Origin of the sequence: Pseudomonas sp. SLBN-26, assembly GCF_006715895.1 — a bacterium.
In the GTDB taxonomy this organism is placed as follows: domain Bacteria; phylum Pseudomonadota; class Gammaproteobacteria; order Pseudomonadales; family Pseudomonadaceae; genus Metapseudomonas; species Metapseudomonas otitidis.
On sequence record NZ_VFOB01000001.1, the window covers coordinates 5,231,028 to 5,286,436 of the forward strand.

Annotated in this window: 53 protein-coding genes (1 of these 53 only partly in view); 26 read left to right on the forward strand and 27 right to left on the reverse strand. The window is 66.3% G+C overall.

Annotated features, from left to right (window positions below; translation table 11 throughout):
* The first annotated feature begins 90 nt into the window (after positions 1–90).
* The 7 genes from rbfA to FBY21_RS24245 all read left to right on the forward strand — a co-directional run bounded on the left by rbfA (position 91) and on the right by FBY21_RS24245 (position 6,336).
* Positions 91–477 (forward strand): 30S ribosome-binding factor RbfA, encoded by a 387-nt coding sequence (gene rbfA / locus FBY21_RS24215; RefSeq protein WP_044413746.1) that lies wholly within the window; start codon positions 91–93, stop codon positions 475–477.
* Positions 478–479: 2 nt separating this feature from the next.
* On the forward strand, positions 480–1,397 hold the full coding sequence (truB, locus tag FBY21_RS24220; RefSeq protein WP_044413749.1) for a tRNA pseudouridine(55) synthase TruB: 918 nt from the start codon (positions 480–482) through the stop codon (positions 1,395–1,397).
* Between the two features lie 93 nt (positions 1,398–1,490).
* A complete protein-coding gene (rpsO, locus tag FBY21_RS24225; protein ID WP_044413751.1) occupies positions 1,491–1,760 on the forward strand; it encodes a 30S ribosomal protein S15 in 270 nt (89 codons plus the stop codon).
* A gap of 164 nt (positions 1,761–1,924) precedes the next feature.
* A complete protein-coding gene (gene pnp, locus FBY21_RS24230) occupies positions 1,925–4,033 on the forward strand; it encodes a polyribonucleotide nucleotidyltransferase (protein WP_142014290.1) in 2,109 nt (702 codons plus the stop codon).
* Between the two features lie 95 nt (positions 4,034–4,128).
* Positions 4,129–5,538: a DUF4013 domain-containing protein gene (locus FBY21_RS24235; RefSeq protein WP_142014293.1), complete on the forward strand. Its 1,410-nt coding sequence runs from the start codon at positions 4,129–4,131 to the stop codon at positions 5,536–5,538.
* A 195-nt stretch (positions 5,539–5,733) separates the two neighbouring features.
* On the forward strand, positions 5,734–6,090 hold the full coding sequence (locus FBY21_RS24240) for a BON domain-containing protein (RefSeq protein ID WP_044413760.1): 357 nt from the start codon (positions 5,734–5,736) through the stop codon (positions 6,088–6,090).
* A gap of 48 nt (positions 6,091–6,138) precedes the next feature.
* A complete protein-coding gene (locus FBY21_RS24245; RefSeq protein WP_069561625.1) occupies positions 6,139–6,336 on the forward strand; it encodes a CsbD family protein in 198 nt (65 codons plus the stop codon).
* Positions 6,337–6,389: 53 nt separating this feature from the next.
* Here FBY21_RS24245 and FBY21_RS24250 read toward each other — a convergent pair whose 3' ends face one another.
* The 9 genes from FBY21_RS24250 to FBY21_RS24290 all read right to left on the reverse strand — a co-directional run bounded on the left by FBY21_RS24250 (position 6,390) and on the right by FBY21_RS24290 (position 18,161).
* Positions 6,390–7,844 (reverse strand): rhomboid family intramembrane serine protease, encoded by a 1,455-nt coding sequence (locus FBY21_RS24250; RefSeq protein WP_142014296.1) that lies wholly within the window; start codon positions 7,842–7,844, stop codon positions 6,390–6,392.
* Between the two features lie 40 nt (positions 7,845–7,884).
* Entirely contained in the window at positions 7,885–8,181 is a 297-nt protein-coding gene (locus FBY21_RS24255; RefSeq protein ID WP_107328307.1) for a DUF2845 domain-containing protein, read from the reverse strand.
* A 61-nt stretch (positions 8,182–8,242) separates the two neighbouring features.
* Positions 8,243–8,554: a DUF2845 domain-containing protein gene (locus tag FBY21_RS24260; RefSeq protein ID WP_236692492.1), complete on the reverse strand. Its 312-nt coding sequence runs from the start codon at positions 8,552–8,554 to the stop codon at positions 8,243–8,245.
* A 123-nt stretch (positions 8,555–8,677) separates the two neighbouring features.
* Positions 8,678–11,602 carry a DUF748 domain-containing protein gene (locus tag FBY21_RS24265; protein WP_142014299.1) on the reverse strand — a complete coding sequence of 975 codons (2,925 nt, stop codon included), beginning with the start codon at positions 11,600–11,602 and terminating at the stop codon, positions 8,678–8,680.
* Positions 11,603–11,702: 100 nt separating this feature from the next.
* Complete coding sequence (locus FBY21_RS24270; RefSeq protein WP_142014302.1) at positions 11,703–12,722, reverse strand: class I SAM-dependent rRNA methyltransferase; 1,020 nt, start codon at positions 12,720–12,722, stop codon at positions 11,703–11,705.
* A 113-nt stretch (positions 12,723–12,835) separates the two neighbouring features.
* On the reverse strand, positions 12,836–14,014 hold the full coding sequence (locus FBY21_RS24275; protein WP_142014305.1) for an acetyl-CoA C-acetyltransferase: 1,179 nt from the start codon (positions 14,012–14,014) through the stop codon (positions 12,836–12,838).
* An 88-nt stretch (positions 14,015–14,102) separates the two neighbouring features.
* Entirely contained in the window at positions 14,103–14,978 is an 876-nt protein-coding gene (locus FBY21_RS24280) for an oxygenase MpaB family protein (RefSeq protein ID WP_142016598.1), read from the reverse strand.
* A gap of 117 nt (positions 14,979–15,095) precedes the next feature.
* Positions 15,096–17,033 (reverse strand): acetate--CoA ligase, encoded by a 1,938-nt coding sequence (acs, locus tag FBY21_RS24285; RefSeq protein WP_142014308.1) that lies wholly within the window; start codon positions 17,031–17,033, stop codon positions 15,096–15,098.
* A gap of 63 nt (positions 17,034–17,096) precedes the next feature.
* Positions 17,097–18,161, reverse strand: coding sequence for a DJ-1/PfpI family protein (locus FBY21_RS24290; protein WP_142014311.1), 1,065 nt, complete (start codon positions 18,159–18,161; stop codon positions 17,097–17,099).
* Positions 18,162–18,269: 108 nt separating this feature from the next.
* On the opposite strand from FBY21_RS24290, the gene FBY21_RS24295 reads away from it, so the two are divergent.
* On the forward strand, positions 18,270–19,235 hold the full coding sequence (locus FBY21_RS24295) for a GlxA family transcriptional regulator (protein WP_142014315.1): 966 nt from the start codon (positions 18,270–18,272) through the stop codon (positions 19,233–19,235).
* A gap of 33 nt (positions 19,236–19,268) precedes the next feature.
* Here the strand turns inward: FBY21_RS24295 and pgi are convergent, their stop codons facing one another.
* The 11 genes from pgi to dksA form a co-directional block, all read right to left on the reverse strand.
* Positions 19,269–20,933 (reverse strand): glucose-6-phosphate isomerase, encoded by a 1,665-nt coding sequence (gene pgi / locus FBY21_RS24300; protein WP_142014318.1) that lies wholly within the window; start codon positions 20,931–20,933, stop codon positions 19,269–19,271.
* Positions 20,934–21,015: 82 nt separating this feature from the next.
* Complete coding sequence (gene panD / locus FBY21_RS24305; RefSeq protein WP_003457244.1) at positions 21,016–21,396, reverse strand: aspartate 1-decarboxylase; 381 nt, start codon at positions 21,394–21,396, stop codon at positions 21,016–21,018.
* Between the two features lie 50 nt (positions 21,397–21,446).
* On the reverse strand, positions 21,447–22,307 hold the full coding sequence (gene panC, locus FBY21_RS24310) for a pantoate--beta-alanine ligase (RefSeq protein ID WP_044403341.1): 861 nt from the start codon (positions 22,305–22,307) through the stop codon (positions 21,447–21,449).
* A complete protein-coding gene (gene panB, locus FBY21_RS24315; RefSeq protein WP_044403339.1) occupies positions 22,304–23,104 on the reverse strand; it encodes a 3-methyl-2-oxobutanoate hydroxymethyltransferase in 801 nt (266 codons plus the stop codon). The genes panC and panB overlap by 4 nt, the downstream gene beginning before the upstream one ends.
* Positions 23,105–23,207: 103 nt before the next feature.
* Positions 23,208–23,717, reverse strand: a complete 510-nt coding sequence (gene folK / locus FBY21_RS24320) for a 2-amino-4-hydroxy-6-hydroxymethyldihydropteridine diphosphokinase (RefSeq protein WP_142014322.1) — start codon at positions 23,715–23,717, stop codon at positions 23,208–23,210.
* A 1-nt stretch (position 23,718) separates the two neighbouring features.
* On the reverse strand, positions 23,719–25,119 hold the full coding sequence (locus tag FBY21_RS24325) for a polynucleotide adenylyltransferase PcnB (RefSeq protein ID WP_044403335.1): 1,401 nt from the start codon (positions 25,117–25,119) through the stop codon (positions 23,719–23,721).
* A 686-nt stretch (positions 25,120–25,805) separates the two neighbouring features.
* On the reverse strand, positions 25,806–27,224 hold the full coding sequence (locus FBY21_RS24330; RefSeq protein WP_142014325.1) for a sigma-54-dependent transcriptional regulator: 1,419 nt from the start codon (positions 27,222–27,224) through the stop codon (positions 25,806–25,808).
* Between the two features lie 23 nt (positions 27,225–27,247).
* Positions 27,248–30,202, reverse strand: coding sequence for a sensor histidine kinase (locus tag FBY21_RS24335; RefSeq protein ID WP_044403331.1), 2,955 nt, complete (start codon positions 30,200–30,202; stop codon positions 27,248–27,250).
* A complete protein-coding gene (locus tag FBY21_RS24340) occupies positions 30,186–30,362 on the reverse strand; it encodes a hypothetical protein (protein ID WP_003095129.1) in 177 nt (58 codons plus the stop codon). The genes FBY21_RS24335 and FBY21_RS24340 overlap by 17 nt, the downstream gene beginning before the upstream one ends.
* A 62-nt stretch (positions 30,363–30,424) precedes the next feature.
* Entirely contained in the window at positions 30,425–31,312 is an 888-nt protein-coding gene (gene gluQRS, locus FBY21_RS24345) for a tRNA glutamyl-Q(34) synthetase GluQRS (RefSeq protein WP_142014328.1), read from the reverse strand.
* 54 nt (positions 31,313–31,366) lie between these two features.
* Positions 31,367–31,810 (reverse strand): RNA polymerase-binding protein DksA, encoded by a 444-nt coding sequence (gene dksA, locus FBY21_RS24350; RefSeq protein ID WP_044403327.1) that lies wholly within the window; start codon positions 31,808–31,810, stop codon positions 31,367–31,369.
* A gap of 194 nt (positions 31,811–32,004) precedes the next feature.
* Between dksA and FBY21_RS24355 the strand changes: the two genes are divergently transcribed.
* Both FBY21_RS24355 and sfsA read left to right on the forward strand, forming a co-directional pair.
* Positions 32,005–33,183: a pyridoxal phosphate-dependent aminotransferase gene (locus FBY21_RS24355; protein WP_142014331.1), complete on the forward strand. Its 1,179-nt coding sequence runs from the start codon at positions 32,005–32,007 to the stop codon at positions 33,181–33,183.
* Positions 33,180–33,887 carry a DNA/RNA nuclease SfsA gene (gene sfsA / locus FBY21_RS24360; RefSeq protein ID WP_142014334.1) on the forward strand — a complete coding sequence of 236 codons (708 nt, stop codon included), beginning with the start codon at positions 33,180–33,182 and terminating at the stop codon, positions 33,885–33,887. Before FBY21_RS24355 ends, sfsA begins: the two co-directional genes overlap by 4 nt.
* Here the strand turns inward: sfsA and FBY21_RS24365 are convergent.
* Positions 33,871–34,206 (reverse strand): Rieske (2Fe-2S) protein, encoded by a 336-nt coding sequence (locus FBY21_RS24365; protein WP_142014337.1) that lies wholly within the window; start codon positions 34,204–34,206, stop codon positions 33,871–33,873. The genes sfsA and FBY21_RS24365 overlap by 17 nt on opposite strands.
* Before the next feature lie 264 nt (positions 34,207–34,470).
* On the opposite strand from FBY21_RS24365, the gene FBY21_RS24370 reads away from it, so the two are divergent.
* From FBY21_RS24370 to deoD, 7 genes are read left to right on the forward strand one after another with little or no spacing between them, the layout of a single operon-like run.
* Positions 34,471–35,529: a hemin-degrading factor gene (locus FBY21_RS24370; protein ID WP_409563806.1), complete on the forward strand. Its 1,059-nt coding sequence runs from the start codon at positions 34,471–34,473 to the stop codon at positions 35,527–35,529.
* Between the two features lie 60 nt (positions 35,530–35,589).
* Positions 35,590–36,486 carry a hemin ABC transporter substrate-binding protein gene (locus FBY21_RS24375; protein WP_142014340.1) on the forward strand — a complete coding sequence of 299 codons (897 nt, stop codon included), beginning with the start codon at positions 35,590–35,592 and terminating at the stop codon, positions 36,484–36,486.
* Between the two features lie 50 nt (positions 36,487–36,536).
* Complete coding sequence (locus FBY21_RS24380; RefSeq protein ID WP_174244767.1) at positions 36,537–37,520, forward strand: FecCD family ABC transporter permease; 984 nt, start codon at positions 36,537–36,539, stop codon at positions 37,518–37,520.
* Positions 37,520–38,287: a heme ABC transporter ATP-binding protein gene (locus FBY21_RS24385; protein ID WP_142014346.1), complete on the forward strand. Its 768-nt coding sequence runs from the start codon at positions 37,520–37,522 to the stop codon at positions 38,285–38,287. Before FBY21_RS24380 ends, FBY21_RS24385 begins: the two co-directional genes overlap by 1 nt.
* Positions 38,288–38,306: 19 nt before the next feature.
* Entirely contained in the window at positions 38,307–39,191 is an 885-nt protein-coding gene (locus FBY21_RS24390) for a ChaN family lipoprotein (protein WP_142014349.1), read from the forward strand.
* Between the two features lie 31 nt (positions 39,192–39,222).
* Entirely contained in the window at positions 39,223–40,002 is a 780-nt protein-coding gene (deoC, locus tag FBY21_RS24395) for a deoxyribose-phosphate aldolase (protein ID WP_142014353.1), read from the forward strand.
* Positions 40,003–40,041: 39 nt separating this feature from the next.
* Entirely contained in the window at positions 40,042–40,749 is a 708-nt protein-coding gene (deoD, locus tag FBY21_RS24400) for a purine-nucleoside phosphorylase (RefSeq protein ID WP_142014356.1), read from the forward strand.
* A gap of 291 nt (positions 40,750–41,040) precedes the next feature.
* On the opposite strand, the gene FBY21_RS24405 is transcribed toward deoD, so the two are convergent.
* The 4 genes from FBY21_RS24405 to FBY21_RS24420 all read right to left on the reverse strand — a co-directional run bounded on the left by FBY21_RS24405 (position 41,041) and on the right by FBY21_RS24420 (position 44,316).
* Positions 41,041–41,841, reverse strand: a complete 801-nt coding sequence (locus FBY21_RS24405; RefSeq protein WP_074974054.1) for a Crp/Fnr family transcriptional regulator — start codon at positions 41,839–41,841, stop codon at positions 41,041–41,043.
* Positions 41,842–41,944: 103 nt separating this feature from the next.
* Positions 41,945–42,217 (reverse strand): TfoX/Sxy family protein, encoded by a 273-nt coding sequence (locus FBY21_RS24410; RefSeq protein ID WP_044403307.1) that lies wholly within the window; start codon positions 42,215–42,217, stop codon positions 41,945–41,947.
* A gap of 113 nt (positions 42,218–42,330) precedes the next feature.
* Entirely contained in the window at positions 42,331–42,678 is a 348-nt protein-coding gene (locus tag FBY21_RS24415) for a pentapeptide repeat-containing protein (protein WP_142014361.1), read from the reverse strand.
* A gap of 78 nt (positions 42,679–42,756) precedes the next feature.
* Positions 42,757–44,316, reverse strand: coding sequence for an AAA family ATPase (locus FBY21_RS24420; RefSeq protein ID WP_142014364.1), 1,560 nt, complete (start codon positions 44,314–44,316; stop codon positions 42,757–42,759).
* Between the two features lie 115 nt (positions 44,317–44,431).
* Between FBY21_RS24420 and mrcB the strand changes: the two genes are divergently transcribed.
* Genes mrcB through FBY21_RS24435 form a run of 3 tightly spaced genes read left to right on the forward strand, consistent with a single transcriptional unit; the run spans position 44,432 to position 47,854 of the window.
* Entirely contained in the window at positions 44,432–46,750 is a 2,319-nt protein-coding gene (mrcB, locus tag FBY21_RS24425; protein WP_142014368.1) for a penicillin-binding protein 1B, read from the forward strand.
* A 16-nt stretch (positions 46,751–46,766) separates the two neighbouring features.
* A complete protein-coding gene (locus FBY21_RS24430) occupies positions 46,767–47,525 on the forward strand; it encodes a tetratricopeptide repeat protein (RefSeq protein WP_142014372.1) in 759 nt (252 codons plus the stop codon).
* Entirely contained in the window at positions 47,525–47,854 is a 330-nt protein-coding gene (locus FBY21_RS24435) for a YqcC family protein (protein WP_044403298.1), read from the forward strand. The genes FBY21_RS24430 and FBY21_RS24435 overlap by 1 nt, the downstream gene beginning before the upstream one ends.
* Before the next feature lie 16 nt (positions 47,855–47,870).
* Here FBY21_RS24435 and FBY21_RS24440 read toward each other — a convergent pair whose 3' ends face one another.
* Positions 47,871–48,350, reverse strand: coding sequence for a DUF4124 domain-containing protein (locus FBY21_RS24440; protein WP_069561594.1), 480 nt, complete (start codon positions 48,348–48,350; stop codon positions 47,871–47,873).
* A gap of 408 nt (positions 48,351–48,758) precedes the next feature.
* Here FBY21_RS24440 and FBY21_RS24445 point away from each other — a divergent pair, with 408 nt between their 5' ends.
* Complete coding sequence (locus tag FBY21_RS24445; RefSeq protein WP_142014376.1) at positions 48,759–50,483, forward strand: acetolactate synthase 3 large subunit; 1,725 nt, start codon at positions 48,759–48,761, stop codon at positions 50,481–50,483.
* A 2-nt stretch (positions 50,484–50,485) separates the two neighbouring features.
* Complete coding sequence (gene ilvN / locus FBY21_RS24450; RefSeq protein ID WP_044403291.1) at positions 50,486–50,977, forward strand: acetolactate synthase small subunit; 492 nt, start codon at positions 50,486–50,488, stop codon at positions 50,975–50,977.
* Between the two features lie 52 nt (positions 50,978–51,029).
* Here ilvN and ilvY read toward each other — a convergent pair whose 3' ends face one another.
* Positions 51,030–51,911, reverse strand: coding sequence for an HTH-type transcriptional activator IlvY (gene ilvY, locus FBY21_RS24455; RefSeq protein WP_142014380.1), 882 nt, complete (start codon positions 51,909–51,911; stop codon positions 51,030–51,032).
* Between the two features lie 123 nt (positions 51,912–52,034).
* On the opposite strand from ilvY, the gene ilvC reads away from it, so the two are divergent.
* The 4 genes from ilvC to msrQ all read left to right on the forward strand — a co-directional run.
* Positions 52,035–53,051, forward strand: coding sequence for a ketol-acid reductoisomerase (gene ilvC / locus FBY21_RS24460; protein WP_044403288.1), 1,017 nt, complete (start codon positions 52,035–52,037; stop codon positions 53,049–53,051).
* 147 nt (positions 53,052–53,198) lie between these two features.
* Entirely contained in the window at positions 53,199–54,014 is an 816-nt protein-coding gene (gene pssA / locus FBY21_RS24465) for a CDP-diacylglycerol--serine O-phosphatidyltransferase (RefSeq protein ID WP_044403286.1), read from the forward strand.
* A 62-nt stretch (positions 54,015–54,076) separates the two neighbouring features.
* Entirely contained in the window at positions 54,077–55,081 is a 1,005-nt protein-coding gene (gene msrP / locus FBY21_RS24470) for a protein-methionine-sulfoxide reductase catalytic subunit MsrP (protein WP_142014384.1), read from the forward strand.
* Positions 55,081–55,409 carry the 5' portion of a protein-methionine-sulfoxide reductase heme-binding subunit MsrQ gene (gene msrQ, locus FBY21_RS24475; RefSeq protein WP_142014389.1) on the forward strand. It continues 298 nt past the right edge of the window, so only the first 329 of its 627 coding nucleotides appear in the window; it begins with the start codon at positions 55,081–55,083; its stop codon lies off the right edge, out of view. Before msrP ends, msrQ begins: the two co-directional genes overlap by 1 nt.

Below are 55,409 nucleotides of genomic sequence, written 5' to 3' on the forward strand. Positions count from 1 at the left end.
ACCAGAAGCTGGGAGCCGGGTGCTGCGCGGGGTGATTGACACCGCCAGTTCCAGCTCCCGGCTTTTTGGTTTTTGAGTGAGTACCGATTTATGCCAAAAGAATACAGCCGCACCCAGCGCATCGGTGACCAGATGCAGCGCGAACTGGCCCTGCTGATCCAGCGTGAGGTCAAGGACCCGCGCCTGGGCATGGTCACCATCACCGGCGTCGAAGTGGCGCGTGATCTCGGCCATGCCAAGATCTTCATCACCGTGATGGGCCAGGACGACAACGCCGAGGTCATCCGTCTCAACACCGAGATCCTCAACGACGCCGCCGGCTACCTGCGCATGCTGCTGGGCAAGTCCATGAAGCTGCGGAGCGTGCCCCAGCTGCACTTCCACTACGATGCCAGCATCCGCCGTGGCGCCGAGCTGTCCGCGCTGATCGAGCGTGCGGTAGCCGAAGACCGCCGGCATCAGGGTGACGAGGACTGACGGTGGCCCAGGTCAAGCGTATCCGCCGTGATGTGAGCGGCATCCTCATCCTCGACAAGCCCCGTGGCATGAGCTCCAACCAGGCCCTGCAGAAGGTCCGTTGGCTGCTCAATGCGGAGAAGGCCGGCCACACCGGCAGCCTCGATCCCCTGGCCACGGGCGTGCTGCCCCTGTGCTTCGGTGAAGCCACCAAGTTTTCCCAGTACCTCCTGGACGCCGACAAGGGCTACGAGACCGTTGCCCAGCTGGGCGTCACCACCACCACCGGCGATGCCGAGGGCGAGGTGCTCGAACGGCGCGACGTGACCGTTGGTCGCGACGAGCTGGAGGCGGCCCTGGGGCGCTTCCGCGGTGAAATCCAGCAGGTGCCGCCGATGTACTCGGCCCTGAAGAAGGACGGGCAGCCCCTCTACAAGCTGGCACGTGCCGGCGAAGTAGTGGAGCGGGAGGCGCGTTCTGTTACTATTGCGCGCCTGGAACTGCTGGCCTTCGATTCCACCAAGGCCACGCTTTCCGTCAGTTGCAGCAAAGGCACCTACATTCGCACCCTGGTCGAGGACCTTGGCCAGGTGCTGGGGTGTGGTGGCCACGTCGCTGAACTGCGTCGTACCCAGGCCGGCCCCTTCAACCTGTCCCAGGCCATCAGCCTCGAGGAACTGGAGAAGGCCCACGCCGAAGGTGGCAACGAAGCGCTCGACCGCTTCCTGCTCCCCTCCGACAGTGGCCTGGAGCACTGGCCCCTGGTGCAACTGAGCGAACACAGTGCCTATTACTGGCTGCACGGGCAGCCGGTAAGGGCTCCCGAAGCGCCGAAGTTCGGCATGCTGCGGGTGCAGGATCACACCGGTCGCTTCATCGGCATCGGTGAAGTGAGCGATGACGGGCGCATAGCGCCACGTCGACTGATTCGGTCGGAATGACCGATTCGAGGGTGGCTGTTAATAGGCACGGTCACACCTCTTTTTAAAACACGGGATTCGTTCCCGGCCTATTACTCTCAGAGGAAGCCCATCATGGCACTGAGCGTTGCTGAAAAAGCCCAGATCGTTAACGAGTACAAGCAAGCTGAAGGCGATACCGGTTCTCCGGAAGTGCAGATCGCACTGCTGACCGCCAACATCAACAAGCTGCAGGATCACTTCAAGGCCAACGGCAAAGACCACCACTCCCGTCGTGGTCTGATCCGCATGGTTAACCAGCGTCGCAAGCTGCTGGACTACCTGAAGGGTAAGGACACCACTCGTTACAGCGCCCTGATCGGTCGTCTGGGTCTGCGTCGCTAAGACGCATTCGAGCTGGAAGCTGGAAGCCGGAAGCTGGAAGCAGGACATCGCGCTTGCTTCCAGCTTCTGGTTTCCAGCTTCAGGCTTTTTGAGGAAGACGGCGGGTCCGACTCCCGCGCCTTTCGCAGATTTCCCCCAAGGCAACAAAAGAGAAGGAAAACACCGTGAACCCGGTAATCAAGAAGTTCCAATTCGGTCAATCGACCGTCACCCTCGAGACTGGCCGTATCGCCCGTCAAGCCAGCGGCGCCGTTCTGGTCACCGTTGATAACGATGTCACCGTCCTGGTGACCGTGGTCGGTGCCAAGCAGGCCGACCCGGGCAAGGGTTTCTTCCCGCTGTCCGTGCACTACCAGGAAAAGACCTACGCCGCCGGCCGCATCCCCGGTGGTTTCTTCAAGCGTGAAGGCCGGCCCTCCGAGAAAGAGACCCTGACCTCCCGCCTGATCGACCGCCCGATCCGCCCGCTGTTCCCCGAAGGTTTCCTCAACGAAGTGCAGGTCATCTGCACTGTCGTCTCCACCAACAAGAAGACTGATCCGGACATCGCCTCCATGATCGGTACTTCCGCTGCCCTGGCCATCTCCGGCATTCCGTTCGCCGGCCCGATCGGCGCGGCCCGCGTGGCTTACCACGAGAGCACCGGCTACCTGCTGAACCCCAACTACGAGCAGCTCAAGGCCTCCAGCCTCGACATGGTCGTGGCCGGTACCCAGGACGCCGTGCTGATGGTCGAATCCGAAGCCGACGAGCTGACCGAAGACCAGATGCTGGGCGCCGTGCTGTTCGCTCACCAGGAATTCCAGGCCGTGATCAATGCCGTCAAGGAATTCGCCGCCGAAGCGGGCAAGCCGACCTGGAACTGGACCGCTCCCGCCGAGAACACCGCCCTGCTCAGTGCCATCAAGGCCGAGTTCGGCGAGGCCATCTCCCAGGCCTACACCATCACCATCAAGCAGGACCGCTACAACCGCCTCGACGAGCTGCGCGACCAGGTCGTCGCCCGCTTCGCTGGCGAGGAAGCCGGCCAGTTCCCGGCGGGTGAAGTGAAGGATGCCTTCGGCCTGCTGGAATACCGCACCGTTCGCGAGAACATCGTCAACGGCAAGCCGCGTATCGACGGCCGTGACACCCGCACCGTCCGCCCGCTGAAGATCGAAGTCGGCGTACTGGACAAGACCCACGGTTCCGCCCTGTTCACCCGTGGCGAAACCCAGGCCCTGGTCGTTGCCACCCTCGGCACCGCCCGTGATGCCCAGCTGCTGGACACCCTGGAAGGCGAGCGCAAGGACGCCTTCATGCTGCACTACAACTTCCCGCCCTTCTCGGTGGGTGAGTGCGGTCGCATGGGCAGCGCCGGTCGCCGCGAAATCGGCCACGGCCGCCTGGCCCGTCGTGGCGTCGCCGCCATGCTGCCGAAGGGCGACGAGTTCCCCTACACCATCCGCGTGGTGTCCGAGATCACCGAATCCAACGGTTCCAGCTCCATGGCTTCCGTCTGCGGCGCCTCCCTGGCCCTGATGGACGCCGGCGTGCCGATGCGCGCTCCGGTGGCCGGTATCGCCATGGGCCTGGTGAAGGAAGGTGACAAGTTCGCCGTCCTGACCGACATCCTGGGTGACGAAGACCACCTGGGCGACATGGACTTCAAGGTGGCCGGTACTGCCAAGGGCGTCACCGCCCTGCAGATGGACATCAAGATCAACGGCATCACCGAAGAGATCATGGAGATCGCCCTGGAGCAGGCACTGGAAGCACGCCTGAACATCCTCGGCCAGATGAACCAGGTCATCGCCGAGTCCCGCAGCGAGCTGTCCGAAAACGCCCCGACCATGCTGGCCATGAAGATCGACTCGGACAAGATCCGCGACGTCATCGGCAAGGGCGGCGCCACCATCCGCAGCATCTGCGAAGAGACCAAGGCCTCCATCGACATCGAAGACGATGGCAGCGTGAAGATCTTCGGCGAGACCAAGGAAGCCGCCGAGGCCGCCAGGCAGCGCGTTCTGGCCATCACCGCAGAAGCGGAGATCGGCAAGGTCTACGTCGGCAAGGTCGAGCGCATCGTTGATTTCGGTGCCTTCGTCAACATCCTTCCCGGCAAGGATGGCCTGGTGCACATCTCGCAGATCAGCGACAAGCGCATCGACAAGGTCACCGACGTCCTGCAGGAAGGCCAGGAAGTGAAGGTCCTAGTGCTGGACGTGGACAACCGCGGTCGCATCAAGCTGTCCATGAAGGATGTCGAGGCTGCTGAAGCTTCCGGCGTCTGATAACCGGTCGGCTGTATGAAAGAGGGCCCCTTGCGGGCCCTCTTTCGTTTCTCGGAGAATGGCGCGCCGCCAGTCGCCGACAAGGATTCCAGGTCATGGAAAAGACCTACTGCAAGTACCACCAGGCCCAACCCGCCACCTGGCACTGCCCGGCCTGCGACCGTCACTTCGGTGACTGCTGCATCCCCCTCAACGCCGAACGCCCGGACGAATCCCCGGCCTGCCCGCTGTGCCGCGCGCAACTGCACTTCCTGGGCGCCGCCAACACCGCCCAACCCTTCTGGGAACGCATTCCGCAGTTCTTCCGCTACGGCCTGCAGACCGGCCCCCTGGCCTTTGCCGCCGTGCTCGGCCTGGCCAGCCTGTTCATGCCGCGCTCGATCATCCTCTGGGTCGCGCTGTTCAGCATCGCCACCAAGTACTTCCACAGCGTCATCGAAGCGGCCAGCGAGGGTTCCCGCGAGGCCCCCGGGCTGGCCACTGCCTTCGTTGGCGAGGGCTTCCTGCTGTTCATCAAGCAACTGGTGGTGTTCCTGGTGGCCTTCGCCGTGCTCTGGCTGGCTGCCGATTTCCACAGCGAGGCCCTGTTCTGGGCCGTGAACATCGGCCTCATGCTGCTGATGCCGGCGAGCATCATCCGCCTGGCCCTGAACAAGGAGCTCGGTGCCGCGCTGAGCCCCGAACAGCTCGGCGACGTGATCAAGGCCATGGGCTGGCGCTACCTGATCCTCTGCGTGTTCCTGTTCATCCTCTGGCAGTCGCCCGGCTACGTCACTGTGTTGCTGGCCCACGGCCTGCCGCGCGTGGTGCTGATGCCCATCGCCGCCTTCCTGTTCGGTTATTTCGGCGTGGTCATGTGCGCCATGATGGGCTACGCAGTGTTCCAGTATCAGGGCGCCCTGGGCTTCGCGATTGCCGAAGAGGGCGGGCACGAAGGCTACCCCGAGCCGGAGTGGCGCCGCCGCCGCGCCCTCGCCGAAGCCGAGGTGCGGGTCAAGGAAGGACAGACTGCCGCCGCGCTGGAAACCCTCACCGCCGCCCTGGAGCGGGACCCGAACGACCTGCGCCTCAACGAGCGCTTCCACCAGCTGCTGTTCGGTCTCAACGAAACCGCCCGCTGCCTGCGCCACCTTGCCCACTACCTGCCCATCGCCGCCCGCGAGAACCCGGCGCTGGGGGCCACCGCACTGCTCAATGCCCGCCGGTTGAAGGCCGACTACCTGCCGGAGGACCCGCAGGTCTGCGAGCGCATCGCCGCGGCCCTGGTGGATCGCCACAAGGCCAAGGAAGCCATCAGCCTGTTGCGCAACCTGCACCAGCGCTTCCCGGACTACCCCAACGTCCCCCGGGCCTATTTGCTGGCAGCCCGGGCCCTGGCCGAACAGCTCGGCCAGGTGGAGCAGGCCGGCAAGCTGCTCGCCTTCATCCGGGCCCGCTACCCGGCCACGCCGTTGCTCGGCGAAGTGACGGCGCTGGAGTCCACCCTGGCCCGCCTGGCGGGCTGAGTGGTCGTGCAAAGTGCACGCGCCGCTTGGCTGCATCCTGCAATCTGCAAGCCGAGCGGTGCTGTGGTTAATTTATAAGTAATTGATTTAAAGGGATTAATTCTGTTGATCAAGGCTGGCACAGGCCTTGCGATACCTACAGTGACTGCAGACAGGACAAGGCTGCAGAACATTGTGAGTAACAGGAGAATCCTCATGAAACAGTCCTTCCACAGCGTCACCCTTGCCGCCGTAGCTGCCGCCGCCCTCAGCCTGCCCCTGGCCGGCAACGTATTCGCCGCCCAGGCCGCCCCGACCCAACTGGCTGCCAATACCGTCGACAAGGCTGAAGAAGCCGTGTCCGACACCTGGATCACCAGCAAGGTGAAATCCAGCTTCCTGGCCGACAAGAACCTCAGCGCCCTGGACATCAAGGTCGAGACCAACAAAGGCGTGGTCGCCCTGTCCGGCGTGGTTTCCAGCGATGCCGAGCGCGACCTGGCCATCAGCACCGCCAAGTCCATCAAGGGCGTGACCGCTGTCGCCGCCGACGGCCTGAAGTCCGCCGAATGATCCCTGGCGCCGCCCTTCGGGGCGGCGCCCACCCGAGGAGGCAATGCCATGAACGCTGACATCATCAAAGGCAAGTGGAAGCAACTCAGCGGCCGCATCAAGGAGCGCTGGGGCAACCTGACCGACGACGACCTGGATATAGCCGAAGGCCACAGCGAATACCTGGTGGGCAAGCTCCAGGAGCGCTACGGCTGGAGCAAGGAGCGCGCGCAGGACGAACTGCGTGACTTCAGCAGCCGCCTCTGAGCCTGACCCGTACACCTCGATCCCCGCTTCGGCGGGGTTCGTCGTTTCCGGGGTCAGCGGGCCAGGTGTGCGCGGTAGAGGCCAAGCTGCCGGGTCTGCTCGGCGTCGGGGAAGGCCTTGTTGAGGAAGGCGGCCAGCTCCGCCACGCCGCGCAGGTCCTGGCGTAGCCCCAGTTGCTTGGCCAGCGCCAGGGTCATCACCGGTAGTTGTGCAGGGGCCGGCGCCTGCCGGGCGATCACTCGCCACACCCCCAGGCCGGCCGGGCCTTCACCCAGCTTGAGCAGTCGCTGGAGCAGGTTGGCCAGCACGGCCGGGTGTTGCAGCCACTGCTGTTCTGGAGCGCTGAGGTCCGTGGCCATCTGCAGCAGCAGGCCCCGTGCAGGCGTCGGGTCCGGCAGGGCGAAGACCTGCTTGAGCACGGCACTGGCCAGGGGCTTGTCCTTGCGGGTGCGGGCAACCGGGTAGAGGCGCTCCAGCAACGCCACACGCCCGGGGTAGCGGGCCAGCAGGTCCAGCCCGCGTGCTGGCACCTGGTCCAGGGCGAAACGCCCGATCAGGGCTTCCAGCGCGGCCAGTTCGCGCTTGAACGGCGCGTCCGGGTCTTCCTTGGCCAGGTACTGCTCGTCCACCTTCAGCGCGCCGATGCGCCGGGGCAGCCAGGTGCCGAGGAAGCCGGAGGCGAGGCCCCCCAGGTGGGCGTAGTAGTTGACGTGGTCGTTGGCCAGCAGCAGCCCGTAGAGTTCCTTGCCCATCCAGATGGGCAGGATCCACAGGGCGGGGGCCTTGAAGTAGCCCATCATCGGGCCGAGCCAGTAGAAGAAGTTGATCCGCCGCAGGGCGTAGACGCCGATGTACATCCCCATCAGCCCCGCCACCGCGCCCGAGGCGCCGATGCCGGGCACCCAGCCCGGGTCCATCGCCCACCACAGCAGGTGCGAGGCCAGGCCGCTGGCCAGGTACAGCCCCAGGTAGGCCGCGGCGCCCAGCGCGCGCTCCAGGGCGAAGCCGCAGATGAACAGGAAGATCATGTTGCCCAGCAGGTGGTCGAAGCTGCCGTGGAGGAACATTGCCCCGAACAGCCCCTCCACCGTGAAGCGCTTGGGGATGAAGCCGAAGCGGTAGCTGCTCAGGCTGTCCCGTGCGGCCTCGGCCGGCGCTCGCGCGCGCTGCCAGGCCGGGTCCGCCTGGTAGGCGGCCGAACGGTGCAGTTCGTCTTCGAACTCCAGGTCCCGCAGGGCGTAGAGCGCCAGGTCGTTCCGGCGGGCGGAGTCGAGGGCGCGGCGTTCCTCCGGGTCCAGTTCATGGCGCTTGCTCAGGCTCTCGACGAACAGCGCGCGCTCGCGGTTGAGCAGGCCGGCATCGAGATACGCCCGCACTGCCTCCTCGGAGCGCGCCGCGTCGCCGCCCTGGTAGACGAAATAGATCAGCGCGTTGAGCACGACGAGGAACAGCGTGACGACCGGCGGGCGTTTCCAGTCCAGGGGGTGTTCGGCGGGGAGGATGACCAAGCGTGACGTCCTTGTCGCGTAGAGGGTTCAGCCGAGCGGGTCAGTCCCGCTTGCTTTCGACGGTGCTGAGGCGGCCGCCGATGAAGTCGAGGTAGTAGTACATGCCGTTCACGGGGCCATAGACCCATTCCTCCACCTGCATTTCCTGGCGGCCGCTGCGGGTCTCGGAGTAGCCGATGAGGTTGCGCGCGGCGGGCTCGCCGCACTTGCGCAGCACCTCCACGGCGCGGTCGCCTTCGCTGACCAGGGCGCTGCCGCAGCGGAAGGTCGCTGCCGAGGCATCGAGGCTCGCCACGGCGAAGGGCAGGGCGAGCAGGGGGAGCAGACGTCGAATCATGGTTGGGCATCCTGTCCGGTTGAAAAGGACGGCAGAGCCTAGCACTGCCGGTTCTGGGCTGTCAGTCGCCGCGCTTGCTCTCGATCTTGCGCAGCTTGTTCCCCTCGAAACGCAGGAACTGGTACATGCCGTTGCGCGGCCCGTAGACCCATTCCTCCACCAGGACTTCGCTCTCCTGGCCGTAGCGGTCCACCACGTTGCGGTAGCCGAGGCTGTTGCGGCTGGCGGGGTCGCCGCACTTGCGCAGGACCTGGGAGGTACTGTCCTCCAGGCTGACCAGCCCGCCGTTGCCGCAGCGGAGGGTGGAGGAGGCGTTGGCATGGGCTGCGCTCAGCAGCAGAAGGGGCAGGGCAAGCAGGTATCGGGCTTTCACGAAGGGTTCCATCCAGTTGAACGGGGTCCAGCCTACGCCGCCCCATTGCGCCTGTCAGCAGGGCGGCGTGTGCGCAGGGTCACGCCTGGCCGTTGGACTGCGCAGGCGGGACCGAATTCCGCGTCATTCGGTGCCCAGTTGCAGCGGCGTGTCCACGCGGCCGTCCTGGCCGGCTTCGCCGAGGCTGACGTCGAGCAGGTAGACCCGTTCGTCCTGCAGGCCACCACGGTCCACCAGGTAGGCCTTGATGGCCGCCGCGCGTGCCTGGGCCAGTTGGCGCAGCAGCAGTTCGCTCTGGGCCCAGGAGCCGACCACCGCGTCGCGCATCTTCGCGGTGCGCTCGTCGTTGCCCAGCTGGGCCCATTCGGCCGGTGGCTGCTGCTTGAGGCGGGCGCGGTAGATGCCTTCGAGCATCGGCGGCTTCTCGCTGTCCGGCACCTCCATCAGCGAGGCGTCGGCGGGCACCTTGTCCCCGCGGCGCTGGGCGATCTTGTAGTAGGTGCTCTGGTACTCGCGCTCCAGTCGGGCAGCGGCCAGCAGCGGCCCGTCCACGGCGGTGGCGCTCATGCCTTCGATCTCCAGGCGCAGGGCGGGGCGCTCCTGCAGGGCCTGGGCGAGGGTATCCAGGCCCTTCTGCGCGTCGGCGGAGAGCTCGGCGCTGCCGGCGTCGAAGGGCACGTTGCTGAGGTCGTGCTCGCCGCCGCCGGTAACCAGCCCGGCGACGAACTTGAAGGGGGCCTGGGCGGCACGCAGCACCAGGTTGCGCAGGGTCTGCCAGACGATGGGCGCGACGCTGAACTGCGGGTCGTTGAGGTTGCCGGCCACCGGCAGCTGGATGTCGATCTTGCCTTCGGTGTCCTTCAGCAGGGCCACCGCCAGGCGGATCGGCAGGTCCACCGCATCGGGGCTGTCGACCCGCTCGCCGAGCTGCAGGTTTTCCAGCACCAGGTGGTTGTCGGCCTTCAGCTGGCCCTTCTCGATCTGGTAGTGCAGGTCCAGGTTGAGGCGGCCCTTGCGGATGCGGTAGCCGGCGAACTTGCCGGAATAGGGGGTCAGGGTGGTCAGCTCGACGCGCTTGAAGCTGGTGGCGATGTCCAGGGAGTCCAGCGGGTCGAAGGGGGTCAGCGCGCCTTTGATGGTCACCGGCGCGTAGCGATCCACCTTGCCGTCGATGCTCACCTTGGCGGGGGTGCGGGTACGGGTGTCGAGGGTGCTGATCTCACCGTTGAGCTGCTGGATGGCGGTGGCGAAGTTGGGGGTCAGGCTGAAGTCGGCGAAGTTGGCCGAGCCGTTGCTGATGCTCACCGCGCCGATGTGGATGTCCAGCGGCTTGCCGGCCTGCTCGGCCTTGGCCTTGGGGTCGGCAGGCTGCTTGATCACCAGGTCGCTGACGTTGGTGGTGAGGTCCTCGTTGATGATGAAGCGCGCATAGGGCTGGCTGATGCCCACCTTGGCGATGCTCAGGCTGCTGCCGTGGCGGTAGTCGAGGCCTTCCACCAGCAGCTGTTGCCACTTCACGAAGTCGCGCTGCTTGAGGGTGTCCAGGGTGTGCAGCTGGTTGACCAGGGCCCGTCCGGTGATGGTCAGGGCCAGTGGCTCGGTGCTGGTGAGGGCGACGTCCAGGTTGCTGTCGAGCATGCCGCTGCGCAGTTCCAGGCGGACGAAGGGGGCCAGGTAGGCCTGGGCCACCCGCAGGTCGATGTCGCGGGTCTCCACCTTCAGCTTGGCGGTGGTCGGGGTCAGCTGCACCTGGCCTTCGGCCTTGAGCTTGCCCTGCTTGCCGATGCCGGTGTCCAGGGCCAGCTGGAAGGGTGACTGCCCCAGGCTGTCGAAATCCTTGAGGTCGAGGTTGAGCGGGCCGACGTCGATCTGCACGGCATCCTTCTGCGCGCGGTCGGCGAGGTGGACCTTGTAGCTGCGCAGCTGGGTGTCACGCAGGAGCACCTGCCAGGGCTTGGCAGGCGCGGCAGCAGGGGCCGGCTTGGCCGCCGCGTCGGCCGGTTTCGCGTCCGGGGCGGCAGGGGATTTCGCCGGGGCCTTGGCTTCGCTGGCGAACAGTTTCTGCCAGTCGAGCTGGCCGTCGGCTTCGCGAGCGGCCCAGGTCTCCAGGTTCTGGCTGCGGATCTTGCCGACCACCACCTGCTGCTTGGCCAGGTCCAGTGCGCTGTCGCTGACTTCCAGGCTCTCCAGGTTCACCAGCGGTCGGCCATCCGGCGCCTTGATGGCGAAGGGCGCCACCTTGATGGCCGTCTGCTCCAGCTTCAGCGCGGTGCCTTCGGCCAGGCTCAGGTGGTAGCGGGTGGACAGGCTGACGGTGCCCTTGTCCAGCACCAGCGGCACCGCGTCCCGCACGTAGGGCCAGAAGCCCTTCATATTGCCGTCGGTGACTTTCAGTTCGCCTTCCGAGGTCAGCGGCAGCAGGCTCAGGCTGCCCTTCCAGTCGATGCGCCCGCCGTAGGGGCCGGTGGCCACCAGCAGCATGTCGGCGTTGTCGTCGCGCAGGGTGCTGAGGTTCTTCAGCTCCAGGTCGAGGGCGTCGTAGACGAATTCGATGGGCTCGCTCGGGCGCAGATCCTGGAAGCGCACGCCGCCCTTGGCCAGGCGGATGCTGTCGATGCGCACCGGGAACGGATCGCCGGCAGGCGGTTCGTCGGCCTTGGGCTCGCTGGGGGGCAGCTGGAACAGCTGGGTCAGGTTCAGCGTGCCGTCCTTGGCGAACAGCACCTCGGTGGTGGGCTTGTCGAGGTCGACGGCGGCCAGGTGCAGGGCGCCGGTCCAGAGGCTGTCCAGCTCCAGGTTGACGTACAGACGCTCGAAACCCACCTGGTGCTTGTCGGGCTCGCCGATCTCGAGGCCCCAGAGGGTCAGTTCGAGGCTGAAGGGGTTGAGCTGCAGCCGCTCCAGGTGTGCCGGAACCTTGGCATAGGTGGCCAACTGCTGGTTGACGACGCGCAGGGCGATTCCCGGGAGGATCAGGAAGCCGAGCAGGGCGTAGAAGGCGAGGACGATCAGCAAGGCGCACGTGGCGCGTTTCAATCCTTTGTACATGGTGCGGCGTCGACTATCCCGGCGGAGGTGGGTTGGAGTATGGCACGCCCTTAAGGTTCCGACAGACGGCGCCGACTGGAATCGTCGGCGGTGTCTCGATTCAAAATCGCAGCACCAGGGTCTTCAGCGGCGGGCGCCCGTCCTGGGAGGGGAAGTCGGCGGCCGGCAGCAGCTGCTCGCAGTCGCGCACCGGGCGTCCGAGCTTGCTGGCGCAGCGCAGCACCTGGTCGCGCCATTCCTCGATTCCCACCTTCGCCAGGTTGTTGCAGCACACCAGCACGCCGTCGTCCGCCGTGGCCATCAGGGCGGGCTTGAGCAGGCTCTGGTAGTCCCGCAGCAGGTCGACGGTGCCGAAGGCGCTCTTGGCCCAGGCTGGCGGGTCGAGGAACACCAGGTCGAAGCGGCGTGCTTCCAGGCGCGGGTAGCTGGGCAGCCGCTGCCCATGGCGCCGGGCGATGGGCAGGCCGGCCAGTTGGCGGATGGCCGGGAAGTAGTCCGATTGCACGAACTGCATGGGCACCAGGCCGGGGTTGAGGGCGGCGTTCTCCCGGCCCACGGCCAGGTTGCCTTCGGCGAAGTCCAGGTTGCACACCTCGCGGGCGCCGCCGGCAGAGGCGGCCAGGCCGACCCCGCAGGTGTAGGCGAACAGGTTGAGCACTGACTTGTCGGCGCTGTTGGCCTTCACCCAGCCCCGGGCGTTGCGCAGGTCGAGGAACAGCAGCGGGTCCTGGCCGGGGTGACGGCCACGCACCCGGTAGGCCAGGCCCCATTCATGGCCGACCTGGTCCGCCAGGGCCGCGTCGTCGGCCTGGTACACCGGGTCGCTGCGGTCGACGCGGGAGTTGCTGCCGGAGCGGTCGTTGTAGACCGGCAGCAGCGCCTCGCCCAGGTGGACGTTGACCGTCTCGATCAGTGCCAGCAGGGCGTCGCGCTGCAGGGGCTGGTGGAAGCTCTGCACCATCAGCTGGGGGCCGTAGCGGTCCACGGTGAGGCCGGGAGCGCCTTCCTGGCTGCCGTGGAACAGCCGGTAGCAGTCGGTGCCCTGAGCTTTTAGTTCGGCCAGCAGCGGTTGGCGGGCGTCGAGGGCGGCGCGCAGCGCCGGGAGGAGAACGGAGGGCATGCGCGGCGTCTCGTGTAAGGGGCGCGCAGTTTAGCAAAAGGCGGGAGGGCGTCGCGTTGGCGATGGGGCCTTGGGAGGGCGAAGCCGCTCCCTGGGGAGCGGCTTCGTGGCGATCAGCGCTCGATGGCCAGGGCCACGCCCTGCCCGCCGCCGATGCACAGGGTTGCCAGGCCCTTCTTCACATCGCGCTTGATCATCTCGTGCAGCAGGGTCACCAGCACGCGGCAGCCGGAGGCGCCGATGGGGTGGCCGATGGCGATGGCGCCGCCGTTGACGTTGACCTTGCTCGCATCCCAGCCCAGCTCCTGGCCCACGGACAAGGCCTGGGCGGCGAAGGCTTCGTTGGCTTCGATCAGATCCAGATCGGCCAGGTTCCAGCCGGCTTTCTCCAGGCAGCGGCGGGTTGCGGAGACCGGGCCGATGCCCATGATCGCCGGGTCGACACCGGCGCTGGCGTAGCTGGCGATGCGCGCCAGCACCGGCAGGCCAAGGGCCTTGGCCTTGTCGGCGCTCATCAGCAGCACGGCGGCGGCGCCGTCGTTGAGGCTGGAGGCGTTGCCGGCGGTGACGCTGCCGTCCTTCTTGAAGGCCGGCTTGAGCTTGGCCAGGGACTCGGCGGTGGTGCCGGCACGGGGCTGCTCGTCGGTGGCGAAGGCGACGGGCTCGCCTTTCTTCTGCGGGATCAGGATGGGGGTGATCTCGTCCTTGAAACGCCCACCTTCGATGGCCGCGCAGGCCTTCTGCTGGGAGGCGGCGGCGAAGGCGTCCTGGGCTTCCCGGCTGATGCCGTACTTTTCCACCAGGTTCTCGGCGGTGATGCCCATGTGGTAGTCGTTGAAGGCGTCCCACAGGCCGTCCTGGATCATGGTGTCCACCAGCTTGGCGTGGCCCATGCGCAGGCCGGTACGGGCACCGGGCATCACGTAGGGGGAGAGGCTCATGTTCTCCTGGCCGCCGGCGATCACCACCTCGGCATCGCCGCAGCGGATGGCCTGGGCCGCGAGGTGCAGGGTCTTGAGGCCGGAGCCGCAGACCTTGTTCAGGGTCAGGGCCGGCACGGCGTGGGGCAGCCCGGCGAGGATGGCGGCCTGGCGGGCGGGGTTCTGGCCGGAGCCTGCGGTGAGCACCTGGCCGAGGATGACCTCGTCGACCTGGGCCCCGTCGAGGCCGGTCTGGGCCAGCAACTGGCGGATCACAGCGGCGCCCAGCTCCGGCGCGGGGATGTTGGCCAGCGAGCCCTGGAAGCTGCCGACGGCGGTACGGGTGGCGGCAACGATGACGACGTCTTGCATGTTTCAAGTCCTCGAATCAGCGGAGCAGATCAGTCTGTGACCGGAAGGGTCGCAATGGTCGCACAGCGAGCGTGCGCCAACCAGTCGCTCAGTACGTGGGCAGCCCCATGCGCCGACGGGCTTTGTGCGCGGCGCTGTCGCGCATGGCCCAGCGCACCATGGAGGCGGTGCGTTGCACGCCGCTGTGCACCAGCGGTCGCCGCCAGGCGGGCAGTTCCAGGCCCAGCAGCCTTTGTGCCCAGTCGGGCAGCAGGGCGATTCCGCCCTGCATCATCAGGTGGCCGACCGGCTTGGCCAGGGCGCTGGGGGCCGGGGCGTTGCGCAGCAGGCGGACCACCTCGCGGGTGCGGTCGTCGCACAGCAGCTGCGGGCGCATCCGCTCCAGGTAGGCGGCGATGGCCTGGCGCGAGCGCGGCACGTCGCGGGCGCCCAGGCGTTCGGCCACCAGGGCGATCTCGTCGTAGTAGCGGTCCTGGTCGGTCGGGGAGAGGGTCGGGTCGAGGTAGGCCAGGTAGCCCTGGAGGAAGCAGCTGACTTCTGCCACGTGCACCCAGGTCAGCAGGTCGGGATCGCTGGCGGCATAGGGCCGACCATCCGGGGCGGTGCCCGTCACCTGCAGGTGGATGGTCTTCACCTTCTCGATCAGCCGCTCGGCGTCCTCGCGGCCGGCATAGGTGGTACCGGAGATGAACAGGCTGGTGCGGCGCAGGCGGCCGAGCATGTCCTCGCGGAAGTTGGAGTGGTCCCACACGCCGGCCAGCGCCAGGGGGTGCAGCATCTGCAGCAGCAGGGCACTGATGCCGCCGGTCATCATCGAGGTGAAGTCGCCGTGTACCCGCCAGACCACGGAGTCGGGGCCGAACAGGCCGGGGTCGCCCCTGGGGTTCTCCAGGTCGAGCAGGCCCAGGGAGGCGCCGGTGAGGCTGTGGATCTGGCGTTCGATGCGGGTGCGTATGAGGTTCATGGCGGGCAACGCTACAGCGTACTCGCGCTCCGCTACAAGCAGCGGCATGTCGCAGGCCCTGTGCCGGAATGAAAACGCCCGACCGTCTTGCGACGGCCGGGCGCGGGTGGCGTGGGGTCAGCGGTTGAGGCGGGCGTCGATCAGGTTCTGCACCACCGAAGGGTCGGCCAGGGTCGAAGTGTCGCCCAGGTTCTCCAGCTCGTTGCAGGCGATCTTGCGCAGGATGCGCCGCATGATCTTGCCGGAGCGGGTCTTGGGCAGGCCGGGGGCCCACTGGATCAGTTCGGGCTTGGCGAAGCTGCCGATCTCCTTGCTGACCAGGGCGAGCAGTTCCTTCTTCAACTCCTCGCTGGGCTCCAGCCCTTTCATCGGGGTGACGAAGGCGTAGATGCCCTGGCCCTTGAGGTCGTGGGGATAACCCACCACGGCGGCCTCGGCCACGGCGTCGTGCAGCACCAGGGCGCTTTCCACTTCGGCGGTGCCGATGCGGTGGCCGGAGACGTTGATCACGTCGTCGACACGGCCGGTGATCCAGTAGTAGCCGTCCTCGTCGCGGCGGGCGCCGTCGCCGGTGAAGTAGTAGCCGGGGTAGGCGGAGAAGTAGGTCTCGATCATCCGCTTGTGGTCGCCGTAGACGGTGCGGATCTGGCTCGGCCAGCTGGCCTTGATGGCCAGGACGCCGGAGCCGGGGCCTTCGATCTCGTGGCCTTTCTCATCCAGCAGCACCGGCTGCACGCCGAAGAACGGCCGGGTGGCGGAACCTGGCTTGAGTGCAGTGGCGCCGGGCAGGGGGGTGATGAGGATGCTGCCGGTCTCGGTCTGCCACCAGGTGTCGACGATGGGGCAGCGGCGCTCGCCGACCACGTTGTAGTACCACTCCCAGGCTTCCGGGTTGATCGGTTCGCCGACGCTGCCGAGCAGGCGCAGGCTGCTGCGGTCGGTGCGGCGCACCGGCTCCTCGCCTTCGCGCATGAGGGCGCGCAGGGCGGTGGGGGCGGTGTAGAAGATGTTGACCTTGTGCTTGTCGATCACCTGCCAGAAGCGCGAGGCATCCGGGTAGCTGGGCACGCCCTCGAACACCAGGGTGGTGGCGCCGTTGGCCAGCGGGCCGTAGACGATGTAGCTGTGGCCGGTGACCCAGCCGACGTCGGCGGTGCACCAGTAGATGTCACCCTCGTGGTAGTCGAACACGTACTTGTGGGTCATCGCCGCGCCCAGCAGGTAGCCGCCGGTGGTGTGCAGCACGCCCTTGGGTTTGCCGGTGGAGCCGGAGGTGTAGAGGATGAACAGCGGGTCTTCGGCGTCCATCCATTCCGGTTCGCAGGCCTCGGCGGCGCCTTGCAGGGCTTCGTGGTACCAGAGGTCGCGGCCTTCCACCCAGCCCACCTCGCCCTGGGTGCGTTGCACCACGACCACGGTGGACACGTCCGGGCACTCCTTCAGCGCCTTGTCGACGTTCTGCTTCAGCGGCACGTACTTGCCGCCGCGCACGCCTTCGTCGGCGGTGATCACGGCACGGCAGTCGGCATCGAGGATGCGGTCGCGCAGGGAGTCCGGGGAGAAGCCGCCGAACACCACCGAGTGCACGGCACCGATGCGGGCGCAGGCCAGCATGGCGTAGGCGGCCTCGGGCACCATCGGCATGTAGATGCACACCCGGTCACCCTTCTTCACGCCCCGTGCCTTGAGCACGTTGGCCAGGCGGCAGACGTTGCTGTGCAGCTTGCGGTAGGTGATGTGGGCGGATTCGGTGGGGTTGTCGCCTTCCCAGATGATCGCGATCTGCTCGGCGCGGGTGTCCAGGTGGCGGTCGATGCAGTTGTAGGCGACGTTCAGCTTGCCGCCCTTGAACCAGCGCGCTTCGCCCTTGGCGAGGTCGCTGTGGTGCAGCTCGTCCCAGGGTTTGAACCAGTGGAGGAAGCGGGTGGCCTGCTCGCTCCAGAAGGCCTGGGGCTCGTCCACGGACTGGCGGTAGAGGCGCTGGTAGGTGTCGTTGTCGATATGGGCGCGTTGGCGCACGACTTCAGGCACGGGGTGAAGGCTGATCTCGTACATGGCGAATTCCTTGTTGTTGTTTGCCGAGATGGCGACAAGGTTGCCTGCAACGCCGGGCCGCCTTCAAGGGGCGCGAAGGGGCTTGTAGGGATATTCCAGCTGGGCTGCGACCAGGTCTGCAGTGGCGCTGCCGTAGCGTGCGTCGATGGCCTGCAGGGCTTCGTCCAGTGCGGCGCCGGGCAGGGCCTGGGGGGCTGGCAGTTCGACGGTGTCCTCGGCTTCGGCGGTATCGGGCAGCAGCTCCAGGCCGTGGAGGCTGGTGACGGGCGTGCCGGCGCTGCCCACCACGCGGGTGCGGAAGGTCCGGGCCCAGGCATCCACCTGCAGCGCCAGGGTCGCTTCGTCCATGCCGGGGGCCAGCGTCACGGCCAGGGTCTCCTGGCGCCAGGGCAGCAGCCAGTTGCCGGCGGCGGTCAGGTAGCCCCGGGTGCCGAGGGCGAAGCCGAGGCTGTGGTGCTCGGCGGACCAGCGCTCCACACCGATCTCGCGGCCGACGGCGTGGGCCTTTTCGTCCCCGGCGATGGCCGCCACCAGGGCCAGGGAGGCGGGCAGTGCGGCGCTGACGCCGGAGGTGGTGACGAGGTTGCCGTCGGCCAGGTAGCGGCGGTCCTCCTGCCATTGGGTACGCGGGTAGTCGGCCTGCCGTTCGTCGCGGGAGTACCAGTGCCCGGTGGCCCGGCGGCCGTCCAGCAGGCCGGCCTGGCCCAGCACCAGCACGCCATCGCAGATGCCGACGACGATGGCGCCCCGTGCCGCCTGTTCGGCGACGAAGCGGGTGAGGCGCGGGTCGTCGCTGTGGTGCATGGCAGGGACGATGAGGTAGTCCGCCCCGTCCGGGTAGCGCTGTTCGAAGGCATCGACGGTGGCCTGGGCGCGCATCCGCAGTGCCGGCATCAGCTGCACGGGGCCGGGCTGGGTGGACAGGGTGATCACCTCGCCCACCTGGGCGCGGCTGAGTACCGAGAAGGGCACGAGGAGATCCACCAGTTCGGTCATGCCGTTCTCGGCGACCACGGCGATCACCGGCTGCGTCCGCCCGAAGCGGGGGTGGTAGGGCGGCAGGGCGTCGTCCGCCAGGGCCGGGGTGGGTAACAGCAGGCTCGCGAGGATCAGCAGCAGGGTGCGCATGGGCGTTCTCCGTCAGTGGGTCACAGTCTGCGGATCGGCGGGCTGTCGTGAATGACGTCGATGGGTGAATATCTGCCAACTTTTTCTGTCTGTTCCGAGGTGTGTGGCATGGCCGGCCATCAGGTGGCGCTCGTGGTGTTTCCGGACTTCCAGCTGCTCGATGCGACCGGGCCGGCGGAGGTGTTCGCGGCGGCCAGCGAGGCACTACCCAAGGGCGAGGGCTATGCCCTCAGGCTGCTGTCGCCCGAGGGCGGGCTGGTGCGCTCCAGCACGGGCCTGGCGCTGATGACGGAGCCCCTGCCGGCGGCCGATGAGCTGGCCGGGGCAACGCTGCTGGTGGCGGGTGGGCATGGCGTGCAGCGCGCGATGGGTGGGGGCGCGCTGGCGCGCTGGCTGGCCGCTGTGGCGCCTGCCGCCGCGCGTTGCGGCTCGGTGTGCACCGGGGCCTTCCTCTTGGCCCAGGCAGGCTTGCTGGACGGGCGGCCGGTGGTGACCCACTGGCGCTATGCCGAGCTGCTGCAGCGCCTGTTCCCTCGGTTGCAGGTGCTGCAGGAGTCTCTCTTCGTGGAGGCGGGCCGCATCTACAGCTCGGCCGGCGTCACGGCGGGCATGGACCTGTGCCTGGCCCTGGTGGAGGCGGATCACGGCCGTGAGCTGTCATTGCAGGTGGCCAAGGGGCTGGTGATGTACCTGCGGCGCCCGGGTGGCCAGCGCCAGTTCAGTGCGGAGCTGCTGGCCCAGCAAGCCCGGCAGGGCAGCCTGGCGGAGCGGCTGGCGGACTGGGTGCGGGGGCACCTGCGGGAGGCGCTGGATGTGGAGACGCTGGCGGCGCAGATGGCGGTGTCGTCCCGCACGCTGCACCGGCACTGCCTGGATGAGCTGGGGATAACGCCGGCGCGGCTGGTGCTGCAGCTGCGGCTGGAGAAGGCCTGTCGGTTGCTGGAGGCGGGGGAGGGGGCGTTGAAGCGGGTGGCGCTGGAAACCGGCTTCGGCAGTGAGTACAACCTGCGCCGCGCCTTCGTCCAGGCCCTGGGGGTAACGCCCAGCGAGTACCGCGAGCGCTTTTGCCGCTGACACCCCGCCGCGCTGGGCGGCGGGGTGCTTCGATCAACCGCGGTGACGGCCGCGGAAGAAGTCGATCAGGCCCTGGGTGGAGCCGTCCTCGGCGGGGTTCTCTTCGCTGCCCACCAGGCGCGAGTAGACCGCCTTGCCCAGCTCCTTGCCCAGTTCCACGCCCCACTGGTCGAAGGCGTTGATGCCCCACAGCACGCTCTGCACGTACACCTTGTGCTCGTACATGGCGATCAGCGCGCCCAGGCGACGGGGGCTGATGCGCTCCATCACCAGGGTGTTGCTGGGGCGGTTGCCGGGGATGACCTTGTGCGGCGCGAGGCGCTGCACTTCGGCTTCGTCCAGGCCCTTGGCGCGCAGTTCGTTCTCGGCCTCCTCTCGGGATTTGCCGAGCATCATCGCCTGGCTCTGAGACAGGCAGTTGGCGAACAGCCACTGGTGGTGGTCGGCCACCGGGTTGTAGCTGGACACCGGGACGATGAAGTCCGCCGGGATCAGGTGGGTGCCCTGGTGCAGCAGCTGGTGGTAGGCGTGCTGGCCGTTGCAGCCGACGCCGCCCCAGATCACCGGGCCGGTGCCGGCGGTCACCGGGGTGCCGTCCTGGCGCACGCTCTTGCCGTTGGACTCCATGTCCAGCTGCTGCAGGTGGTCGGTGAAGTTGCGCAGGTAGTAGTCGTAAGGCAGGACCGCATGGCTGCGGGCGCCCCAGAAGTCGTTGTACCAGACGCCGAGCAGGCCGAGGATGACCGGGATGTTGCGTTCGAAGGGGGCGGTCTGGAAGTGCTGGTCCATGCTGTAGGCGCCGGACAGCAGCTCCTTGAAGTTGGAGATGCCGATGGACATGGCGATCGGCAGGCCGATGGCCGACCACAGCGAGTAGCGCCCGCCGACCCAGTCCCACATCGGGAAGATGTTCTCTTCGCGGATGCCGAAGGCCAGCGCGGCCTCCTTGTTGCTGGAGACGGCGATGAAGTGGCGGTACAGCTCCTGCTCGCTGCCGCCCTGGGCCAGGTACCAGGCGCGGGCGGCCTGGGCGTTCTTCAGGGTCTCGAGGGTGCCGAAGGACTTGCTGGAGACGATGAACAGGGTGGTCTCGGCGTCGAGCTTGCAGGCCAGCTCGCGGAATTCGCTGCCGTCGACGTTGGCCAGGTAGTGGCAGCGCACGCCCTTCTGGGCGAACGGCAGCAGCGCTTCGGACACCAGCTGCGGGCCGAGGAAGGAGCCACCGATGCCGATGTTCACCACGTCGGTGATGGGCTTCTCGGTGTAGCCGCGCCACAGGCCGTTGTGCACGTAGCCGACCAGCTCGGTCATCTGGTGCAGCACACGGTGCACCTCGGGCATCACGTCCTTGCCGTCCACCCGCACCTTGTCGCCGATGGGCCGGCGCAGCGCGGTGTGCAGCACCGGGCGGCGCTCGGAGGCGTTGATCATCTCGCCGCGGAACATGGCCTGGATGGCTTCGCCCAGCTGGGCTTCCTCGGCGAGCTTCACCAGCAGGGCGAGGGTGTCGGGGCGCAGCAGGTTCTTCGAGTAGTCCAGCAGCAGGCCGCAGGCGCTGAGGCTGAAGCGCTTGAAGCGCTCGGCGTCGTCCTGGAAGGCCTGGCGCATGCTGAACCCGGCGAGCTCCTCGCGGTGCGCGCGCAGGGCGCTCCAGCTGTCCAGGCGGGTGACGTCGAGCGGTGTCAGGTGGTGGTTCATGAGGTGCCTTTCAAACAGTGATCGAGGGTATGAACACTAAAAAGCCCGGAGTGTTCCGGGCTTGGAGTCTAGCGTGTGGGCGTCAGGCCACCTGGACGGGAATCGCATTGCTGGTGTGGCTGAGCTCGTTGCCCGGGGCCATGTACAGCATGCGCGGCTTGAAGTTGGCCAGCTCGGCCTCGCTGTAGTGGGCGTAGGCGCAGATGATGACGCGGTCGCCCACCTTAGCCTTGTGCGCGGCGGCGCCGTTGACCGAGATCATCCGCGAGCCGTTCTCGCCACGGATGGCGTAGGTGGTGAAGCGCTCGCCGTTGTCGACGTTGTAGATCTGGATCTGTTCGTACTCGCGGATGCCGGCGAGGTCGAGCCACTCGCCGTCGATGGCGCAGGAGCCTTCGTAGTCGAGGACGGCATGGGTGACTTCGGCACGGTGCAGCTTGGCCTTGAGCATGATGGCGTGCATGGCGTTTTCCTTGTTTATCCGGTGGGCCCTCGGGCGGGGCCCTGCACGGGTCAGGCGTTGTCGTCGAGGTTGAAGGCGAGGTTGTCGATCAGCCGGGTGTTACCGAGGTAGGCCGCGGCGAGGAGCACGAGGTGACGGTCGCCGGGCTGGGCGGTGCGCAGGGTATGCGATTCGCGCAGCTCCAGGTAGTCGGGACGCAGGCCGGCGCCGGCGAGGGCGCTACGGCCTTCCTCCAGCAGGGCGGCATGGTCGCTGCGACCGGCGCGGACGCCCTCGGCCAGCTGGCGCAGGGTGGCGTAGAGGGTCGGGGCGATGGCGCGCTGGGCGGCGTCCAGGTAGCCGTTGCGGGAGGACAGCGCGAGGCCGTCTTCGGCGCGGACGGTGGGCTCGCCGATGATCTGGATGGGCATGTTCAGGTCGCGCACCAGCTTGCGGATCACCGCCAACTGCTGGAAGTCCTTCTCGCCGAACACGGCCAGGTCCGGCTGGACCATGTTGAACAGCTTGCTGACCACGGTGGCGACGCCTTCGAAGTGGCCTGGGCGACTGGCGCCACACAGACCCTCGGAAACGAGGGGGACGTTGACGCGGGTCTGGCCGTCCATGCCGTCGGGGTACATCTCTTCCACGTCGGGGTGGAACAGCAGGTGGCAACCGGCGGCCACCAGCTTCTCCTGGTCGGCGGCGAGGGTGCGTGGGTATTTGGCGAGGTCTTCGCTGGGGCCGAACTGCAGCGGGTTGACGAAGATGCTGGCGATCACGAAGTCGGCGCGCTGGCTGGCCTTCTCCACCAGGGCGACGTGGCCCGAGTGCAGGTTGCCCATGGTGGGCACGAAGCCGATGCGCTTGCCTTCGCTGCGGGCACGGGCGACGGCCGCGCGCAGTTCACGGACGGTCTTGACGGTGATCATGCGGCGAATCCGTGCTCGGCGGCGGGGAAGGTGACGTCCTTGACGGCGCGGACATAGGCGGCGAGGGCGCCCTGGATGCTGGTCTGGCCTTCCATGAAGTTCTTCACGAATTTGGGCGTGCGGCCGGTGAGGGACAGGCCGAGCATGTCGTGCAGGACCAGCACCTGACCGTCGGTGGCGCTGCCGGCGCCGATGCCGATGACCGGGATCTTCACCGACTGGGTGATTTCAGCGGCCAGTTCGCTGGGCACGCATTCCAGCAGCAGCATGGCGGCGCCGGCCTGTTCCAGGGCCATGGCGTCGGCACGCAGCTGGCGCGCCTGGGCTTCCTGGCGGCCCTGCACCTTGTAGCCACCGAGGATGTTCACCGCCTGGGGGGTGAGGCCGAGGTGGGCGCAGACCGGGATGCCGCGTTCGGCCAGCAGGCGGATGGGCTCGGCGAGCCAGGCAGCGCCTTCGAGCTTGACCATGTGCGCACCGGCCTGCATCAGTGCGGCGCAGTTGGCGAAGGTCTGCTCCAGGGTGGCGTAGGCCATGAACGGCAGGTCGGTGATGATCAGCGAGCCCTGGTTGCCACGCTTCACGGCGGCGGTGTGGTAGGCCATGTCGGCGACGCTGACGGGCAGGGTGCTGTCATGGCCTTGCAGGACCATGCCGAGGGAATCGCCCACCAGCAGGACGTCGGCGCCCGCCTGGCTGGCGGCCTGGGCGAAGGTCGCGTCGTAGGCCGTGAGCATGGCGATTTTCTCGCCTTTCTGCTTCAGCTCTTGAAGGGTGGTCAGGGTCACATCAGGCATGAAAACGTCCTCATCGGTACCGATTCTGCACCGGTACGGGGCAACGGGACGCTTATAGTCCCGATGGGGGGGCATGGTGTCAATTGCAGGTGTTACCGAGCTGTTACGGCGTTACCGCCAGCGCGGAAAGGCCCTCGATACGCTCCAGCCCGGCGTAGGGGCAGGCGTCCAGCAGGGCCTGGAGCGGCCGGCCGTCGGGCAGTTGCAGGTCTGGTGCGATCTCGGCCAGGGGATACAGCACGAAGGCGCGGGCGTGCATGTGGTAGTGGGGGACCTGCAGGCGCGGCTCGTCGATCTGCCGCTGGCCGAACAGCAGGATGTCCAGGTCGAGGGTGCGCGGGCCCCAGCGCTCGTCCTTGCGCACGCGCCCCTGGGACAGTTCGATCGCCTGCAGGGCGTCGAGCAGGTCCAGGGGGGCGAGGTCGGTGTCCAGCACGGCGACCGCATTGCTGTAGCGGGGCTGGCCCGGTGGGCCGAGGGGGTCGCTGCTGTAGAGGGACGACACGGCGCTGAGCTGCGTGCCGGGGAGGGCGGCCAGGGCCGCCAGGGCATTGCGCAGCTGGCTGGCCGGGTCCGAGAGGTTGCTGCCCAGCCCGATGTAGACGCGCTCCATCTTATTCGCCAGCCGGGGCGCTGCCTTCGCTGCGGGGGCCGCGTTTGCGACGGCCGCCGCCACGGCGACGCTTGCGCGGTGCGGCACCGCCTTCGTCGCGGCTGCTGAGGTCGCGGATCATGGCGCGGCGTTCGCTGTCGCTGGCGTCCTGGTAGTCGGTCCACCAGTCGCCCAGGCCGCCGGTTTCCTCGCCCGCGCTTTCACGCAGCAGGAGGAAGTCGTAGCCGGCGCGGAAGCGGGGGTTCTCCAGCAGCAGGTCGGCACGCTTGCCGCTGCGGCGGGGCAGGCGTTCCTGCATGTCCCAGATCTCGCGGATCGGGATGGTGAAACGCTTGGGAATGGCGGTGCGCTGGCACTGTTCGAGGATCAGGCCGTGGGCGGCTTCCTGGATCGCCGGGATCGGCGGCATGCCCTTTTCCTGCAGCAAGGCGGCACGGACGGGCAGGGCCGGCCAGAGCAGGGCGGCGAAGAGGAAGGCCGGGGTGACCGGCTTGCCGAGGCGGATGCGCTCGTCGGTGTTGGCCAGGGCCTGGCGGATCAGGGCGCCAGCGTACTCGGGGTCGCGCTCCAGGGAGGCTGCGGCCGCCGGGAACAGCGGGGCGAAGAGGTCGTACTCCAGCAGCAGTTCGAAGGTGCGCTCGGCCTTGCCGCCGAGGAACAGCTTGAGGACTTCGTCGAACAGGCGTGCGGAGGGGATGTCCCGCAGCATGGGGGCCAGGCGGCGGATCGGTGCGGCGCTGTGCTTCTCGATCTCGAAGCCCAGCTTGGCGGCGAAGCGTACGGCTCGCAGCATGCGCACCGGGTCTTCCAGGTAGCGCTGCTCGGGGTCGCCGATCAGGCGGATCAGGCGGTTGCGGATGTCGTGCACGCCGTGGGCGTAGTCGAGCACGCGCTCGGTGACCGGATCGTAATAGAGGGCATTGATGGTGAAGTCGCGGCGCTGCGCGTCTTCTTCCTGGTTGCCGTAGACGTTGTCACGCAGGATGCGGCCGCTTTCGTTGCGCGAGGACTGGTTGCTGTCTTCGTCATCACCCTGGGGGTGGTTGGCGCGGAAGGTCGCGGTCTCGATGATTTCCCGGCCGAAATGCACATGGACCAGCTTGAAGCGGCGGCCGATCACCCGGGCATTGCGGAACTCGGCACGCACCTGCTCGGGGGTCGCGTTGGTGGCGACGTCGAAGTCTTTAGGGTCCAGGCCCAGCATGAGGTCACGGACGCAGCCGCCGACCAGGTAGGCCTGGTAGCCCGCCTTCTGCAGGCGTTCCACGACGTTCACCGCGTTACGGCTGATGTCCGCGCGGTCCAGCGCGTGCTGGCGGTTGCTCAGGACTTCAGGTGTGCTGCGGGGATGCTGGGTGCGGCGCAGGGGAGAGCGAAAGGACTGGATCAGCTTCTTCAGCATGGGAGGCACTGTGTGTGGGATGGGCGGCCGGAACGAATGAGAGACCGCACGATGGGCGCGGATTCTAGCACTGGGCGGGGGGATGGTGAAGGAAGCGGCGGGAGTGTGTCAAAGCTACTGGGGGAGCCGAAGCTCCCCCCCAAACTGGTGCGTGCTTTGTTTTTATTATTGAGCCGGGCTTGCTGTTCTTGTTGTTTGACCCGTACCAGCAGATTCGTGATCTCTGGATATGCCCTCGAATCGAGGGTCAAGAGCAAACGGATTGCTTTGGATGCTGATGGTGCCGTGATCATTCGATCCAACCAGTTCGGGTGCTGCCTGAGTAAGCAGTTTTATTGTTCTCGGCCTGGTCATGGGGCAAGCCCCAATGGCAACTCCTCTCCAAAAGAATCAGTTAGCTGCGCCTCCGCGGTTTTGTTCTTGTTGTGCTGGAGTCGGTGCGTATTGTTCTTGTTGTGGGGTTACTACGGTTTTTATTGTTGTTGTGCCAGAGATAAAGCAGTTGCCGTGCCAACTTTTGCAAATCCTTTAAAATCAATAGCTTGCGTAAAACAGGGCATGACGGTGAGATACAAAAAAGCCGGGTTTCCGTTACCGACTCACCCGGCTTTTGTTACGAGAGGTTTTTGCGGTAACAGCCTGGGGAACTCCTAACCGTTCCCACGGTCACGCGCAACCTCGGGCGGTCAGGAGGTGGCAGCCCCCGATTTGCGCCGGGGGATGCCCAGGCGCTGGCGGCGTTCCCACAGGCATTTGCGGCTGATGCCCAGCTTGCGGGCCAGCTCGGTCTCGGTCATGTGGTCCTGATGCTCGAGGACGAAATGCTGGAAGTAGTCCTCGAGGGACAGGTCTTCCGTGGGTTCGTGGGTGCTGGCGGCCGTGGCCTGGGCGGGGCCGTCGAGGAAGTCGTCGTCCTCCAGGTCGGCCAGCTCGATGTCGATGCCCAGCAGGTCTGCCGAGATATCCGGGCTCTCGCAGAGAATCACCGCACGCTCGATGGCGTTCTCCAGTTCACGCACGTTACCGGGCCAGGAGTAGTGGCGGATGGCTTGTTCCGCATCGTGGGCGAAGCGCAGTTCTTCGCGCCCCATGCGGGTGCACTGGCGCGCCAGGAAGGCGCGGGCGATCTCGATCACGTCGTTACCGCGTTCGCGCAGGGCGGGCAGCTTCAGGGAGATGACGTGGAGGCGGTAATAGAGGTCTTCGCGGAACTGGCCGGTCTTGGCCAGCGTCTTGAGGTCGCGGTGGGTGGCGGCAATCAGGCGCACATCCACCTTCTGCGACTGGACCGAGCCGACACGGCGGATCTCGCCTTCCTGCAACACCCGCAGCAGGCGCGCCTGGGCTTCCAGGGGCAGCTCGCCGATTTCGTCGAGGAACAGCGTGCCGCCATCGGCCGCTTCCACCAGGCCGGCGCGGCCGGCGGTGGCGCCGGTGAAGGCGCCCTTCTCGTGACCGAAGAGTTCGGATTCGATCAGGGTTTCGGGAATGGCTGCGCAGTTCACCGAGATCATCGGCGCCTTGGCGCGGCGGGAGAGGTTGTGCAGGGCACGGGCCACCAGTTCCTTGCCGGTCCCGGATTCGCCCTGGATGAGCACTGTGGAGTCGGTGGGGGCGACCTTGCGGATCTTGCTGTAGAGCTCCTGCATGGCGGAGCAGGAGCCGATGATGCCGATCTCGCCATCGGCCTGGGGCGCGCTGCTCTTCTCCTGGGGGCGGGCCGGGGCACGTTCGGCAGGGGCCGCCTTGTTCTCCTGGCGGTCCTTGATGATGCGGGCGACGGCCTGGAGCATCTCGTCGTGGTCGAAGGGCTTGGCGATGTAGTCCACCGCGCCCATCTTCATCGAGTCCACCGCCGAGCGCAGGCTGGCGTAGCTGGTCATGATCAGCACCGGGGTGCCCTGGGCCAGCTTGATCAGTTCGGTACCGGGGGCGCCGGGCAGGCGCAGGTCGCTGACGATGAGGTCGAAACCGGGGATGCTGTAGCGCTCCTGGGCCTCCTGGACAGACCCGGCTTCACTGACCTGGTACTGGTTGCGCTCGAGCAGGCGGCGCAAGGCGGAACGGATGATGGTTTCGTCTTCGACGATCAGGATATGTGGCATTCGGTTCAGCTCTCTCGACAGTCTCAGATGGCAGCGCTGGGCGCTTCGGCGAAGCGTGGCAGTGTCACCCTGAAACGGGTGCCGCGCTGCTGCTCGGGGTCGGCCGGGCTTTCTATGGTGATGTGGCCATAATGCTCTTCCACGATTGAATAGACCAGCGCAAGCCCCAGCCCGGTCCCCTTGCCGGGGTCCTTGGTGGTGAAGAAGGGCTCGAACAGCCGGTCCATGATCGCCTTGGGAATCCCACTGCCTTCGTCCTCCACGATCAGCTCCACGGCATGGTCGGAGATGGCGCTGCGCACGCGGATCGCACCGCCCTCGGGCGAGGCGTCGCGGGCGTTGGACAGCAGGTTGATCAGCACCTGGGCCAGGCGCTGGGGGTCACCCTCGACGATGTGGTGCGGGTCGCAGAGGTTGAAGAACTGCACATCGACGCTGCGCCTGTTCAGGGACAGCAGGCCGATGGCTTCCTGGGCGACGTCCGCCAGGCACACCGGTTCCGTGGCCTGCTGGCGGGCGCCGGCGTGGGCGAAGCTCATGAGCGATTGCACGATGCGCGACACCCGTTTGGTCTGCTCGAGGATCTGCCCGCTGATCTCGGTCAGCTCGGCGTCGCCCTCGCGCTCTTCCCGCAGGTTCTGCGCCAGGCACGCAATGCCGGTGATGGGGTTGCCGATCTCGTGGGCGACCCCGGCAGCCAGGCGGCCGATGGACGCCAGCCGCTCGGAGTGCACCAGCTTGTCTTCCAGCAGCAGCGTGTCGGTCACGTCTTCCACCAGCACCACCAGACCACTGTTACCGGGGGCCAGTGGCTCGTCGATGGCGGCCTTGTGCAGGTTCAGCGAACGCACCTGGCCTTCCAGCGGCAGGCGCTGCTTGTGCAGGTGCTCGTCGGGCTGGCTGATGAAGCTTTCCAGCAGGCCCCGCCAGGGATCGCTGATGGCGGAGAGCCGCGAGCCGACCACGCGCTGGGCGGGAATCTCGGTCAGTTCCTCCATGGCGCGGTTCCACATGAGGATCTCCTGGTCCTTGGCCAGCGAACACACCCCCATCGGCAGCTCCTGCAGCGTGCGGCGGTGGTAGCGGCGCAAGGCGTCGAGCTCGGCGGCCAGGCCGGTGAGCCGGGAGTGATAGTCCTCCAGGCGGCTCTCGATGAAGTGGATGTCCTCGGTGACGTAGCCCTCGCTGCCGGATTTGTACGGCAGGAAGGTCTCCACGATGTCCTGTGCCACGCTCGGCCCCATCAGCCCGGAGAGGTTGGCTTCGATGCGGTCGCGCAGGCGGCGCAGGGCGTAGGGGCGGCGTTCGTCGAACGGCAGGTGGAGGTCGCGCAGGGCCTGCTCCACCTCCTTCTGTGCGGTCTTCGCACCCAGCGGCTTGGCCAGTTGCTCGGAGAATTCCTGAGGCGAGGCTGCCACCAGTTCGCGGCGTTGCGGCCGGCGCACGTTGTCCACGGCGCAGGCCTCGGCGGCCCCACGTTCCTCGGGGCTGGCCTCGGTGAACAGCGAGACCAGGGTGAACACCAGCACGTTGGCCGCCAGCGAGGCGATGGCCGCGATGTGCCAGCTGGTGTCATCGAGCACGTAGATGGCGTTGAACAGCGGCACGTAGATGCCCTGCAGGTTGCCCAGCAGGGGCAGCAGCATGGAGAACATCCACACGCCGATGCCGGCCATCAAGCCGGCGATGAAGCCTCGGCGGTTGGCGGTCGGCCAGTACAGCACCGAGAGCGCACCGGGCAGGAACTGCAGGGTGGCGACGAAGGCGACGATGCCCAGGTTCGACAGGTCCTGCTCGGCGCCGAGCAATAGATAGAAGCCGTAGCCGGCCATGATGATGGCGACGATCAGCGCCCTGCGGGTCCACTTCAGCCAGCGGTAGATGTTGCCTTCCGACGGTGGTTGGTAGAGCGGCAGCACCAGGTGGTTCAGTGCCATGCCGGAGAGCGCCAGGGTCAGCACGATGATCAGGCCGCTGGCGGCAGAGAGCCCGCCGATGTAGGCCAGCAAGGCGAGGGCATCGCTGTTCACTGCAATGCCCAGGCCCAGGGTGAAGTATTCCGGGTTGGTGGTGGCGCCGAGCTTGAGGCCGGCCCAGAGGATCAACGGCACCGCCAGGCTCATCAGCAGCAGGAACAGTGGCAGCCCCCAGCTGGCGCTGACCATGGCGCGGGGGTTGAGATTCTCCGTGAAGGTCATGTGGTACATGTGCGGCATGACGATGGCCGAGGCGAAGAACACCAGCAGCAGCGTGCGCCACGGGCCTTCCTGCAGCGGTGTGTGCAGCGTCGAGAGCGCCGCCTGGTTCTGCAACAGCCACAGCTCCAGTTCGTGAGGGCCGCCGAACACGCCGTAGAGCGCATAGAGGCCGATGCCGCCGAGGGCGGTCAGCTTCACCAGCGACTCGAAGGCGATGGCGAACACCAGCCCCTCGTGCTTCTCCCGCGTGGCGATGTGGCGCGCGCCGAAGAGGATGGTGAACAGCGTGATCAGTGCGCAGAAGCCCAGGGCGACCCTGTCGTGCACCGGCTCGCGGGTGAGGATGCCGATGGAGTCGGCCACCGCCTGGATCTGCAGGGCCAGCAGGGGCAGTACGCCGATCAACATGAACAGGGTGGTCAGTGCCCCGGCCCAGGTGCTGCGGAAGCGGAAGGCGAACAGGTCGGCCAGGGACGAGAGCTGGTAGGTGCGGGTGATCCGCAGGATCGGGTAGAGCAGCACCGGCGCCAGCAGGAAGGCCCCGGAGATGCCCAGGTAGCTGGCCAGGAAGCCGTAGCCGTACTGGTAGGCCAGCCCCACCGTGCCGTAGAAGGCCCAGGCACTGGCGTACACGCCGAGGGACAGGGTGTAGGTGAGCGGGTGGCGGACGATGCGACGCGGAACGAAACCGCGATCGCTCAACCAGGCGACTCCGAACAGGGCAAAGAGGTAGGCCGCGCTGATGAGGATCAGCTGGCTCAGGCTAAAGCTCGTCAGCATCGCGTTGACTCTGCAGGATGAAGGTCACCACGATCAGGATCAGCCAGAGCAGGTAGGGGCGATACCAGGCCCCGTTGGGGTCGATCCACCAGTCCATGATGGCCGGGGAAAACAGGTAGATCCCCACCACCAGGAGCAGTACCAGTCGGTAGATATACATGCCGCATCTCACATCGAGGGTGCGGCGATGGTAGCGAATGCCCCGTGTCGGTGCGAGTGCGCTCAGCGCAGCTGGGCTTCGGCCAGGGTGCGGGTGCGGGGGATGCGCGTGGCGTCCCAGTGGGCGATGCCCCAGTCCAGGGCTTCGCGGGGCGTGCCGCCGGCGAGGTCTTCCGGTGGCTGCTGGCCGAGGGCGCGCAGGGCGCGGGCCAGCAGTGGCGCGGCACGGTCGGCCGGCAGGGGCGGCGAGCGGTAGGACTTGCCGAGCTTGTGGCCGTCCGGCTGGATGATCAGCGGCACGTGCAGGTAGCGTGGCTGCGACAGGCCCAGCAGCTCCTGCAGGTACAGCTGGCGTGGCGTTGAGTCCAGCAGGTCGGCGCCGCGCACCACGTCGGTGATGCCTTGCCAGGCATCGTCCAGCACCACGGCCAACTGGTAGGCATAGAGCCCATCGCGACGGCGGATGACGAAGTCCCCCACCTCGCGGCCCAGGTGCTGCTGGTACAGGCCCTGAACCCGGTCGGTGAAGCGGTAGACCAGCTCCGGCACGCGCAGGCGGATGGCCGCATCGACCTGGGCGTGGCAGGCGTTGCGGCAGAAGCCGGGGTAGATGCCGTGATGGCCTTCGAGCTGCTTGCGCGAGCAGGTGCAGGCGTAGGCCAGCCCCTGGGCGAAGAGCCGGTCGATCACCTGGGCGTAGGCGTCGTGGCGGTCGCTCTGGCGCACCAGCTCACCGTCCCATTCGAAACCGTAGGCCTCCAGTGTGGAGAGAATTGCCGCCTGGGCACCCGGCATCTCGCGGGGCGGGTCCAGGTCTTCCATGCGCAGCAGCCAGCGACCGCCGACAGCGCGGGCATCGAGGTAGGAGGCGAGGGCGGCAACCAGGGAGCCGAAGTGCAGGTAGCCGCTGGGGGTTGGAGCGAAGCGGCCGACGTAGGAAGACGGAGGCATGCGGGCGTGAGCCTGTTGAAACGAAACGGGGCGCCGTAGCGCCCCGTTCTGGGATCAGGAACCGAGTTGCTTTTCCTTGATTTCCGCCAGGGTCTTGCAATCGATGCAGAGGGTGGCGGTGGGGCGCGCTTCGAGGCGGCGGATGCCGATCTCGACGCCGCAGGAATCGCACCAGCCGTACTCGTTGTCTTCGATCAGCTGGAGGGTCTCGTCGATCTTCTTGATCAGCTTGCGCTCGCGGTCACGGGCACGCAGTTCCAGGCTGAATTCTTCTTCCTGGCTGGCGCGGTCGGCCGGATCGGGGAAGTTGGCCGCTTCGTCCTGCATGTGGTGGACGGTGCGGTCGACCTCTTCCATCAACTCGACCTTCCACCTGTTGAGGATGTTGGTGAAGTGAGCGCGCATGCGGTCGCTCATGTACTCCTCACCCTTGGTTTCCTGATAGGGCTCGAAACCACGGATCAGTTGGCTGCTCGTTTGCTTAGCTTTGGTGGGCATGAATGGCCGCCTCTCACTTTCTCTAATCCATTTCGCAGGAAGCTGGTCCGTCGCCGACACTGCCGGCCCTGCGGCTGCAAGCGGGCGAACTTACCAGAACGATTCAGGCCACGCCACTCCCAGTTATCGCGGTTGCTGCGGGCGTCCCGAAGCATTGGTTAGAATCCGCGCTTTGTGTCGATGAGGGAAGGCCGATGGCCCAGTCATACAGTGCACGCAGCCGTGCCATAGAACCCTTCCACGTCATGGCGCTGCTGGCCCGCGCCAACGAGTTGCAGGCCGAAGGGCACGACGTGATCCACCTGGAGATCGGCGAGCCGGACTTCACCACCGCCACTCCCATCGTCGAGGCCGGGCAGGCCGCGCTGGCCGCCGGGCATACCCGCTACACCGCGGCCCGTGGCCTGCCGGAGCTGCGCCGCGCCATCGCCGGCTTCTACGGCCAGCGCTACGGGCTGGACATCGACCCCGAGCGCATCCTCATCACCCCCGGCGGCTCGGGCGCGCTGCTGCTGGCGTCGAGCCTGCTGGTCGACCCGGGCCGGCACTGGCTGCTGGCCGACCCCGGCTACCCCTGCAACCGGCACTTCCTGCGCCTGGTGGAGGGTGCGGCCCAGCTGGTGCCGGTGGGCCCCGAGACCCGTTACCAACTGACCCCGCACCTGGTGGAGCGCCACTGGGATGCCCAGAGCGTCGGCGCCCTGGTGGCCTCGCCGGCCAACCCCACCGGCACCCTGCTGCACCGGGAGGAGCTGGCGGCACTGTCCGACAGCTTGCGGGGATTGGGCGGACACCTCGTGGTGGACGAGATCTACCACGGCCTCACCTATGGCGTGGACGCCGCCAGCGTGCTGGAGGTGGATGACGACGCCTTCGTGCTCAACAGCTTCTCCAAGTACTTCGGCATGACCGGTTGGCGCCTGGGTTGGCTGGTCGCCCCGCGGGAAGCGGTGTCCGAGCTGGAAAAGCTGGCGCAGAACCTCTACATCAGCGCGCCCTCGATGGCCCAGCACGCCGCGCTGGCCTGCTTCCGCGAGGACACCCTGGCGATCCTGGAGGCGCGTCGCGCCGAGTTCGCCCGCCGCCGCGACTACCTGCTGCCCGCCCTGCGCGAGCTGGGCTTCGGGATCGCCGTCGAGCCGGAAGGTGCCTTCTATTTATATGCAGACGTTTCGGCCTTCACCCAGGACGCCTATGCGTTCTGCCAGCACTTCATCGAGACCGAGCATGTCGCCTTCACCCCCGGCCTGGATTTCGGCCGGCACCTGGCCGGCCAGCACGTGCGCTTCGCCTACACCCAGAGCCTGCCGCGCCTGGAAGAGGCGGTCGTGCGCATCGCCCGTGGCCTGCAGAGCTGGGCGGCGCGAGCGTGAGGTTCGATCCGCCGCTTGAAGAGGGCCGGCTGCTGCGGCGCTACAAGCGCTTCCTGGCCGACATCGAGACCGCCCAGGGGGAGCAGTTGACGATCCACTGTCCGAACACCGGTTCGATGCTCAACTGCATGAGCGAAGGCTGTCGGGTGTGGTTCAGCCGTTCCAACGATCCCCGGCGCAAGTTGCCCGGTACCTGGGAGCTGGTGGAGACGCCCCAGGGCCGCCTGGCCTGCATCAACACCGCGCGGGCCAACCCGCTGGTGGAGGAGGCCTTGCTGGCGGGGCGGATCCCCGAACTGGCGGGGTTCACTGCGCTGAAGCGGGAAGTCGCTTATGGCGTGGAGAACAGCCGTGCCGACTTCCGTCTCGACTACCCCACGGGTGCGCTCTACGTCGAGGTGAAGAGCGTCACCCTCGGCTTCGAGGGCACGCCCGTCGCGGCCTTCCCCGATGCAGTCACCACCCGGGGCGCCAAGCACCTGCGGGAGCTGGCGCACCTGGCGCGGGAGGGGACCCGTGCCGTGCAGCTGTATTGCGTGAACCTCTCCGGTATCGACGCCGTGCAGCCGGCACGGGAGATCGACCCGCACTACGCCCAGGCTCTGATCGATGCCCACGAGGCCGGGGTGGAGGTGCTGGCCTACGGCGCGGAGCTGAGCCCCGAAGGCATGGTGTTGACCCGCCGCCTCAGCCTGCAGCTGTAGGCGCAGCCTCCAGCCAGATGCCCTGTCCGTCCTCCCGGCAGGGCAGGGCGCGCAACGCCTGGCCCACGCAGGGGCCGGTAACGCATTCACCGGTCTCGATCAGGAACAGCGCACCGTGGGTGGCGCACTGGATCAGGCTGCCGCTGGCATCGAGGAACTGGTCCGCCTGCCATTCCAGCGGGATGCCCCGATGCGGGCAGCGATTCTCATAGGCGTAGACCTGCCCGTCCCGGCGGACCAGCAGCAGTTTCCTGTCGTCCACCGTCATCCCGCGGCTCTGGCCTTCCGCCAGGGCGCCGGGTTCGCACAGCCATTTCATCAAGGGCACCTCCATCACGGGGAGGCATTATCCCGCACTGCCGGAAGTCGCCAAGAGGGGAGCGCGTCCTTGCGCTTGAAAGGAGAGGGACACGGATTCTTTACCGTCGGCAGCCTGCTCGTTCGTCATGTCACTGCAGAAGGCGTCGAAGTCCGGTCGGGGCGCACCTTACGTCCCTTGACTTGCAAATGCAAATAATTATCAATTTGCGAGCAGTGCCCATCCTTCGCCGCCCGGTTGGTCCGTGATTAGAGGAGCCCTTCGATGATGCCGTCCGTTGCCCCCACGCGTTCTCCCCTCTACCAGGCCTGGCAGGCGCTGCGCGGGGAGCAGCCCCACCTGCGCGCCCGCGATGCCGCTCGCCAGCTGGGCGTCAGCGAGGCCGAACTGGTCGCCGCGCGCCTGGGTGTCGACGCGGTGCGTCTGCGCCCGGATTGGCCGGTGCTGCTGCCGGCCCTGGAAGCCTTGGGTCCGGTGATGGCGCTGACCCGCAATGAGCACTGCGTCCACGAGCGCCATGGCCCGTACCGCGAGGTGACGATCAGCGGCAATGGCCAGATGGGGCTGGTGGTGTCGCCCGATATCGACCTGCGGCTGTTCCTGGCGGGCTGGGCCAGTGTGTTCGCCATCGCCGAGGACACTCCGCGCGGCACCCAGCGCAGCCTGCAGGTGTTCGACAGGCAGGGCATGGCGGTGCACAAGGTCTTCCTGACCGAGCGCAGCGAAGTTTCTGCCTGGGCGCCGCTGGTGGAGCGCTTCTGTGCCGAGGCGCAGTGCGCCGAGCTGGACCTGCATCCGCTGCCGGAGGCCGAGCCGCCCCGGCCCGATGCGGCGATCGACGTCGCCAGTCTGCGAGCGGGTTGGGCCAACCTGAAGGACACCCATCACTTCTTCGCCCTGCTCAAGCAGCACGGCGCCGCGCGCACCCAGGCCCTGCGCCTGGCGGGCGCCGAATGGGCCGAGCCGCTGGTCCCGGCCGAGTTGCCGCGCCTGCTGGAGCGGGTCGCCGAGCAGGCGGTACCGGTGATGGTGTTCGTCGGCAACCGCCACTGCATCCAGATCCACACCGGCCCTGTGCAGAACCTGCGCTGGATGGACAGCTGGTTCAACGTCCTCGACGCGGATTTCAACCTGCACCTGCAAACCACCGGTGTCACCGAGCTGTGGCGGGTGCGCAAGCCCAGCAGCGACGGTGTGATCACCAGTTGGGAGGCCTTCGACGCCGAGGGCGAGCTGGTGCTGCAACTGTTCGGCGCCCGCAAGCCGGGCCAGCCCGAGCGCCCGGACTGGCGCGCCCTCGCCGAGTCGGTGCCGGCGCGCTGACCCGGCCCTCTTTCATGACGCCCCGGGTCCGGGGCCTGCACTGCTATACAAGGAGTCGATATGCCCGCCCCGAGACACCTCGCCGGCCTTTGTGCCGGCCTGCTTTTCTGTTCCCTGGCGTCGGCCGATGCCCTGCCCCAGCGCTGGGTGAGCGCGGGAGGGGCGGTCAGCGAATGGGTGGTGGCGCTGGGGGGGGAACCGCAGCTGGTCGGCGTCGACACCACCAGCCAGCACCCGGAGAGCCTCAAGCGCCTGCCCAGCGTCGGCTACCAGCGGCAGCTGGCGGCGGAAGGGCTGCTGTCCCTGCGCCCCGAGCTGCTGGTGGGCACCGAAGAAATGGGGCCGCCGCCGGTGCTGGCGCAGGTGAAGGCGGCCGGGGTGCAGGTAGAGCAGCTGTCCTCGCAGCCGGACCTGGCGGCTCTGGCCCACACCCTCGAACGCCTGGGCGCGTTGCTCGGTGACCCTGCACGGGCTGAGCAAGCCCGGATCGACTATGTGGCGCGGCTGGACAGCCTGGCGGCCCATGTCCGCGAGGCCCAGGGAAAACAGACTGCTCCACGCGTGCTGCTGCTGGTGGGGCATGCCGGCAGCAACCCGCTGGCGGCCGGCAAGGGCACCTCGGGCGCCTGGATGATCGAACGCGCCGGTGGCTTCAACGTGGCCGATCATTCCGGCTACAAGGCCCTGTCCAACGAGGCATTGGCGGCCCTCGACCCGGAGGTGGTCGTTGTGGCCGACCGGGCGCTGGTGGGCGAAGCCGCGCGGGAGGCGCTGCTGCGCCAGAACCCCACCCTGGCGCTCACCCGGGCCGGGCGCGCGGGCCGCTTCCTGGTGCTGGACCCGACCTTGCTGGTGGGCGGACTGGGCCCCCGGCTGCCGGATGCGCTGGCGGCGTTGTCCGCCGGCTTTTATCCTCAGGCCCCCGCCCCGGATGCTGAGCACCGAGCCACCCCATGAAGCCCGTGTTGTCGCCACGCCTGCTGTTCATCGGCCTGTCCCTGCTGCTGCTGGTGGCGCTGTGGCTGTCCCTCGCCCTGGGGCCGGTGAGCCTGCCGCTGGATGCGACCCTGCGGGCGCTGCTGCGCCTGGTGGGCGTGCCGCTGGACGGTGACGGGCTGGAGCAGGCCGAACTGATCCTGGCGCAGATCCGCCTGCCGCGGACCTTGCTGGGGCTGGCGGTGGGGGCCGTCCTGGCGGTGTCCGGGGTGGCGATGCAGGGGCTGTTCCGCAACCCCCTGGCCGACCCGGGCCTGGTGGGCGTTTCCAGTGGCGCGGGGCTGGGCGCGGCCGTGGCCATTGTCGGCGGCGCGGCGCTGGGCGGGCTGCCGGAGGTTCTGGCGCCGTACCTGCTGTCCATCAGTGCGTTCGCCGGCGGTTTCCTCATCACCGCCCTGGTCTATCGGCTCGGTCGGCGCGACGGGCAGACCAGCGTGGTGACCATGCTGCTGGCCGGCATCGCCCTCAATGCCCTGGCTTTCGCCACCATCGGCCTGTTCACCTACCTGGCCGACGACGCCACCCTGCGCACGCTGACCTTCTGGAATCTGGGCAGCCTGAACGGCGCCAGCTACGCACGTTTGTGGCCGCTGCTGGTGGTGGTGCTGGCGGTGATCGCCTGGCTGCCGCGCCGGGCCAGCGCATTGAATGCGTTGCTGTTGGGCGAGTCGGAGGCGCGGCACCTGGGGTTCGATGTGGAGCGCCTCAAGGGCGAGCTGGTGTTCTGCACCGCGCTGGGCGTCGGTGCGGCTGTGGCCGCCTCGGGGCTGATCGGCTTCATCGGGCTGGTCGTGCCGCACCTGGTGCGCCTGCTGGCCGGACCGGACCATCGTGTGCTGCTGCCGGCTTCTGCCCTGGCGGGGGCGAGCCTGATCCTGTTCTCTGACCTGGCCGCGCGACTGGTGCTGTCGCCGGCGGAGCTGCCCATCGGCATCGTCACGGCCCTGGTGGGGGCGCCGTTCTTCCTTTATTTGCTGCTGCGAGGGCGCGCGTGATGCTTCGTGCCGAAGGGCTGTCGATCCGGCGAGGCCACACGGTGGTGCTGGAGGGGGTGGAGCTGGCCGTTCGGCCGGGCGAGGTGCTGGGTGTGCTCGGCCCCAACGGGGCAGGCAAGAGCACCCTGCTTGGCGCGTTGTGCGGCGAACTGGCGCCGGCGAGCGGGCAGGTGCTGCTGGCGGGCCGCCCGCTGGCGGGCTGGAGCGGCCCCGAGCGGGCTCGTCAGCTGGCGGTATTGCCCCAGAGTTCCAGCCTGGGCTTTGCCTTCTCCGTCGAGGACGTGGTGGCCATGGGGCGCCTGCCTCATGCCACCGGCAGCGCGCGGGATGCGGAAATCGTCGGCGAGACCCTGCACGCGGTGGATGCGGCTCACCTGGCGGGGCGCAGCTACCTGGCCCTGTCCGGTGGCGAGCGCCAGCGTGTGCACCTGGCCCGGGTGCTGGCGCAGCTCTGGCCGGGTGGGGAGGGGCAGGTGCTGTTGCTGGACGAGCCGACGTCGGCGCTCGACCCCTTGCACCAGCACACCACCCTGCAGGCGGCCTGGGCATTCGCCCGGCAAGGCGTGGCGGTGCTGGTGATCCTGCATGACCTCAACCTGGCGGCGCGCTACTGTGATCGCCTGTTGCTGCTGGCCGAAGGGCGTCCCCAGGCGCTGGGAACCCCGGAGGAGGTGCTTCGGGCCGACACGCTGGAGGCGGTGTTCGGGCTGGAGGTGCTGGTGCAGCGTCACCCGGAGCGCGGGCATCCCCTGATCGTCGCGCGCTGAGCATGCTTGCGAGGTCGACATGAGGTTCATCCTGGTCTGCGGTTTTCTTCTGCTGGCGGCCTGCCAGTCGCTCCCTCCCGTGCCGGCCTGGCAGAGCCCGGAGGGGCGGCAGCACCCGGACCTGGGCGTCATCCTCGACCTGCGTGACGGGCGCCGCCTCTCCCCGGACGAACTGGTGGACGCGCTGGCGCCGGTGCCCCGGGTGCTGGTGGGTGAGCAGCACGACAACCCGGACCACCATGCCCTGGAGCTGTGGCTGCTGCAGGCGCTGGAGCAGCGTCGGTCCCAGGGCAGCCTGCTGATGGAGATGCTCACGCCGTCGCAGCAGGCCAGGGTCGATGCCGTTCGCGGTCAGTCGGTGGCGGACCTGCCCAAGGCCCTGGATTGGGAAGGCGGATGGGACTGGTCGTTCTACGGGCCGCTGGTGCGCCACGGGTTGGCCCAGCCCTATCCACTGCTGGCGGCCAATCTGGACCGTGATGAGATCCTCGCCATCTACCGGCAGCCGCCGCGCCTCGAGGGCGCTGCTGCGACGGCGCCGGCCGTGCAGGCCAAGCTGACGGAGCAGGTGCGCCAGTCCCATTGCGGGTTGCTGCCGGAGAGCCAGTTCCCGCCCATGGTGGCGGTGCAGCAGCAGCGGGACCGGCGCATGGCTGAGCGCCTGCTGGCCGCCCCGGCGCCGGCGCTGCTGGTGGCCGGCAGCTACCATGCCCGGCGCGATCTGGGGGCGCCGCTGCACCTGGCGGACATCGGGCTGGAGCCTGACCAGGCGCGGGTGGTGATCCTCGCCGAGGCCGGCAAGGCCGTTGATGCCGCCGAGGCGGATTTCGTCTGGTACACCGCTGCCGTCACCCCGGTGGACCACTGTGCCGAGATGCGCAAGCAGATGCACACGCGCCCTTGAATCCACCCTGTTGGCGATCCCCGGAGCCCGTATGGCTGAACTGAACGACCCTGAGCTGGCCACCCTGGCGGTCCGCCTGCTCGACCTGACCTCCCTCAACGACACGGATGACGAGGCGACCATCGCGGCTCTTTGCGCCCGTGCGCTGACGCCCGTTGGGGCGGTGGCTGCCGTCTGCATCTACCCGCGCTTCATCGGCTTCGCCCGGCGGCGCCTTGATGCGCTGGGTGCCGAAGCCGTGCGCGTGGCCACCGTGGCCAACTTTCCCCAGGGTGGCGTCGATGTACGGCGAGCCCTGGAGGAAACCCGGGCGGCCGTGGCCGATGGGGCGGACGAGGTGGACCTGGTCTATCCCTATGCCGCATTGCTGGCGGGCGATGCCCAGCCGGGGCGCGATCTGGTGGCGGCGTGTCGGGAGGCCTGCGGGGATCGGGCGTTGCTCAAGGTGATTCTCGAGACCGGGGCGCTGGCGCAGCCGGAGCTGATCCGCCAGGCCAGCCGTGATGCGATCACGGCGGGTGCCCAGTTCATCAAGACCAGCACCGGCAAGGTGCCGGTCAACGCTACGCCGGAAGCGGCATCGCTGATGCTCGAGGTCATTGCCGAGCACGGCGGTATGGTGGGCTTCAAGGCGGCCGGCGGCTTGCGGACCCTGGCGGATGCGCGCTGCTACATCGAGCTGGCACGGGCGACGCTCGGCGCGCAGTGGGTAACGCCCGGGCATTTGCGGCTCGGTGCCTCGGGCCTGCTGGCCGAGTTGCTGAAGAGCCTGGGTGAGGCGGGCGAAGCCGGAACAGGCGCTGGCTACTGATTCATCCCCACCTTCCCAACGTTCCCGAGCGAGGCTGTCATGACCACACCCCACATCAACGCCCGACCGGGTGACTTTGCCGAGACCGTGCTCATGCCCGGTGACCCGCTGCGGGCCCGGGCCATCGCCGAAACCTTTCTGGAGGACGTGCGAGAGGTGAACGCGGTGCGCAACATGCTCGGCTATACCGGCCGCTACCGAGGGCAGCGCGTTTCGGTGATGGGGTCGGGCATGGGCATCCCCTCCATCTCGCTCTACGCTCATGAGCTGTTCAGCCAGTTCGGCGTGCAGCGCATCATCCGCGTGGGCAGTTGCGGTGCCTTGCAGCCGGACGTCCACCTGCACGACCTGGTGATTGCTCAGGGCGCGTCCACCGATTCCGGCGTCAACCGCAAGCGCTTCGGCGGCTTCGACTTCGCCGCGCTGGCGGATTACCGCTTGCTGGCGCGTGCCGTGAATCGAGCCGATGAAATGGGGGCGACGGTGCACGTGGGCAATGTGTTTTCCGCCGACCTGTTCTACGAGCCGACGGCCGACTGGATGGTGTCCATGAGCCGGATGGGCATCCTCGCCGTGGAGATGGAGGCGGCGGGGTTGTATGGCGTGGCCGCGGAACTGGGGCGTGAGGCCTTGACCGTGCTGACAGTGAGCGACCAGCTGCTGACGGGAGAGCGCCTCGGGGCGCAGGCGCGCCAGGAAGGGCTCCACGACATGACCCGGCTGGTGCTTGAAAGCGTGATCGTCTGAGGGTGGTAAACCCAGGTGGGGCGAGGCTTCCAGCGGTTTTCTGCAGGCAAAAAAAGACCCGGCAAACTGCCGGGTCAATAACCGTGATTAGCCTGATGAGGAGATAATCTGAAGAGTCCGACTGCTTGGTCTCTCAGCTTACCGGCTGATCTCGCGACCAGTTGTGGTAATAATAACAATTCTCATTTCGTGGTCAAGCGCAGGATGTAAAAAATTCGTCAGAACAGGATGAACGGTCATCAGCCATGAAAAAGCCCGGCATGTGCCGGGCTTTTTGTAGGGCTCTGTGGATCAGCCTTCCGGGTTCGCCTGGCGCTGCTGGGTGATTTCCTTGTTCAGCAGGTCAATGCGCCGGGCCATGCTCTCGATGAGGCTGTGGGCGATGCGCGGGTTGCTCTGCATCAGGCTGAGGAACTGGTCCTTGGGGATCACCATCACGGTGCAGGGCTCGCTGGCGATGACGGTGGCGCTGCGCTTCTCGCGGGTGAACACTGCCATGGCGCCGAAGATTTCGTCCTTCTGCACGTCGCCGACCTTCTGGCCGTCGACGAAGGCTTCGGCATGGCCTTCGATGATGATGAAGACGTGGTCGGCTTCATCGCCCTGGTGGATCAGCTCCTCGCCGGCGGCGAAGTGCTGGAAACCAGTGGAGGGGCGGATTTCCGGCTGCTTCAGTCGGGCCAGTGCATCCGAAAGCAGGGCGGTGTGACCGATCAGGTACTGGATGAACTGTTCCTGGCGCTGCTCATCGGCATAGATGTGCTTGAACACGGCGCTGCGGGAATAGGGGATGAGACTGACGGGCTCGTCGCTGCGGTAGCGGCAGCTGGGCAGTTCGATGCCCTGGCGCAGACCCACCAGATCGCCCTCCTGGAGGTAGAACAGCGGACGTTCGTCGACCAGGGCGTGCAGCAGGCCATTCTCGATGATGAACAGCTGATTGCCGGGCAGCTCCCGGTTCAGGTCCTCGACCGACTCGAAGGAGAGCGGGGGGCCGGAAGGTTCAAGCCCGTCGAGCAGCTGGCTGGGAATGCTTTGCAGTCGGTTGATCAGCTGGTCGGCGTAAGCAGGTTGCTCCCCGAGTAGGTACATGTCGGTAATTTCCTTGGACTGACTGGGCTTGGACGCACGAACGTCCCTGAAACAATAGGGCGCATCGGTACGAACGTAAATCACCGAACGCCGGTGTTGTGAGCTAGCTCCTGTTGTTTTGCGGGAAAGACTCGAGCTCTCCGTTGAGCTGGGCCTTGTGGCCCGGGGGCAGCTCGTTCCAGTGCACGTCCAGCAGGGCTCCTTCGATGGCGTAGAGGAGCACTTTGGAGGCGCGGAAGCCACGGGCCTTTACCGCCCGATAGGCGCCCACGGCACCCAGGCGGCGAAGGTCGGACGCGTTGTGGATGCCTACCGCGTGCAGCCACTGCGCCGAGGTCTTGCCCAGGTTCTTCAGGTTCTGCAATTCATCGTTCATCGAGCCTCCTTGCAATGGGTGCGCGAGAGGACAGGTTTCCCGGTGTCGCGCCCAAGAGTGTAGCGGGCGGTCAGGCGTACGTGGCCGCATGACATCACCCGCTCGACGGTTGGTCAGCGGTGGGTGTTGTAGCGCAGGCGGGTGCCGAAATTCACCGACATGAGCAGCTCGTCCGCCGCCAGTTCGGTGGGGAAGTAGGCGCCCGAGATCTGAGCGTGGGCGATGCTGGCGCCCTGCAGCTGGGATTCGCGGAAGTCGATGCCGCGCAGGTCGGCACCCCGGAAGTAGGCGTCGGTGAAGTCGACACCACGGGCATCCAGGCCGCGCAGGTCGACGCCGCGGAAGTCACCGCCGCGCAGGTCGACGGTGCCGTCGGCTGGTTTCTGGGCGTTGAAGCCTGCGATGTCGTCGTTGCGGAGGAGGAGGTAGAGAGGCGAGTCGAGCTGATGGGGAAGTGTCATGGCGGGGCTCGTCCGTTGAGGGTTCCCCGGGAGTATAGAAGGTGCGGCAGGAATTCCCTGCCGCACCTTGGAAGGGGCTCAGAGCCCCGGCAGGAACTGGCGGATACGCTCGACGAGGGTGTCCAGGCTCTTGGCCTGGTGGGTGTCGACGCGGGTGCTGTGGGCTTGCTCTTCGCTGTCGAGGGCCTCGCGGCTGGCGTGCTGTGCCTGTACCACCTCCAGGGTGGCGTCGGACGGGTCGGTGCCCTGCTGGCGACGCTGCTCCAGCCAGCCGCCAATGACCGCGTCCGGGGCCTGGCAGTCGAGGATCAGGAACGCGGTGCCGGCCTTCTCGGCCACGGCGCGAGCGCCCTGGCGCTGGGCGCGCTTGAGGTAGGCGGCGTCGAGCACCACCGGGAAGCCGGCGCTCAGCACCTGCTCGGCCAGCTCGTGCAGGCGCTGGTAGGTGGCCTCTGTGGATTCGGGGCTGTAGATGCCGCTGTTCAGTTCGCCGTCTTTCCCCGGCTGCTCGCCGAACAGGCGCTTGCGCTCCACGTCCGAACGCAGGCGGATGGCGCCCAGGGCTTCTACCAGGCGCAGGGCGACGTGGCTCTTGCCGACCGCAGAGACGCCGTGGGTGATGGCGAGGAAGCGCAGCGGGATGGCGCTGTAGCTTTCTGCCAGGTTGGCGTAGTTGCGGTACTGGCGCAGGGTGGCGGCGCGCTGCACGGCATCGGTCTGGTGGGCGAGGCTGAACAGGGCGACCTTGGCACGCACCAGGGCGCGGTAGGCCTTGTAGAAGTTGAGCAGGGCCAGGCCGCGGTAGTCGCCGGTCTCCTCGAGGTAGCGGCTGACCAGGCGGCGGGAGAGCGACTTGAGACCACGGTCTTCGAGGTCCATCGCCAGGAAGCCGATGTCGGCGTAGACGTCGGTGAAGCGGAAGGGCTCGTTGAACTCGATGCAGTCGAACAGCACCACTTCGCCATTGATGAGGGTGGCATTGCCCAGGTGGATATCGCCGTGGCACTCACGGATGAAACCGTCGCGCTTGCGCTCGGCCAGCAGCGGCTTGAGGCGCTCGAAGCTGCTCTGCGCCCAGGCTTCCAGGGCGTCGAGTTGCTGCAGGTCGGCCTTGGCTTCGAGCATCGGGCGGATCTGGTCGAAGTTCTGTTGCACAGGCTGCATCACGGCTTCGGGCGTGCCCAGCGGGTGCTTCTCGTCCACGCGCGGGGCTTCGAGGTGGAACCGGGCGATCTGCGCGGCCAGGGCGTCGACGTGGGCCGGGCTCAGTTCACCGCGGGACTGGATCTCGCTCAGCAGGTTGCTTTGCGGGAACTGCGCCATGCGGATGGCGTACTCGATCACCGGACCTTCGCCTCCCAGGCGGGGGGCGGACTCGCTGCCGGTGATGGCCACTACATCCAGGTAAAGGTCATGGGTCAGGCGCTGGTTGAGGCGGACTTCCTCGGTGCAGAAGTGCTGGCGGTCTTCCAGGCGGGTGAAGTCGAGGAAGCCGAAATTCACTGGCTTCTTGATCTTGTAGACGTAGGGACCGGTGAGCAGCACCCAGGAGATATGGGTTTCGATGACGCTGAAGGCTTCCACCGGATGGGGGTAGAGGCTCGGGTCCTGAAGGGCTTGGATCAATTGTTGGCTCACGGTCGTTCCTTGTTCTGGCACGTGCAGAGGCGGGCATTATGGGTGCTGTGCGCCACTCTGCAAACCGTCAGGGGGCGCCTTCTGGCGCTGGGCAAAGTGCGTATAATGCGCCGCCATGACTCGTTCCCGATCCCCCCGCTCCCGTAAGAAATCCCGTTCCAGTGGCTTGCGCAGGCTCTTCGGCTGGGCTTTCAAGCTCAGCCTGGTGGGCCTGGTCGTCCTGGCGGGCTTCGCCGTCTATCTGGATGCCATCGTCCAGGAAAAATTCTCCGGCAAGCGCTGGACCGTGCCGGCGAAGGTCTATGCACGGCCCCTCGAGTTGTTCGTTGGGCTGAAGCTGGCCAAGGACGACTTCCTCAAGGAGCTCGACGCCCTCGGCTACCGTCGGGAGAGCGCCTCCAACGGGCCGGGTTCGGCCTCGGTGGCCGGCTCGACGGTGGAGTTGAACACCCGTGGCTTCCAGTTCTACGAGGGGGCTGAGCCTGCGCGGCTGATCAAGGTGCGCTTCTCAGGTGACTACGTGGCAGGGCTCAGCCAGGGCAGCGGTGCCAACCTGGCGGTCGCGCGCTTGGAGCCGCTGCTGATCGGCGGCCTCTATCCCGCCCACCACGAAGACCGGATTCTCATCAAGCTGGACCAGGCGCCGCCCTACCTGGTGGATACGCTGGTCGCGGTGGAGGACCGAGAGTTCTTCAACCACTGGGGTGTCTCGCTGAAGTCCATCGCGCGGGCCATCTGGGTCAACGCCACCGCCGGCCAGTTGCGTCAGGGCGGCAGCACCCTGACCCAGCAGTTGGTGAAGAACTTCTACCTGACCAACGAGCGCAGCATCACCCGCAAGGCCACCGAGGCGATGATGGCCGTGTTGCTGGAGATGCATTACGACAAGCGCGAGATCCTCGAGGCTTACCTGAACGAGGTGTTCCTCGGTCAGGACGGCCAGCGTGCTGTGCACGGTTTCGGTCTCGCCAGCCAGTATTTCTTCAGCCAGCCGCTTTCCGAGCTCAAGCTGCACCAGGTGGCGCTGCTGGTGGGGATGGTCAAGGGTCCGTCCCAGTTCAACCCGCGCCGCAACCCCGAGCGCGCGCTCGAGCGCCGGAACCTAGTGCTGGACCTGCTCGCCGAGCAGGGCGTGGTCACGGCCGAGGAGGCTGCAGCGGCGAAGGCCAAGCCCCTGGGCGTGACGCCGCGCGGCAGCATGGCCGACAGCTCCTATCCGGCGTTCCTCGATCTGGTCAAGCGCCAGCTGCGGGAGGACTACCGAGACGAGGACCTGACCGAGGAAGGGCTGCGCATCTTCACCAGCTTCGACCCCATCCTCCAGTCCAAGGCCGAGACGGCCCTGGAAGAGACGCTCAAGCGCCTGGCAGGCCGCAAGGGCGTGGACGAGGTGGAGTCCGCGATGGTGGTGAGCAATCCGGAGACCGGCGAAATCCAGGCCCTGATCGGCAGCCGCCAGCCCCGCTTCGCAGGCTTCAACCGGGCCATTGATGCGGTGCGCCCGGTCGGCTCGCTGATCAAGCCCGCTGTCTACCTGACGGCGCTGGAGCGACCCAGCCAGTACACCCTGACCAGTTGGGTGCAGGATGAGCCCTTCTCGGTGAAGGGGCAGGACGGCCAGGTCTGGACGCCGCAGAACTACGATCGCCAGGCCCACGGCACGATCTTCCTCTACCAGGGGCTGGCCAACTCCTACAACCTCTCCACGGCCAAGCTCGGCCTGGACATCGGTGTGCCGAATGTCCTGAAGACCCTGGAGCGCCTGGGCGTGTCCCGCGAGTGGCCGGCGTATCCGTCCATGCTGCTGGGCGCTGGTGCGCTCAGCCCGATGGAAGTGGCGACGATGTACCAGACCCTGGCCAGCGGCGGTTTCAACACCCCGTTGCGGGGCATTCGCAGTGTGCTGACGGCGGAGGGTGAACCGCTCAAGCGCTACCCCTTCCAGATTCAGCAACGCTTCGATCCGGGTGCCATCTACCTGGTGCAGAACGCCATGCAGCGTGTGATGCGCGAAGGTACTGGGCGCTCCGTCTACAGCCAGTTGCCGGCGTCCCTGACCCTGGCGGGCAAGACCGGCACCACCAACGATTCGCGTGACAGTTGGTTCGCCGGCTTCAGCCAGGACCTGCTGGCGGTGGTGTGGCTCGGTCGCGACGACAACGGCAAGACGCCGCTGACCGGCGCCACGGGTGCGCTGCAGGTGTGGACCAGCTTCATGCGCAAGGCCGATCCGCTGCCGCTCGACATGCCCATGCCGGAGAACGTCGTCCAGGCATGGATCGATCCGCGTACCGGCCAAGGCTCCGATTCGAGCTGCCCGGGTGCGGTGCAGATGCCTTATATTCGCGGCAGTGAGCCCGCCCCTGGCCAGGCCTGTGGAGCGGGTGCGCCGGTGGACTCGGTGATGGACTGGGTCCGCGGCTGGATGCAATGAACCAAGAGGACCTGATGTGAACAAAGGCTGGATTCCTGCGGTTACCGTCGCACTCATGCTCGGTGGTTGCGCCACCCCTCAGCGCAATGCCATTCCTGTCGTCGACTCCGGTGGCCCGATGTCCGAGCAGGAAGAGGGCGCCGGCGGCGGCTACCGTGCGCCCGTACAGGCTGCCCAGCCTCGCTATGAGCCGCAGGATGCGGGCGTCGTGGTGATGGTCCCGGGGGCTGCTTCCGGCTCGTCCGCACAGGCCATGCCGGCACCGAGTGCGCCCATCAGTGGTTCGGTGACCTCTGGCCCGATCACTCCGGGACCGCTCGTCACCGGCCCGTCAGCAGGCGTTTCGGCACCTGCCGCCAGCCCCAATTACGGCAGCACCTACTCCGCCCCGAGCGCGCCGTCCATGCCGAGCGGCATCCCCTCCAGTGGTGGCCTGGCTGCCGACGAGCAGCTGGATGGCCCGGTACTGGCCTTGCTGACCACTGCCCAGCAGCAACAGAGTGGTGGTGATCTCAACGGTGCTGCGTCCAGTCTCGAACGTGCACAGCGCATCGCCCCTCGTGAGCCTCAGGTGCTCTACCGCCTGGCGGAGGTCCGCCTCGCCCAAGGCGATGCTGCCCAGGCCGAGCAACTGGCCCGGCGGGGTCTGAGCCTGTCCAACGGGCGTCCTTCCCTCCAGGCGGGTCTTTGGGAGCTGGTGGCCAAGTCTCGCGAGCGTCAGGGTGATCCGGCAGGTGCTGCCCAGGCACGTCAGCGCGCTCGGGTCAGCTCCTGATGGACGTGCGCCTGGCCGAGGTGGCTGATCAGCTGCTGCTGATCGAGCGTGAGCTCCGCTTGCTCGGCTGGTGGGCGGAGCAGCCGCCCAGTGCCGAGGCGCTGGCGAGCCAGGCGCCGTTCTGCGTGGACACGATGGCGTTCGAAGAGTGGTTGCAGTGGATCTTCCTGCCGAGGATGAAGGTGATCCTCGAAGCCGGCGCCGAGTTGCCTCGGGTATCCGGCATCCTGCCCATGGCCGAGATGGCCTATCAGGAACGTGCAGGGAACGTGCGGGGGCTTCTCGAAGCGCTCGGCGCTTTCGATCGGTTGATCGGCAGCGCCGGCTGAGCAGGTCGGGCGTGCGTTACTGGCAGTTCTCGGCGATGGCCTTCTGGGTTTCCTTGAGGCGGGACTGACGTTCTTCTTCAGTCAGGCGGCGAACCTCTCCCTTGTCTTCCACGCGCAGGCGCGGGTTGTTCTGCATCTGTGCCAGGTTGGTGCGCAGCTGGGTGCAGTATTCCTTGCGCTCGGCTTCCTGCTTGGCGACGTCCTTCTTCACTTTCTCGTCGATGGCCTTTTGCTCGTCCTCGCTGGCGGGCTTGGCCTGGGCGGGCGCCTTGGCTGGCTCTTCGGCTTTGTTCAGAACGGGGTAGGGGTTCTCGAAGCTCGCCTTCGGCTCCTTGGGCTCGGCCTTGCCGGTGGAGACCTGGGTCGAATCCTGGCCCTGCGGAGGTTGTGCGCCGAAATGCGTGACACCCTGGGCATCGACCCACTTGTAGACCTGGCCGGCCATGGCCGAGGTGCTGAGGGCGAGAACCAGGCCTGCGAAAATCATGCGATGCATGGGGGTTCCTTAATAAGAAGGGGAGTCCGGCGGTAACTATAACCAAAGTCCCGTGGCTGTGATCCAGCGTGTGTCACAGCATTTCGCGCGATATTCCGTTAGGGATGACTTGACTTGCGGGGCTCTAATCCGAAGAATCCAGGGTTCGCTGTTCCAGTGGGCCGGCCGCAAGTCGGAAGCTGTAGCAGTCGATGAGGTGCACACCCGCGCCGACCCGCATCACCCTGCAACGCGTTACCTCGCGCTGGGTGGGAAAGCCCCGCAACAACTCTCAGGGGCCGCCCCAATGCTTGTTCTGCCAGTGGCTGACGTAGTCGGCGACCACCAGTCGCTCATGCCCTGTAGACGAGCAATCCTTTCAGGCTGTCCGGTCGCGGGCAGTATTCTGGCGTTCTAGAGGTGATAAACGTGGAGCTCTTATCTGGCGCTGAAATGGTCGTCCGCTCCCTGCGTGACGAAGGCGTTAAGTACATTTACGGGTACCCGGGCGGTGCCCTCCTGCATATCTACGATGCCCTGTTCAAGGAAAGCGATGTGACCCACATCCTGGTCCGTCACGAGCAGGCTGCTACCCATATGGCTGACGGCTACGCCCGTGCCACCGGCAAGGCCGGTGTGGTGCTGGTGACTTCCGGCCCCGGTGCCACCAACGCCGTTACTGGCATCGCCACCGCGTACATGGACTCCATTCCGATGGTGATCCTGTCCGGCCAGGTGCCGAGCAACATGGTGGGTACCGACGCGTTCCAGGAGACCGACATGGTCGGTATCTCCCGCCCGATCGTGAAGCACAGCTTCATCATCAAGCACCCGTCCGAAATCCCCGAGGTGATCAAGAAGGCGTTCTACATCGCCCAGTCGGGTCGTCCGGGACCGGTCGTGGTCGACATTCCCAAGGACATGGGCGACCCGACCCAGAAGTTCGAGTACAGCTACCCGAAGAAGGTGAAGCTGCGCTCCTACAGCCCGGCCGTTCGGGGGCACTCGGGGCAGATCCGCAAGGCTGCCGAGCTGCTGCTGGCTGCCAAGCGCCCGATCCTGTATTCGGGGGGCGGCGTCATCATGGGCGGCGCATCCGAGCCGCTGACCGAGCTGGCCAAGATGCTCAACCTGCCGGTGACCAACACCCTGATGGGGCTGGGCGCGTTCCCGGGCATGGATCGTCAGTTCGTCGGCATGCTCGGCATGCACGGCAGCTACACCGCGAACCTGGCGATGCACCATGCGGACGTCATCCTGGCCGTGGGTGCCCGCTTCGATGATCGCGTGATCAACGGTGCAAGCAAGTTCTGCCCGAACGCCAAGATCATCCATATCGACATCGATCCGGCGTCCATCTCCAAGACCATCAAGGCCGACATCCCGATCGTGGGGCCGGTCGACAGCGTGCTGAGCGAGATGGTCGCGATCCTCAAGGAGATCGGCGAGACGCCGAACCGCGAGACCGTTGCCAGCTGGTGGAAGCAGATCGACGAGTGGCGTGGTGACCGTGGCCTGTTCCCCTATGACAAGGGCGACGGCAGCATCATCAAGCCGCAGACCGTCATCGAGACGCTGTGCGAAGTCACCAAGGGCGATGCCTACGTTGCATCCGACGTGGGTCAGCACCAGATGTTCGCGGCCCAGTACTACCGCTTCAACAAGCCCAACCGCTGGATCAACTCCGGTGGCCTCGGCACCATGGGCTTCGGCTTCCCCGCTGCGATGGGCGTGAAGCTGAACTTCCCGGATGCCGACGTGGCTTGCGTGACCGGTGAGGGCAGCATCCAAATGAACATCCAGGAGCTGTCGACCTGCCTGCAGTACGACCTGCCGGTGAAGATCGTCAACCTCAACAACGGTGCGCTGGGCATGGTCCGCCAATGGCAGGACATGCAGTACAACAGCCGCTATTCCCATTCCTACATGGAATCGCTGCCTGACTTCGTCAAGCTGGTCGAGGCCTACGGTCACGTGGGCATGCGCATCACCGATCTCAAGGATCTGAAACCGAAGATGGAAGAGGCGTTCGCACTGAAGAACCGCCTGGTGTTCCTCGATATCCAGGTGGATCCGAGCGAGCACGTCTATCCGATGCAGATCCGGGATGGCGCCATGCGCGATATGTGGCTGAGCAAGACGGAGCGGACCTGACCATGCGACACATCATTTCCCTGTTGCTTGAGAACGAACCCGGAGCCCTGTCCCGCGTCGTCGGTCTGTTCTCCCAGCGCAACTACAACATCGAAAGCCTGACCGTAGCGCCGACCGAAGACCCGACCCTGTCTCGTCTTACCCTGACGACCGTGGGCCAGGACGACGTGATCGAGCAGATCACCAAGAACCTCAACAAGCTGATCGAGGTGGTGAAGCTGGTCGACCTGTCGGAGAGCGCGCACATCGAGCGCGAGCTGATGTTGGTTAAAGTGAAGGCCACTGGCGCCCAGCGCGCCGAGGTCAAGCGCACCACCGATATCTTCCGTGGGCAGATCGTCGACGTGACCAGCAGCGTCTACACGATCCAGCTCGCCGGTACCAGCGACAAGCTCGATAGCTTCATCCAGGCGATCGGCACAAGTTCGATCCTCGAAACCGTGCGCAGTGGCGTGACCGGCATTGCCCGCGGCGACAAGGTGCTGAGCATCTGATTGCTGTTGAATGGAAAACCCCGCCTTGTGCGGGGTTTTTTATTGCCTGGATTTATTGGCGGCGATTCCAGAAGGCGGTGATAAGCGGATCCTTCAGGCGCTTTTCCAGGGCGAACAGGCCGATGTCGTAGGCGGCCAAGGGCGGTTGGATATCGTAGAGGCGTATGCGTCCGGCCAAAGGGCTGTTGTCGAGGACGATCTGTGGGACCACGCCAATCCCGAACCCAAGGCTCACCATGCTGACGATGGCTTCGTTGCCGCTGACCTGGGCATAGATGTTGGGCTTGATGCCATGACTTTTCAGCCAGCGGTCGGTACGGGTCCGGGCGAGGCCCTCTTCCGAGAGAATCATCGGTACGTCCTTCCAGCTTTGCGCCGTAGGCTGATGCAGTTGTTCCTCGGTCAGCAGCTGGGGTGATTGCGGGCCGATGAAGCGCAACTCGGAGCGGGTGATCGACTGGAAGTCGATGCCGGTTGGCAGGTTGTCGGGTCGGGCGCCGATGGCGAGGTCTTCCAGTCCCTGTTGCACCCGTTCGACGGCCTTTGCCGGGTCGCCGGTGTGCAGTTTCATCTCGATGCGTGGGTAGTCCTGGCGGAAGCTGCTGAGGATGTCGTAGAGGAAGCTGTAGCTCGCCGTCACCGAGCAGTACAACGACAGCTCGCCGTGCAGGTCCTGCTGGTCCTGCATGAGACGTTGGCGGATGGCATGCCAGCCGCTCATGACCTCGCTGGCGTATTCGCGGAACTGCTGGCCCTCGCGAGTCAGCTGCACCGAACGGCTGTCGCGCACGAACAGGGGGGCACCCAGTTCCTCTTCGAGCTGCTTGATGCTGCGGCTGAGTGCTGAGGGGCTGACATGCTGCTCCCGGCTGGTCTTGCCGAAGTGCAGGTTGTCTGCCAGGGAGAGAAAGAGCCTGAGAGCGTGGCTGTCCATGCGCATTTCACTTATCGGCATGTTGCATTGCGAATATATCATTTTACGCAACGAGACGGATCGCTTAATGTGCCCTTGTCGCGGTGTGCGCACCCCATCCCTTTCGTTATAAGAGCCAGAAACATGAAAGTTTATTACGACAAAGATTGCGATCTCTCCATCATTCAGGGCAAGAAAGTCGCCATCATCGGTTACGGCTCCCAGGGCCATGCCCAGGCCTGCAACCTGAAAGACTCCGGCGTCGATGTCACCATCGGCCTGCGCAAGGGTTCCGCCACCGTCGCCAAGGCCGAAGCCCATGGCCTGAAGGTCACCGACGTTGCCAGCGCTGTTGCTGCGGCCGACCTGGTGATGATCCTGACCCCGGACGAATTCCAGGGCCAGCTGTACAAGAACGAGATCGAGCCGAACATCAAGAAAGGCGCCACCCTGGCCTTCTCCCACGGCTTCGCCATCCACTACAACCAAGTCGTACCGCGTGCCGACCTCGACGTGATCATGATCGCGCCGAAAGCTCCGGGCCACACCGTGCGCTCCGAATTCGTGAAGGGCGGCGGTATCCCTGACCTGATCGCCATCTACCAGGACGCTTCCGGCAATGCCAAGAACGTTGCCCTGTCCTACGCCTGTGGCGTGGGCGGCGGCCGCACCGGCATCATCGAAACCACCTTCAAGGACGAAACCGAAACCGACCTGTTCGGTGAGCAGGCCGTTCTGTGCGGTGGCTGCGTCGAGCTGGTCAAGGCCGGCTTCGAAACCCTCGTCGAGGCAGGCTATGCCCCCGAGATGGCCTACTTCGAGTGCCTGCACGAGCTGAAGCTGATCGTTGACCTCATGTACGAAGGCGGTATCGCCAACATGAACTACTCGATCTCCAACAACGCCGAATACGGTGAGTACGTGACCGGTCCGGAGGTCATCAACGCCGAATCCCGTGCGGCCATGCGCAACGCTCTGAAGCGCATCCAGAACGGCGAATACGCGAAGATGTTCATCCAGGAAGGCGCATCCAACTACGCCTCCATGACGGCCTACCGCCGTAACAACGCTGCTCACCCCATCGAGCAGGTTGGCGAGCGTCTGCGCGCAATGATGCCGTGGATCGCCTCCAACAAGATCGTCGACAAGGCCAAGAACTGAGTTCTGGTCCATGCATGAAGAAACGCGGCCTTGGCCGCGTTTTTTCATTGGGGCGCCCGCATCTGGTATAAAGCGACATCGCTGGGCCCGGTAGTTTCTGCCTTCGGCCCGGCTAAATTCATCTGCATATCTGCAAGGATGTTGTTCATGAGTGACCGTCCCGAAGAGCCCGGCAAGGCTCCAGAACCTGAAAGCCTCCTGCCCATCGACGAGCATGTCGAGGAAGGGCACGACGATCAGGGGCGCAAGGTTCGCCATCGCGGTATCTACCTGCTTCCCAACCTGTTCACCACGGCCAACCTGTTCGCCGGCTTCTACGCCATCATCAATGCCATGAGCGGTAATTTCTCCGTTGCAGCGGCGACCATTTTCGTGGCGATGGTCCTCGATAGCCTGGATGGGCGAGTGGCACGCCTGACCAACACGCAAAGTGCTTTCGGTGCCGAGTACGACTCGCTGTCGGACATGGTGGCCTTCGGTGTGGCTCCGGCATTGCTGGCGTTCGAGTGGGCCTTGAGTGGCCTCAACAGCGTCGGACTTACCGTTGCCTTCATATATGTCGCCGGAGCTGCGCTCCGCCTGGCCCGTTTCAATACCCAGATCGGCAAGACCGACAAGCGCTACTTCATCGGCCTCGCCAGTCCGGCGGCGGCGGGGGTCGTGGCCGGCACGGTGTGGGCGTTCAGTGACTTCGGTATCAAGGGCTCCAACATGTCCTTCATCGTCGCCATGCTGGTGGCGGCTGCGGGCATGCTGATGGTCAGCAATATCAAGTACTACAGCTTCAAGGACCTGGATCTGAAAGGGCGCGTACCTTTCGTGGCGATCCTCGTGGTGGTGTTGGCCTTTGCCGTGGTCTTCAGTGATCCGCCGCGTATCCTGCTGTTGATCTTCCTGGCCTACGCTGCTTCCGGTCCGGTGCAATACTTGCTCCAGATGCGCCGCCGCCAACACGTCGAGTGATGTAATTTTCCCGCGGCTCCGCAGTCTACTGGCCAAACCGAAGCCGTACTGCGGAGTCCCCGATGCTTATCAAGGTTTCACCTCCCTCTATTGCTCGCGAAAGCGAGGTCACTCCTGAATCCGTCTATCTGTCCCGTCGCACCTTCATGGCAGGTGTGGGGGCTGCCGCTGCACTTGCTGGCTTGCCTGTGCGCGCAGATGGGCCAGGCGACTATCCCGATGTAGAGCCTGCGCCGACTCCCGCCTGGTTAGAGGAGAAGTTGTCGGCTGCTCGTTGGCGGGCAAGCGTGCCGGGCAATGAGCCTATTACCCCGTTCGCCGACGCTACCCACTACAACAACTTCTATGAGTTCGGCACCAACAAAGGTGATCCTGCCCGCTATGCGGGCGCGCTTGCTGTCGAACCATGGACAGTCAAGGTGGATGGCGAAGTCGGAAAACCGGGCAGCTTCGGCTTGGAGGACCTGGTCAATCCCTATCAGTTGGAGGAGCGCATCTACCGGCTCCGCTGCGTAGAAGGGTGGTCCATGGTCATTCCCTGGCTTGGCTTTCCGTTGGCGGAGTTGTTGAAACGGGTCGAGCCCACCTCCAAAACACGCTTCGTCCGTTTCGAGACGCGAGTCGAGCCTGAGCAAATGGCGGGTGTGCGTTCGGGGTTGTCCCTTATCGACTGGCCATACGTTGAGGGCTTGCGCATCGACGAAGCGATGCATCCACTTACCTTGATGGCTGTTGGTATGTATGGGCGAGTGCTGCCCAACCAGAACGGGGCGCCGTTGCGTCTGGTGGTGCCTTGGAAGTATGGCTTCAAGAGCATCAAGTCCATCGTCCGCATCAGTCTGACGGAGGAGCAACCTTCGACGACTTGGCAGCTGATCGCGCCGAACGAGTACGGCTTCTATTCGAATGTGAACCCGGATGTGGACCATCCCCGCTGGAGCCAGGCGCATGAGCGGCGCCTGCCGAGTGGCCTGTTCAATCCCAATGTGATTCCGACACGGCTTTTCAATGGCTATGAGGAGGTCGCTGGCCTCTACGCCGGGCTCGATCTGCGGAAGAACTACTGATGCGTTATTGGCAATGGAGGTTCGTTGTCTTCCTGGGAGCTTTGGTGCCTCCGGTGTTATGGCTATATCAGGCGTGGATCTTCGCCCTGGGGCCTGATCCGGGAAAGGCACTCGTCGACAGGTTGGGCTTGGGTGTTCTCTGGCTGTTGCTGATCACTCTCAGCATGACCCCTCTGCAGAAGATGACCGGGTGGGGTGGATGGATTGCAGTCAGACGCCAGCTTGGTTTGTGGTCCTTCTTCTATCTATGCCTACACATAACGGCTTATGCCGTCTTTCTGCTGGGGCTCGATCTGCAGCAGTTGGCGAGCGATCTGGGGAAGCGCCC

What these genes read in the sequence shown, in the direction of transcription:
- rbfA (WP_044413746.1), top strand. Translation starts at nt 91, where the DNA reads ATGCCAAAAGAATACAGCCGCACCCAGCGCATCGGTGACCAGATGCAG.
- rpsO (WP_044413751.1), top strand. Translation starts at nt 1,491, where the DNA reads ATGGCACTGAGCGTTGCTGAAAAAGCCCAGATCGTTAACGAGTACAAG.
- FBY21_RS24235 (WP_142014293.1), top strand. Translation starts at nt 4,129, where the DNA reads ATGGAAAAGACCTACTGCAAGTACCACCAGGCCCAACCCGCCACCTGG.
- FBY21_RS24240 (WP_044413760.1), top strand. Translation starts at nt 5,734, where the DNA reads ATGAAACAGTCCTTCCACAGCGTCACCCTTGCCGCCGTAGCTGCCGCC.
- FBY21_RS24245 (WP_069561625.1), top strand. Translation starts at nt 6,139, where the DNA reads ATGAACGCTGACATCATCAAAGGCAAGTGGAAGCAACTCAGCGGCCGC.
- FBY21_RS24255 (WP_107328307.1), bottom strand. Translation starts at nt 8,181, where the DNA reads ATGATTCGACGTCTGCTCCCCCTGCTCGCCCTGCCCTTCGCCGTGGCG.
- FBY21_RS24265 (WP_142014299.1), bottom strand. Translation starts at nt 11,602, where the DNA reads ATGTACAAAGGATTGAAACGCGCCACGTGCGCCTTGCTGATCGTCCTC.
- FBY21_RS24270 (WP_142014302.1), bottom strand. Translation starts at nt 12,722, where the DNA reads ATGCCCTCCGTTCTCCTCCCGGCGCTGCGCGCCGCCCTCGACGCCCGC.
- FBY21_RS24275 (WP_142014305.1), bottom strand. Translation starts at nt 14,014, where the DNA reads ATGCAAGACGTCGTCATCGTTGCCGCCACCCGTACCGCCGTCGGCAGC.
- FBY21_RS24280 (WP_142016598.1), bottom strand. Translation starts at nt 14,978, where the DNA reads ATGAACCTCATACGCACCCGCATCGAACGCCAGATCCACAGCCTCACC.
- acs (WP_142014308.1), bottom strand. Translation starts at nt 17,033, where the DNA reads ATGTACGAGATCAGCCTTCACCCCGTGCCTGAAGTCGTGCGCCAACGC.
- FBY21_RS24290 (WP_142014311.1), bottom strand. Translation starts at nt 18,161, where the DNA reads ATGCGCACCCTGCTGCTGATCCTCGCGAGCCTGCTGTTACCCACCCCG.
- FBY21_RS24295 (WP_142014315.1), top strand. Translation starts at nt 18,270, where the DNA reads ATGGCCGGCCATCAGGTGGCGCTCGTGGTGTTTCCGGACTTCCAGCTG.
- pgi (WP_142014318.1), bottom strand. Translation starts at nt 20,933, where the DNA reads ATGAACCACCACCTGACACCGCTCGACGTCACCCGCCTGGACAGCTGG.
- panD (WP_003457244.1), bottom strand. Translation starts at nt 21,396, where the DNA reads ATGCACGCCATCATGCTCAAGGCCAAGCTGCACCGTGCCGAAGTCACC.
- panC (WP_044403341.1), bottom strand. Translation starts at nt 22,307, where the DNA reads ATGATCACCGTCAAGACCGTCCGTGAACTGCGCGCGGCCGTCGCCCGT.
- panB (WP_044403339.1), bottom strand. Translation starts at nt 23,104, where the DNA reads ATGCCTGATGTGACCCTGACCACCCTTCAAGAGCTGAAGCAGAAAGGC.
- folK (WP_142014322.1), bottom strand. Translation starts at nt 23,717, where the DNA reads ATGGAGCGCGTCTACATCGGGCTGGGCAGCAACCTCTCGGACCCGGCC.
- FBY21_RS24325 (WP_044403335.1), bottom strand. Translation starts at nt 25,119, where the DNA reads ATGCTGAAGAAGCTGATCCAGTCCTTTCGCTCTCCCCTGCGCCGCACC.
- FBY21_RS24330 (WP_142014325.1), bottom strand. Translation starts at nt 27,224, where the DNA reads ATGCCACATATCCTGATCGTCGAAGACGAAACCATCATCCGTTCCGCC.
- FBY21_RS24335 (WP_044403331.1), bottom strand. Translation starts at nt 30,202, where the DNA reads ATGCTGACGAGCTTTAGCCTGAGCCAGCTGATCCTCATCAGCGCGGCC.
- FBY21_RS24340 (WP_003095129.1), bottom strand. Translation starts at nt 30,362, where the DNA reads ATGTATATCTACCGACTGGTACTGCTCCTGGTGGTGGGGATCTACCTG.
- gluQRS (WP_142014328.1), bottom strand. Translation starts at nt 31,312, where the DNA reads ATGCCTCCGTCTTCCTACGTCGGCCGCTTCGCTCCAACCCCCAGCGGC.
- dksA (WP_044403327.1), bottom strand. Translation starts at nt 31,810, where the DNA reads ATGCCCACCAAAGCTAAGCAAACGAGCAGCCAACTGATCCGTGGTTTC.
- FBY21_RS24355 (WP_142014331.1), top strand. Translation starts at nt 32,005, where the DNA reads ATGGCCCAGTCATACAGTGCACGCAGCCGTGCCATAGAACCCTTCCAC.
- FBY21_RS24365 (WP_142014337.1), bottom strand. Translation starts at nt 34,206, where the DNA reads ATGAAATGGCTGTGCGAACCCGGCGCCCTGGCGGAAGGCCAGAGCCGC.
- FBY21_RS24370 (WP_409563806.1), top strand. Translation starts at nt 34,471, where the DNA reads ATGATGCCGTCCGTTGCCCCCACGCGTTCTCCCCTCTACCAGGCCTGG.
- FBY21_RS24375 (WP_142014340.1), top strand. Translation starts at nt 35,590, where the DNA reads ATGCCCGCCCCGAGACACCTCGCCGGCCTTTGTGCCGGCCTGCTTTTC.
- FBY21_RS24385 (WP_142014346.1), top strand. Translation starts at nt 37,520, where the DNA reads ATGCTTCGTGCCGAAGGGCTGTCGATCCGGCGAGGCCACACGGTGGTG.
- FBY21_RS24390 (WP_142014349.1), top strand. Translation starts at nt 38,307, where the DNA reads ATGAGGTTCATCCTGGTCTGCGGTTTTCTTCTGCTGGCGGCCTGCCAG.
- deoC (WP_142014353.1), top strand. Translation starts at nt 39,223, where the DNA reads ATGGCTGAACTGAACGACCCTGAGCTGGCCACCCTGGCGGTCCGCCTG.
- deoD (WP_142014356.1), top strand. Translation starts at nt 40,042, where the DNA reads ATGACCACACCCCACATCAACGCCCGACCGGGTGACTTTGCCGAGACC.
- FBY21_RS24405 (WP_074974054.1), bottom strand. Translation starts at nt 41,841, where the DNA reads ATGTACCTACTCGGGGAGCAACCTGCTTACGCCGACCAGCTGATCAAC.
- FBY21_RS24410 (WP_044403307.1), bottom strand. Translation starts at nt 42,217, where the DNA reads ATGAACGATGAATTGCAGAACCTGAAGAACCTGGGCAAGACCTCGGCG.
- FBY21_RS24415 (WP_142014361.1), bottom strand. Translation starts at nt 42,678, where the DNA reads ATGACACTTCCCCATCAGCTCGACTCGCCTCTCTACCTCCTCCTCCGC.
- mrcB (WP_142014368.1), top strand. Translation starts at nt 44,432, where the DNA reads ATGACTCGTTCCCGATCCCCCCGCTCCCGTAAGAAATCCCGTTCCAGT.
- FBY21_RS24435 (WP_044403298.1), top strand. Translation starts at nt 47,525, where the DNA reads ATGGACGTGCGCCTGGCCGAGGTGGCTGATCAGCTGCTGCTGATCGAG.
- FBY21_RS24440 (WP_069561594.1), bottom strand. Translation starts at nt 48,350, where the DNA reads ATGCATCGCATGATTTTCGCAGGCCTGGTTCTCGCCCTCAGCACCTCG.
- ilvN (WP_044403291.1), top strand. Translation starts at nt 50,486, where the DNA reads ATGCGACACATCATTTCCCTGTTGCTTGAGAACGAACCCGGAGCCCTG.
- ilvY (WP_142014380.1), bottom strand. Translation starts at nt 51,911, where the DNA reads ATGGACAGCCACGCTCTCAGGCTCTTTCTCTCCCTGGCAGACAACCTG.
- ilvC (WP_044403288.1), top strand. Translation starts at nt 52,035, where the DNA reads ATGAAAGTTTATTACGACAAAGATTGCGATCTCTCCATCATTCAGGGC.
- pssA (WP_044403286.1), top strand. Translation starts at nt 53,199, where the DNA reads ATGAGTGACCGTCCCGAAGAGCCCGGCAAGGCTCCAGAACCTGAAAGC.
- msrP (WP_142014384.1), top strand. Translation starts at nt 54,077, where the DNA reads ATGCTTATCAAGGTTTCACCTCCCTCTATTGCTCGCGAAAGCGAGGTC.